The sequence below is a fragment of the Altererythrobacter lutimaris genome, from assembly GCF_013371495.1.
Classification (GTDB): Bacteria; Pseudomonadota; Alphaproteobacteria; order Sphingomonadales; family Sphingomonadaceae; genus Erythrobacter; species Erythrobacter lutimaris_A.
Genome location: NZ_JABWTA010000001.1, coordinates 2,192,768 through 2,245,905 on the forward strand (window position 1 = coordinate 2,192,768; position 53,138 = coordinate 2,245,905).

The 53,138-nt window shown below is 58.0% G+C and carries 66 protein-coding genes; 26 read left to right on the plus strand and 40 right to left on the minus strand.

What is annotated here, in order from left to right; genetic code table 11:
- Positions 1 to 258: 258 nt before the first annotated feature.
- Positions 259 to 714 carry a nucleoside deaminase gene (locus HUO12_RS10560; RefSeq protein ID WP_176273567.1) on the minus strand — a complete coding sequence of 152 codons (456 nt, stop codon included), beginning with the start codon at positions 712 to 714 and terminating at the stop codon, positions 259 to 261.
- 153 nt (positions 715 to 867) lie between these two features.
- On the opposite strand from HUO12_RS10560, the gene rpmB reads away from it, so the two are divergent.
- On the plus strand, positions 868 to 1,155 hold the full coding sequence (gene rpmB / locus HUO12_RS10565) for a 50S ribosomal protein L28 (RefSeq protein ID WP_176273568.1): 288 nt from the start codon (positions 868 to 870) through the stop codon (positions 1,153 to 1,155).
- Between the two features lie 101 nt (positions 1,156 to 1,256).
- Here the strand turns inward: rpmB and HUO12_RS10570 are convergent, their stop codons facing one another.
- The 4 genes from HUO12_RS10570 to xseA are packed head-to-tail and all read right to left on the minus strand — an operon-like array spanning position 1,257 to position 4,893.
- Complete coding sequence (locus HUO12_RS10570; protein ID WP_176273569.1) at positions 1,257 to 2,237, minus strand: esterase-like activity of phytase family protein; 981 nt, start codon at positions 2,235 to 2,237, stop codon at positions 1,257 to 1,259.
- Positions 2,238 to 2,249: 12 nt separating this feature from the next.
- Complete coding sequence (locus tag HUO12_RS10575) at positions 2,250 to 3,191, minus strand: M23 family metallopeptidase (protein WP_176273570.1); 942 nt, start codon at positions 3,189 to 3,191, stop codon at positions 2,250 to 2,252.
- Complete coding sequence (locus HUO12_RS10580; RefSeq protein ID WP_176273571.1) at positions 3,188 to 3,391, minus strand: DUF2093 domain-containing protein; 204 nt, start codon at positions 3,389 to 3,391, stop codon at positions 3,188 to 3,190. Before HUO12_RS10580 ends, HUO12_RS10575 begins: the two co-directional genes overlap by 4 nt.
- A gap of 35 nt (positions 3,392 to 3,426) precedes the next feature.
- On the minus strand, positions 3,427 to 4,893 hold the full coding sequence (gene xseA / locus HUO12_RS10585; protein WP_176273572.1) for an exodeoxyribonuclease VII large subunit: 1,467 nt from the start codon (positions 4,891 to 4,893) through the stop codon (positions 3,427 to 3,429).
- Between xseA and purD the strand changes: the two genes are divergently transcribed.
- Entirely contained in the window at positions 4,892 to 6,172 is a 1,281-nt protein-coding gene (gene purD, locus HUO12_RS10590; protein WP_176273573.1) for a phosphoribosylamine--glycine ligase, read from the plus strand. The two genes, xseA and purD, sit on opposite strands and share 2 nt — an antisense overlap.
- A gap of 560 nt (positions 6,173 to 6,732) precedes the next feature.
- Positions 6,733 to 7,134: a hypothetical protein gene (locus tag HUO12_RS10595; protein WP_176273574.1), complete on the plus strand. Its 402-nt coding sequence runs from the start codon at positions 6,733 to 6,735 to the stop codon at positions 7,132 to 7,134.
- Between the two features lie 4 nt (positions 7,135 to 7,138).
- Here the strand turns inward: HUO12_RS10595 and HUO12_RS10600 are convergent, their stop codons facing one another.
- Complete coding sequence (locus tag HUO12_RS10600) at positions 7,139 to 8,134, minus strand: adenosine kinase (RefSeq protein WP_176273575.1); 996 nt, start codon at positions 8,132 to 8,134, stop codon at positions 7,139 to 7,141.
- A 144-nt stretch (positions 8,135 to 8,278) separates the two neighbouring features.
- On the opposite strand from HUO12_RS10600, the gene HUO12_RS10605 reads away from it, so the two are divergent.
- The 3 genes from HUO12_RS10605 to HUO12_RS10615 all read left to right on the plus strand — a co-directional run bounded on the left by HUO12_RS10605 (position 8,279) and on the right by HUO12_RS10615 (position 10,488).
- A complete protein-coding gene (locus tag HUO12_RS10605; protein WP_176273576.1) occupies positions 8,279 to 8,965 on the plus strand; it encodes an EI24 domain-containing protein in 687 nt (228 codons plus the stop codon).
- A gap of 241 nt (positions 8,966 to 9,206) precedes the next feature.
- Positions 9,207 to 9,467, plus strand: a complete 261-nt coding sequence (locus tag HUO12_RS10610) for a hypothetical protein (protein WP_176273577.1) — start codon at positions 9,207 to 9,209, stop codon at positions 9,465 to 9,467.
- A gap of 79 nt (positions 9,468 to 9,546) precedes the next feature.
- The gene (locus HUO12_RS10615) at positions 9,547 to 10,488 is read left to right on the plus strand and encodes a hypothetical protein (RefSeq protein ID WP_176273578.1); all 942 of its coding nucleotides are present in this window, start codon (positions 9,547 to 9,549) and stop codon (positions 10,486 to 10,488) included.
- Between the two features lie 3 nt (positions 10,489 to 10,491).
- On the opposite strand, the gene HUO12_RS10620 is transcribed toward HUO12_RS10615, so the two are convergent.
- From HUO12_RS10620 to HUO12_RS10675, 12 genes are all read right to left on the minus strand, one after another.
- A complete protein-coding gene (locus HUO12_RS10620; RefSeq protein WP_176273579.1) occupies positions 10,492 to 10,959 on the minus strand; it encodes a hypothetical protein in 468 nt (155 codons plus the stop codon).
- Positions 10,959 to 11,315 (minus strand): HesB/IscA family protein, encoded by a 357-nt coding sequence (locus tag HUO12_RS10625; protein ID WP_176273580.1) that lies wholly within the window; start codon positions 11,313 to 11,315, stop codon positions 10,959 to 10,961. The genes HUO12_RS10620 and HUO12_RS10625 overlap by 1 nt, the downstream gene beginning before the upstream one ends.
- A gap of 1 nt (position 11,316) precedes the next feature.
- Positions 11,317 to 11,820, minus strand: a complete 504-nt coding sequence (locus HUO12_RS10630) for an SUF system Fe-S cluster assembly protein (RefSeq protein ID WP_176273581.1) — start codon at positions 11,818 to 11,820, stop codon at positions 11,317 to 11,319.
- Complete coding sequence (locus tag HUO12_RS10635) at positions 11,817 to 13,019, minus strand: SufS family cysteine desulfurase (protein ID WP_232367374.1); 1,203 nt, start codon at positions 13,017 to 13,019, stop codon at positions 11,817 to 11,819. The genes HUO12_RS10630 and HUO12_RS10635 overlap by 4 nt, the downstream gene beginning before the upstream one ends.
- Positions 13,020 to 13,036: 17 nt before the next feature.
- Complete coding sequence (locus HUO12_RS10640) at positions 13,037 to 13,810, minus strand: SufD family Fe-S cluster assembly protein (RefSeq protein WP_176273583.1); 774 nt, start codon at positions 13,808 to 13,810, stop codon at positions 13,037 to 13,039.
- A complete protein-coding gene (sufC, locus tag HUO12_RS10645) occupies positions 13,803 to 14,579 on the minus strand; it encodes a Fe-S cluster assembly ATPase SufC (protein WP_176273584.1) in 777 nt (258 codons plus the stop codon). The genes HUO12_RS10640 and sufC overlap by 8 nt, the downstream gene beginning before the upstream one ends.
- Positions 14,579 to 15,034 carry a hypothetical protein gene (locus HUO12_RS10650; protein WP_176273585.1) on the minus strand — a complete coding sequence of 152 codons (456 nt, stop codon included), beginning with the start codon at positions 15,032 to 15,034 and terminating at the stop codon, positions 14,579 to 14,581. Before HUO12_RS10650 ends, sufC begins: the two co-directional genes overlap by 1 nt.
- A 9-nt stretch (positions 15,035 to 15,043) precedes the next feature.
- Positions 15,044 to 15,235, minus strand: a complete 192-nt coding sequence (locus HUO12_RS10655; protein WP_176273586.1) for a hypothetical protein — start codon at positions 15,233 to 15,235, stop codon at positions 15,044 to 15,046.
- Complete coding sequence (locus HUO12_RS10660) at positions 15,228 to 15,767, minus strand: DUF559 domain-containing protein (RefSeq protein WP_176273587.1); 540 nt, start codon at positions 15,765 to 15,767, stop codon at positions 15,228 to 15,230. The genes HUO12_RS10655 and HUO12_RS10660 overlap by 8 nt, the downstream gene beginning before the upstream one ends.
- A 183-nt stretch (positions 15,768 to 15,950) precedes the next feature.
- Complete coding sequence (gene sufB / locus HUO12_RS10665) at positions 15,951 to 17,462, minus strand: Fe-S cluster assembly protein SufB (RefSeq protein WP_217905191.1); 1,512 nt, start codon at positions 17,460 to 17,462, stop codon at positions 15,951 to 15,953.
- Entirely contained in the window at positions 17,459 to 17,881 is a 423-nt protein-coding gene (locus tag HUO12_RS10670; RefSeq protein ID WP_176273588.1) for an SUF system Fe-S cluster assembly regulator, read from the minus strand. The genes sufB and HUO12_RS10670 overlap by 4 nt, the downstream gene beginning before the upstream one ends.
- A gap of 132 nt (positions 17,882 to 18,013) precedes the next feature.
- A complete protein-coding gene (locus HUO12_RS10675; RefSeq protein ID WP_176273589.1) occupies positions 18,014 to 18,949 on the minus strand; it encodes a helix-turn-helix domain-containing protein in 936 nt (311 codons plus the stop codon).
- A gap of 383 nt (positions 18,950 to 19,332) precedes the next feature.
- On the opposite strand from HUO12_RS10675, the gene HUO12_RS10680 reads away from it, so the two are divergent.
- From HUO12_RS10680 to HUO12_RS10705, 6 genes are all read left to right on the plus strand, one after another.
- Positions 19,333 to 20,388 (plus strand): quinone-dependent dihydroorotate dehydrogenase, encoded by a 1,056-nt coding sequence (locus tag HUO12_RS10680; RefSeq protein WP_176273590.1) that lies wholly within the window; start codon positions 19,333 to 19,335, stop codon positions 20,386 to 20,388.
- 11 nt (positions 20,389 to 20,399) lie between these two features.
- On the plus strand, positions 20,400 to 22,124 hold the full coding sequence (gene ggt / locus HUO12_RS10685; protein WP_176273591.1) for a gamma-glutamyltransferase: 1,725 nt from the start codon (positions 20,400 to 20,402) through the stop codon (positions 22,122 to 22,124).
- A 103-nt stretch (positions 22,125 to 22,227) separates the two neighbouring features.
- The gene (locus HUO12_RS10690; RefSeq protein ID WP_176274417.1) at positions 22,228 to 24,033 is read left to right on the plus strand and encodes an AMP-dependent synthetase/ligase; all 1,806 of its coding nucleotides are present in this window, start codon (positions 22,228 to 22,230) and stop codon (positions 24,031 to 24,033) included.
- A 6-nt stretch (positions 24,034 to 24,039) separates the two neighbouring features.
- On the plus strand, positions 24,040 to 24,708 hold the full coding sequence (locus tag HUO12_RS10695) for an aquaporin (protein WP_176273592.1): 669 nt from the start codon (positions 24,040 to 24,042) through the stop codon (positions 24,706 to 24,708).
- Entirely contained in the window at positions 24,705 to 25,628 is a 924-nt protein-coding gene (locus HUO12_RS10700) for a polysaccharide pyruvyl transferase family protein (RefSeq protein WP_176273593.1), read from the plus strand. The genes HUO12_RS10695 and HUO12_RS10700 overlap by 4 nt, the downstream gene beginning before the upstream one ends.
- A gap of 104 nt (positions 25,629 to 25,732) precedes the next feature.
- Entirely contained in the window at positions 25,733 to 26,956 is a 1,224-nt protein-coding gene (locus HUO12_RS10705) for a divalent metal cation transporter (protein WP_176273594.1), read from the plus strand.
- Between the two features lie 28 nt (positions 26,957 to 26,984).
- Here the strand turns inward: HUO12_RS10705 and HUO12_RS10710 are convergent, their stop codons facing one another.
- From HUO12_RS10710 to HUO12_RS10720, 3 genes are all read right to left on the minus strand, one after another.
- Positions 26,985 to 27,515: a hypothetical protein gene (locus tag HUO12_RS10710; protein ID WP_176273595.1), complete on the minus strand. Its 531-nt coding sequence runs from the start codon at positions 27,513 to 27,515 to the stop codon at positions 26,985 to 26,987.
- Between the two features lie 301 nt (positions 27,516 to 27,816).
- A complete protein-coding gene (thiS, locus tag HUO12_RS10715) occupies positions 27,817 to 28,803 on the minus strand; it encodes a sulfur carrier protein ThiS (RefSeq protein ID WP_176273596.1) in 987 nt (328 codons plus the stop codon).
- A gap of 20 nt (positions 28,804 to 28,823) precedes the next feature.
- A complete protein-coding gene (locus tag HUO12_RS10720; RefSeq protein WP_176273597.1) occupies positions 28,824 to 29,210 on the minus strand; it encodes a MerC domain-containing protein in 387 nt (128 codons plus the stop codon).
- A gap of 106 nt (positions 29,211 to 29,316) precedes the next feature.
- On the opposite strand from HUO12_RS10720, the gene HUO12_RS10725 reads away from it, so the two are divergent.
- The 5 genes from HUO12_RS10725 to rpsI all read left to right on the plus strand — a co-directional run bounded on the left by HUO12_RS10725 (position 29,317) and on the right by rpsI (position 32,688).
- A complete protein-coding gene (locus tag HUO12_RS10725) occupies positions 29,317 to 30,393 on the plus strand; it encodes a COX15/CtaA family protein (RefSeq protein ID WP_232367375.1) in 1,077 nt (358 codons plus the stop codon).
- Positions 30,394 to 30,714: a divalent-cation tolerance protein CutA gene (cutA, locus tag HUO12_RS10730; RefSeq protein ID WP_176273598.1), complete on the plus strand. Its 321-nt coding sequence runs from the start codon at positions 30,394 to 30,396 to the stop codon at positions 30,712 to 30,714.
- A gap of 76 nt (positions 30,715 to 30,790) precedes the next feature.
- Positions 30,791 to 31,486, plus strand: a complete 696-nt coding sequence (locus HUO12_RS10735; protein WP_176273599.1) for a hypothetical protein — start codon at positions 30,791 to 30,793, stop codon at positions 31,484 to 31,486.
- Between the two features lie 201 nt (positions 31,487 to 31,687).
- A complete protein-coding gene (gene rplM / locus HUO12_RS10740) occupies positions 31,688 to 32,167 on the plus strand; it encodes a 50S ribosomal protein L13 (protein ID WP_176273600.1) in 480 nt (159 codons plus the stop codon).
- Positions 32,167 to 32,688 (plus strand): 30S ribosomal protein S9, encoded by a 522-nt coding sequence (gene rpsI / locus HUO12_RS10745; RefSeq protein ID WP_176273601.1) that lies wholly within the window; start codon positions 32,167 to 32,169, stop codon positions 32,686 to 32,688. Before rplM ends, rpsI begins: the two co-directional genes overlap by 1 nt.
- Before the next feature lie 108 nt (positions 32,689 to 32,796).
- Here rpsI and HUO12_RS10750 read toward each other — a convergent pair whose 3' ends face one another.
- The 3 genes from HUO12_RS10750 to HUO12_RS10760 form a co-directional block, all read right to left on the minus strand.
- A complete protein-coding gene (locus HUO12_RS10750) occupies positions 32,797 to 32,994 on the minus strand; it encodes a hypothetical protein (RefSeq protein ID WP_176273602.1) in 198 nt (65 codons plus the stop codon).
- A gap of 122 nt (positions 32,995 to 33,116) precedes the next feature.
- Entirely contained in the window at positions 33,117 to 33,869 is a 753-nt protein-coding gene (locus HUO12_RS10755) for a metallophosphoesterase family protein (RefSeq protein WP_176273603.1), read from the minus strand.
- Positions 33,870 to 33,875: 6 nt separating this feature from the next.
- The gene (locus HUO12_RS10760) at positions 33,876 to 34,142 is read right to left on the minus strand and encodes a hypothetical protein (protein ID WP_176273604.1); all 267 of its coding nucleotides are present in this window, start codon (positions 34,140 to 34,142) and stop codon (positions 33,876 to 33,878) included.
- Positions 34,143 to 34,354: 212 nt separating this feature from the next.
- On the opposite strand from HUO12_RS10760, the gene HUO12_RS10765 reads away from it, so the two are divergent.
- Positions 34,355 to 34,663 carry a UrcA family protein gene (locus HUO12_RS10765; RefSeq protein ID WP_176273605.1) on the plus strand — a complete coding sequence of 103 codons (309 nt, stop codon included), beginning with the start codon at positions 34,355 to 34,357 and terminating at the stop codon, positions 34,661 to 34,663.
- A 106-nt stretch (positions 34,664 to 34,769) separates the two neighbouring features.
- Here the strand turns inward: HUO12_RS10765 and HUO12_RS10770 are convergent, their stop codons facing one another.
- The 3 genes from HUO12_RS10770 to HUO12_RS10780 all read right to left on the minus strand — a co-directional run bounded on the left by HUO12_RS10770 (position 34,770) and on the right by HUO12_RS10780 (position 38,449).
- On the minus strand, positions 34,770 to 35,525 hold the full coding sequence (locus HUO12_RS10770) for a LytR/AlgR family response regulator transcription factor (RefSeq protein ID WP_176273606.1): 756 nt from the start codon (positions 35,523 to 35,525) through the stop codon (positions 34,770 to 34,772).
- A 69-nt stretch (positions 35,526 to 35,594) separates the two neighbouring features.
- Entirely contained in the window at positions 35,595 to 36,830 is a 1,236-nt protein-coding gene (locus HUO12_RS10775; RefSeq protein ID WP_176273607.1) for a sensor histidine kinase, read from the minus strand.
- A 101-nt stretch (positions 36,831 to 36,931) separates the two neighbouring features.
- Positions 36,932 to 38,449 carry a fumarate hydratase gene (locus HUO12_RS10780; RefSeq protein ID WP_176274419.1) on the minus strand — a complete coding sequence of 506 codons (1,518 nt, stop codon included), beginning with the start codon at positions 38,447 to 38,449 and terminating at the stop codon, positions 36,932 to 36,934.
- 178 nt (positions 38,450 to 38,627) lie between these two features.
- Between HUO12_RS10780 and HUO12_RS10785 the strand changes: the two genes are divergently transcribed.
- Genes HUO12_RS10785 through HUO12_RS10800 form a run of 4 tightly spaced genes read left to right on the plus strand, consistent with a single transcriptional unit; the run spans position 38,628 to position 41,716 of the window.
- Entirely contained in the window at positions 38,628 to 39,215 is a 588-nt protein-coding gene (locus HUO12_RS10785; protein WP_232367376.1) for a protein-L-isoaspartate O-methyltransferase family protein, read from the plus strand.
- A gap of 2 nt (positions 39,216 to 39,217) precedes the next feature.
- The gene (locus HUO12_RS10790; RefSeq protein ID WP_332310402.1) at positions 39,218 to 40,699 is read left to right on the plus strand and encodes a TolC family outer membrane protein; all 1,482 of its coding nucleotides are present in this window, start codon (positions 39,218 to 39,220) and stop codon (positions 40,697 to 40,699) included.
- A 45-nt stretch (positions 40,700 to 40,744) separates the two neighbouring features.
- Positions 40,745 to 41,248 carry a DUF2497 domain-containing protein gene (locus HUO12_RS10795; RefSeq protein ID WP_176273608.1) on the plus strand — a complete coding sequence of 168 codons (504 nt, stop codon included), beginning with the start codon at positions 40,745 to 40,747 and terminating at the stop codon, positions 41,246 to 41,248.
- Positions 41,249 to 41,287: 39 nt separating this feature from the next.
- A complete protein-coding gene (locus HUO12_RS10800; RefSeq protein WP_176273609.1) occupies positions 41,288 to 41,716 on the plus strand; it encodes a (2Fe-2S) ferredoxin domain-containing protein in 429 nt (142 codons plus the stop codon).
- Positions 41,717 to 41,735: 19 nt separating this feature from the next.
- Here the strand turns inward: HUO12_RS10800 and HUO12_RS10805 are convergent, their stop codons facing one another.
- Positions 41,736 to 42,029 (minus strand): hypothetical protein, encoded by a 294-nt coding sequence (locus HUO12_RS10805; protein WP_176273610.1) that lies wholly within the window; start codon positions 42,027 to 42,029, stop codon positions 41,736 to 41,738.
- 115 nt (positions 42,030 to 42,144) lie between these two features.
- Between HUO12_RS10805 and HUO12_RS10810 the strand changes: the two genes are divergently transcribed.
- From HUO12_RS10810 to xth, 3 genes are all read left to right on the plus strand, one after another.
- Positions 42,145 to 42,576 (plus strand): CBS domain-containing protein, encoded by a 432-nt coding sequence (locus HUO12_RS10810; protein WP_176273611.1) that lies wholly within the window; start codon positions 42,145 to 42,147, stop codon positions 42,574 to 42,576.
- Between the two features lie 121 nt (positions 42,577 to 42,697).
- On the plus strand, positions 42,698 to 43,027 hold the full coding sequence (locus HUO12_RS10815; RefSeq protein ID WP_176273612.1) for a HesB/IscA family protein: 330 nt from the start codon (positions 42,698 to 42,700) through the stop codon (positions 43,025 to 43,027).
- 160 nt (positions 43,028 to 43,187) lie between these two features.
- Positions 43,188 to 43,985, plus strand: coding sequence for an exodeoxyribonuclease III (gene xth / locus HUO12_RS10820; protein WP_176273613.1), 798 nt, complete (start codon positions 43,188 to 43,190; stop codon positions 43,983 to 43,985).
- 377 nt (positions 43,986 to 44,362) lie between these two features.
- Here xth and HUO12_RS10825 read toward each other — a convergent pair whose 3' ends face one another.
- Together HUO12_RS10825 and HUO12_RS10830 are read right to left on the minus strand one after the other, a co-directional pair.
- The gene (locus HUO12_RS10825; protein WP_176273614.1) at positions 44,363 to 44,575 is read right to left on the minus strand and encodes a cold-shock protein; all 213 of its coding nucleotides are present in this window, start codon (positions 44,573 to 44,575) and stop codon (positions 44,363 to 44,365) included.
- Between the two features lie 474 nt (positions 44,576 to 45,049).
- On the minus strand, positions 45,050 to 45,265 hold the full coding sequence (locus tag HUO12_RS10830; protein ID WP_176273615.1) for a cold-shock protein: 216 nt from the start codon (positions 45,263 to 45,265) through the stop codon (positions 45,050 to 45,052).
- Positions 45,266 to 45,612: 347 nt separating this feature from the next.
- On the opposite strand from HUO12_RS10830, the gene HUO12_RS10835 reads away from it, so the two are divergent.
- Positions 45,613 to 45,876 (plus strand): hypothetical protein, encoded by a 264-nt coding sequence (locus HUO12_RS10835; protein WP_176273616.1) that lies wholly within the window; start codon positions 45,613 to 45,615, stop codon positions 45,874 to 45,876.
- 164 nt (positions 45,877 to 46,040) lie between these two features.
- Here the strand turns inward: HUO12_RS10835 and HUO12_RS10840 are convergent, their stop codons facing one another.
- From HUO12_RS10840 to HUO12_RS10885, 10 genes are all read right to left on the minus strand, one after another.
- Positions 46,041 to 46,685, minus strand: a complete 645-nt coding sequence (locus HUO12_RS10840) for a cell wall hydrolase (protein WP_176273617.1) — start codon at positions 46,683 to 46,685, stop codon at positions 46,041 to 46,043.
- A gap of 218 nt (positions 46,686 to 46,903) precedes the next feature.
- The gene (locus HUO12_RS10845; RefSeq protein ID WP_332310403.1) at positions 46,904 to 47,251 is read right to left on the minus strand and encodes a DUF1491 family protein; all 348 of its coding nucleotides are present in this window, start codon (positions 47,249 to 47,251) and stop codon (positions 46,904 to 46,906) included.
- Positions 47,252 to 47,270: 19 nt separating this feature from the next.
- Positions 47,271 to 47,756, minus strand: a complete 486-nt coding sequence (locus tag HUO12_RS10850; RefSeq protein ID WP_176273618.1) for a PaaI family thioesterase — start codon at positions 47,754 to 47,756, stop codon at positions 47,271 to 47,273.
- On the minus strand, positions 47,746 to 48,207 hold the full coding sequence (locus HUO12_RS10855; protein ID WP_176273619.1) for a PTS sugar transporter subunit IIA: 462 nt from the start codon (positions 48,205 to 48,207) through the stop codon (positions 47,746 to 47,748). The genes HUO12_RS10850 and HUO12_RS10855 overlap by 11 nt, the downstream gene beginning before the upstream one ends.
- Positions 48,208 to 48,373: 166 nt before the next feature.
- Positions 48,374 to 48,958, minus strand: coding sequence for a ribosome hibernation-promoting factor, HPF/YfiA family (hpf, locus tag HUO12_RS10860; RefSeq protein WP_176273620.1), 585 nt, complete (start codon positions 48,956 to 48,958; stop codon positions 48,374 to 48,376).
- An 84-nt stretch (positions 48,959 to 49,042) separates the two neighbouring features.
- Positions 49,043 to 49,747: a DNA polymerase III subunit epsilon gene (gene dnaQ, locus HUO12_RS10865; protein ID WP_176273621.1), complete on the minus strand. Its 705-nt coding sequence runs from the start codon at positions 49,745 to 49,747 to the stop codon at positions 49,043 to 49,045.
- Between the two features lie 114 nt (positions 49,748 to 49,861).
- Positions 49,862 to 50,482, minus strand: coding sequence for a dephospho-CoA kinase (gene coaE, locus HUO12_RS10870; protein WP_176273622.1), 621 nt, complete (start codon positions 50,480 to 50,482; stop codon positions 49,862 to 49,864).
- Positions 50,479 to 51,357, minus strand: coding sequence for a shikimate dehydrogenase (gene aroE / locus HUO12_RS10875; RefSeq protein WP_176273623.1), 879 nt, complete (start codon positions 51,355 to 51,357; stop codon positions 50,479 to 50,481). The genes coaE and aroE overlap by 4 nt, the downstream gene beginning before the upstream one ends.
- The gene (locus HUO12_RS10880; protein ID WP_176273624.1) at positions 51,354 to 51,953 is read right to left on the minus strand and encodes a Maf family protein; all 600 of its coding nucleotides are present in this window, start codon (positions 51,951 to 51,953) and stop codon (positions 51,354 to 51,356) included. Before HUO12_RS10880 ends, aroE begins: the two co-directional genes overlap by 4 nt.
- A 5-nt stretch (positions 51,954 to 51,958) precedes the next feature.
- The gene (locus HUO12_RS10885; RefSeq protein ID WP_176273625.1) at positions 51,959 to 52,804 is read right to left on the minus strand and encodes a pyruvate, water dikinase regulatory protein; all 846 of its coding nucleotides are present in this window, start codon (positions 52,802 to 52,804) and stop codon (positions 51,959 to 51,961) included.
- Positions 52,805 to 53,138 lie beyond the last annotated feature (334 nt).

A 53,138-nucleotide genomic window follows, 5' to 3' on the forward strand; every position in this document is an offset into this window, starting at 1 on the left:
GGTCTTCCGAGAGCGTTCTTGGCGTGCGCCCTTGCTTCACGCAAGGAGAGGTCGACGGTTTCAAAGAGCGCCTGCGCGTGTAACTCGAAGCGCGAAAGTAGGAAATGGAGGATCAGGCCGTTGCGCTTCTTTCATGCTGAACCCCTCGTCATTAGCTCAAGACAGGCAGGTTTCAGCAAATTTTGCTCGTTGAAGCTGTTATCCTGAAACGAGTTCAGGATGACGGGCTATGGGAAGGAATACAGACGCTCTTCCGAGTTATCGCCTCCCCCTAAAGAACGCCCGCAGCATTTCCGCTGCCTCACTCTCGCCCATGCCTGAATACACCTCGGGCTTGTGCAGGCACTGCGGATGTTCGAAGATCCGCGCGCCGTGTTCCACCGCTCCGCCTTTGGGGTCAGAAGCCCCATAATACAGCCGCGCAATCCGGGCATGTGAAATGGCGCCCGCACACATCGCGCAAGGCTCCAGCGTGACATAGAGATCGCAATCCGCCAGCCGGTCCTGTCCCAACTTCTCTGCCGCCGAGCGAAGCGCGCGAATCTCTGCGTGTCCTGTCGGGTCTGGAGGCGTTCTCGTGGCATTGCCAGCGCTCGCAATCAAAGCATCGCCTTGCATCACTGCAGCGCCTATTGGAACCTCGCCAGCAGCCTCAGCGGCACGCGCAGCATCAAGTGCCGCTTGCATTCCGTGCGGGATAGGCCATTTGCTCATATGCCAAGCGCTAAACCGCGCCACAAACAAGCGCAACTTTTCTTGACGATTCGCATATCCCAAGCTAAGCGCGCGCCTTTCCGGGATAACCCGAGCAATTTTCGGCCTACGGCATGTCCGAGCGGCCCCATTGAGAACGAGTGAGACACTATCATGTCGCGTATTTGCGAACTGACCGGCAAGGGCCGCCAGGTAGGCAACAATGTTAGCCACGCCAACAACAAGACCAAGCGCGTTTTTCTGCCGAACCTGCAGAACGTCACGCTGCTGAGCGAGAAGCTCGACCGCAGTTTCAAGTTTCGTGTGTCAACGCATGGCCTGCGCTCTGTCGAGCACAATGGCGGTCTCGATAACTGGCTGCTGAAGACTAAAGACGACAAGCTGTCTTCAAATGCGCTCAAGGTGAAGCGCGAGCTTAAGAAAGCTATCGCTGCTGCATAAGCTTGGCGATCCTTCTGGATCATATTCAAAAAGCGAGAGGCGCTCGGACAACCGAGCGTTTTTTGTTTTTGGGCCTTTCGTTTTTCCTGAGGTTCGAACTGTCAGTCTGATGGACGCCAAATCAGTCTGAGCAATAAGGTCTCTTGCAGGTTCGAGAAATTGTCATCGGCGATGACGTAAAGCTCTGCGCTGCCATCTTCGCTCGGAATGCTCGCAAGCCCTTCGAAGTTGGCGTCCAGACCGGGACCCGAGAAGCGCGCGATAATTTCTGCGCCCCAGACCTCGCCCTCTTCAATGGTAGAGGGGTCCGCGATTGCAAGCGCACTGCGAAAGCGGATCGGCCATTGCAGGCGGATATCGCGCAGCAGGATCATCACGCGTCCGTCGGGCAACATGGCGGCATCGACCGGACTGAGTCCCTCCAGATCGGGAAAGCGGAAAGCGAGGGGCTCCTGCTCTTCGACAGGATCACGCTCGAACAGGAGGCCCGCAGTGCCTGTGGCAAACCGGCCTTCTGGCGCTTCGGCAAGCACGAGAAAACGTCCATCGGGAAGGCGCTGCAAGACTTCGGGCCCGCCATTCATGGGCCAGTCCAGCATTTCTGGCGGGTCGCGCTCCGCAATCGTGCCATCGGGTGAGTGACGCTCTATAGTCTGCGTGTTCTCGTAAGACGCCCAGAGCGCGTCCGTTTCAGGATCGCGCGTAAGGGCTTCTAGATCGACCAGTTCGCGCGGCAATTCACGTCGCTGGCCCAGATTGGGTTTGAGGAAGTCCATGACCGGCTTGCCGCCACCGCGTCCGGGTATCGGCAAGGTCAGCAAACGCGCCTTGTCGCTTCCTGCCAGTAGAGTGGTCTCATTAAGCGCCACAAGGCCGGAGTAGCCGCCAAAATGCGCGCTTTGGCTGGTCAGCTTCCATGCGGCATCGAATGTCAGACTGTCCGATGCGAAACTGCCGGTCGGCTCAATCCGCTTAATAATGAGCGGTGCGTCATAAATGATCGGCGGCGTAGGCGAACGCACCCAAGTACCTGGTGTGAGCGCTGCTACGACACACCCCAACAGGATCAGCCTGCGGATCATCCTTGCGCTGGATTAGTCTGCGTCGGGCAGGAAGAGCAGCGGGTCGAGCCGCGCATCGTTCCACTTGATGCCCCAATGCAGATGCGGCCCCGACGAGCGACCGGTTGAGCCGACCCTACCGATCAGCTGGCCTTGCTTCACAACATCGCCTTCTTTCACATTCAGGCTCTGTGCGTGGAGGAATGCCGAATTCAGGCCCATTCCATGATCGATGATCAGGAGATTGCCTTCAAGGCTGAAGCCGGTTGCCGCGAGCACGACAACGCCATCAGCTGGCGCCACAAATGGCGTCCCGGCACCCGGCGCAATATCTAAACCCGAATGGTAGCTCCCCGGCTCACCGCGATAGATGCGCTGTGAGCCGAACAGGCCAGAGATGCGGCCTTTGACCGGCCAGACGAAGTCCTGTTGCCAGCCCTTGGCTCCGGTCTCTTTCTCGCGCGCGGCTTTGATTGCGAGCCATTCAGGCTCGCGCTTCTTCCACCACTCTTCGCTGCTGCGGCCTGTGCCTTTCGCGACATTGACCCGCTCGATCTTCCATGCGCGAGGAGAGATTGCCAATCGCTGCTCAACAACGCTGCCATCAGCCATTGTGGCTTTCAGAACGGCTTCATCGCCTGCGTCTCTGTCGAAAGCTGCGAAAAAATCACCGTAGCGGCCGATCTTCAGATTGGTGCCGCCAAGCTGCGCTGAGACTGCACCGGCGGGCGCAACACCCTTAATCCAACCTCCTTGCGTGAGCTCGCCTTCGAATGTGAAACTTGCAGGCACGTCGCGATCCTCTTGCGCCGGCGCTGAAGGAGTGGCTGGCTCTTCTGCCAAGCCTTCCGCCAGCGTACCGTCTGAAGGCGTTTCTTCGGCCGGCGAAGTCCTAGCGTCACTCTGCGCAACACAGCCAGCGATGGCCAATGTTGTAATCAGCCCAAGTCCCGTCCTGCCCAGCCGGCGAATCATGCCTTGCCGGTGAGGCGCTGTGTGGCGGCTTCGCAGGAAACATAGGCTTCCTGATGTTCCGCACTCCAATAGCGCAGCTCTTCCAGAGGAATCGCTTCGCCTGTTACTGCGCAGAATACATGCTGGCCGGGCTGCAGCACCCGGAATCCATTGGGGCCGTAGAGGAGCTTGGCTCCTTTGTCGCTTGAAGACATCAACATCCCGCTCCCATAGCAAGCTCGACCTTGTGGGACAATTAACCGAACAAATCCTCTTGCGCGTCCGATGTTCCACCAGCCCTCGGTTTGGCCGGTTTGCGTCGCGCTTGAGCTGGCGCGTCACCGGTGCTCACATCCAGCACGCCGTCGGCGAACTGTAGGCTGAGCGCCGCTTCCTTCTCCGCCATAACCTTGCGGGTGAGCGCTTGGCCTGAACCATCGCGGACGATCGCATAGCCGCGCTTCAAAGGCTCCTCCGGATGGAACTGGCTCGCCAGCCGCCAGAGGCTGTCCAGCTGCGCCTTGCGCTGCGCCAGAGGGCGCTCGACTAGTGCGGGAACCAGCCTGGCGCGGGCCAGCCTGCGCTCGCCGTCCTGCACACTGCGTTTCAGCAGCGAAGGCGAAAGCCGCGCCGCCGCGCCCGCCAAGCGCTCGCGCCCTTGCGCAGCTCTGTCGCGCAAGCCGCGCCGCAAACGTTCCGACAGATCGTCGAGCTTCTGCGCCTGAGCCTGCAAGAGTTGCTCGGGCTTGGGCAGTCGCCGCGCGCGCGCTTCCAAACGCTCGCGGCCCAGCTCGACCGGGCGATAGACCGCGCGGCGCTGGCGAATGGCAAGATCGCCCAGCGTTGCCGCAAGATCCGCGCGTACCGGCACCGCCATTTCCGCCGCTGCGGTCGGCGTGGGTGCGCGCTGGTCCGCAGCATAGTCAGCCAGAGTCGTGTCGGTCTCATGCCCTACTGCCGAGATCACGGGGATCGAACATTCCGCGATCGCCCGCACGACGATCTCTTCATTGAAGCTCCAAAGGTCTTCAATCGAGCCGCCCCCGCGCGCGACGATCACGAGGTCGGGCCGTGGCACAGGACCGGAGCCGTCTAGCGCGCTGAAACCGCGCACCGCGCTCGCAACCTGTTCTGCAGCGCCCTGCCCCTGGACCAGCACCGGCCACACGAGCACGTGCGAAGGAAACCGGTCCGCCAGACGGTGCAAGATATCGCGAATGACCGAGCCGGTGGGTGACGTCACAACGCCGATGGTCTTGGGCAAAAATGGCAGCGGCTGCTTGCGCTCCCTCGCGAACAGCCCTTCGGCTTCGAGCTTCGCGCGCGTCTTTTCCAGCAGCGCGAGCAGAGCGCCCTCGCCTGCGATCTCAAGGCTTTCCATGACGATCTGGTATTTGGAGCGGCCCGCATAGGTCGTCAGCTTGCCCGTCGCGATAACTTCCAGACCATCCTCTGGCATGAAAGCGAGGCGTGCAGCACTGCCGCGCCACATGACGCCGTCAAGCACGGCTTTCTCATCTTTGAGCGCGCAATAGAGATGACCAGAGGCCGCGCGTTTCACACCCGACAACTCGCCGCGCAGGCGGACATAACCGAACTGATCCTCGACCGTGCGCTTCAGCCGCGAAGAAATCTCGGTGATCGACATCGGCTCGTGATTGTCGCCCTGCCGCTCACGCGCTACCAGCCGTCCGTCTTCATTTTGGGAATAGGGATCGGCCATGAATATCCTTTTGCTTGGCTCGGGTGGACGCGAACATGCGTTAGCGTGGAAGCTGGCGCAATCCCCAAGCTGCACCAAACTCTTCGCATCCCCTGGCAATCCGGGCATCGCAGAGGAGGCCGAACTGGTTAGCGTTGATGCAGGCGATCATGGCGCGGTCGCCAGCTTTTGTGCGAGCCATGCGATCGGTCTGGTCGTGATCGGCCCGGAAGCGCCGCTGGTTAATGGTTTGGCCGACAGCCTGCGCAGCAAAGGCACCCCCGTCTTCGGCCCTTCGAAGGCAGCCGCGCAATTGGAGGGCAGCAAGGGCTTCACCAAGGATCTGTGCGAGCGCGCGAACATTCCCACCGCAGGGTATGTCCGCACGTCTTCACTGGATCAAGCGATGACAGCTCTTGCAAGTTTCGATGCGCCTTACGTGCTCAAGGCTGATGGCCTCGCGGCCGGCAAGGGCGTTGTGATCGCTGAAACGCGTGCTGATGCCGAGGCGGCGCTATCCGACATGTTTGGCGGGCAATTCGGCGAAGCAGGTGCAGAGGTCGTTGTCGAGGAATTCATGACCGGCGAGGAGGCGAGCTTCTTCGCGCTCACTGATGGGGAGGCAATCATCCCCTTCGGAACCGCGCAAGACCACAAGCGCGTGGGCGATGGCGATACCGGCCCGAATACTGGCGGAATGGGCGCATACTCGCCCGCGCCGGTTTTGACGGACGCATTGCAAGCACGCGTGATGACAGAGATCATCGAGCCGACCGTCAGCACCATGGCAGCAGAAGGCATGCCTTATTCAGGCGTGCTCTATGCTGGCCTGATGCTGACTGACGAAGGCCCGAAGCTGATTGAATACAATTGCCGCTTCGGCGATCCGGAATGCCAGGTGCTGATGATGCGCTATCAAGGCGATCTCGCGGCAACCATGCTGGCTTGCGCAAAGGGCGAGCTGGCTTCGCTTGGCGATGAAGCGCTTAGCTTTGATCCGCGAACTGCGCTCACCGTTGTGATGGCAGCCAACGGCTATCCGGGCACGCCTGAGAAAGGCGGCGCGATCGATCTGGCGGATAGCCAAGCGGACGGCGCGAAGGTATTCCATGCGGGAACTGCGCTTTCTGACGGGAGACTCGTGGCAAGCGGAGGGCGCGTCTTGAACGTCACTGCGCTCAGGGATTCGGTAACTTCGGCACAATCAGCGGCTTACTCTGCGGCAGGAAAGATACACTTCCCAAGCGGATTTTGTCGAAGCGACATTGGCTACCGCGAAGTGGCCCGCGAGCAGGGTTGATCCCAAGCCTTTACTAGCTGCCTGATTTCCTACGTATTTCATCTGGGTTGCGAAGATTGTGGGCTCCGCTCACGGTCTAATTCATTTCGGGCTGTGGAAAAATTCACGCCTCACCCCCCTCCCGGCACGCTTCGTAAGTGCGTATAAGACGGGCTCGACAATCATACGGTCGCATTCAGTTTAACAAGAACGAAGGTGGTATGATGTCCTCGCTGAGATACCATAGTCAGGGTACCAATAACTGGTTGCCAAATTCACGGCCGCTGGACCCTGAAGCAAGACGTGCAAAGTTCGGCCCGATCCGGCCGATGGGATATGAGGAACGCTCTTGGTTGTCCTCGCTGTTCTCCCGGCGCTGAGCATGTGAATTTTTGACGTGATAGACCGGCCTGGCCGGCTCTTTTGTGTATCCCGCATTCTGCTGCGCATCCGGCATGTGGCGCCTGTTGTTGATTTAGCCAGAGTGCTTAGCTGGTCCGCCATGGATTCCGGCGCAAAGTTGATTCAGATCAATGCGCAATGGCCATCAAAGGCTCATTGATTCAGGCGGGAGATGTCCGATGAAAACCGCTTTTGCTGCCTTAACGCTCACCGCCGTTCTGAGTTTGAGCGCCTGTGCAACCATGGAAACCAAACGCAGCGTTTCCGCGCGGGCTGATGCGCCTGAACAGGCTGTTGCGCTCAATCGGACAGCCAAGGATCGGCATGGTTTCGTCCAGGCCGCCTGCGGCGGCTGTCACGCCGTCGATCCGCCGGGATTAAGCCCCAACCCGCAAGCGCCAACTTTTGAATCGATTGCCAACCGGCCCGGCCTTACGGAGGATACTCTCGCGGACTGGCTAACCGATGCGCACAATTATCCTGAAGTCATGGATTTCGATCTGGAGGCTCGCCATGTCGAGTGGGTGGCGGAGCATATGATATCGCTCCGCCGCAAAGACTATACACCGGCGCCAAGCTGAACCTCTAGCTGAGCTTGTCAGCCATCAATTGCTTCATGTCGGCTTCGGGGCGCGGGCCATAATGGCTGATGACTTCAGCTGCTGCGATGGCTCCACGCCTCAAGCATGCGGCGAGGTTTTCGCCCTTGGCATGGCCTGACAGGAAGCCAGCAGCAAATTGATCGCCAGCGCCGGTCGTATCGATCACCGCGTCGATCGGCTCTGCGGCAACTTCCGCGCGCTCGCCATGAGCAACGGCAACCGCGCCTTTTTCGCTTCGGGTAGCGACGAGAACAGGGACCTTGCCCGCGATGGCCGCGATCCCTGCGTCAAAGTCGCCCTCGCCTGTCAGTGTTGCAAGCTCGCTTTCGTTGACGAACAGAATATCGATAACACCATCTTCAATCATCGCTCGGAAATCATCGCCATGGCGGTCAATTACGAAGCTCTCGCTTGCAGTGAAAGCAATCTTGCGACCTGCCTTGCGGGCGACATCGATTGCGCGGCGCATCGCTCGTCGTGGCTCCTCCGGGTCCCACAGATAGCCTTCAAGATAGAGTATCGAACCACTTGCAATGAGATCTTCATCCAGGGCTTCAGCTGGCAGGAATTGGCCTGCACCGAGGAAGGTGTTCATCGTGCGCTCGCCATCGGGCGTTACAAAGATCAAGACGCGGCCCGTCGCAGGTTCGCCGCTTCGTGCGGGCGTATCAAAGTCAATGCCGGTGGCGCGCATGTCGTGCGCGAAGACCTTGCCCAACTGGTCATCAGCAACCTGCCCAATGAACGCGCATTGCAGCCCCAACGTGGAAAGCCCCGCAAGCGTGTTCGCAGCAGATCCGCCAGAGAGTTCGCGCGCTGGCGGCATGGATGCATAAAGCTCGTCCGCTCGCGCCTCATCGACCAGTGTCATTCCGCCGCGATTAAGCTGGAGCTCCTCGATAAGCTCGTCTGGGCAAGAAGCGATGATATCAACAACGGCATTACCAATCGCGATCACGTCATAGCGGGGTTCGGCCACGTACTAATCCTGTTTTGAGAAGAAATATTACTGCGGGGACGCCTAGCGGCTCGGCTCACCTTAGCCAAGGGGCGGATTGCACATGTCGCCCAAGCAAGTGGATTGACGTAAAGAGATGCCAAAGCGAAAGACAAAAGCTGACTTATGCATCTCGCCATTTCCTCTATCATTAGGGCGTTTGGTCAGCTGGCAGACCCGGCAATCCTGCGCGTGCTGGCGAAGAGCTTTGCCATTACACTCGGCGTGTTCGTCGCGTTCGCATGGGCAATTGTGCAAAGCCTGCCTTGGCTGCTGGGCGAGTATCTCGATCTTGAAGGCGACGCCTACATTGTCATCGGCACACTAATCGCTGTGCTGAGCGCCTGGTTCCTGTTCCGTGTGGTCGCGCTTGCCGTGTTGCAGTTCTTTGCCGATGAAGTTGTGACTGCCGTGGAGGCACGCCATTATCCCGATGCTGCGAACCGGACACGCAAGCTCCCATTCCGCGAAGACCTTGGCAATTCGCTACGCGGTATTGGAAGGACACTGGGCTTCAATGCATTGGCCTTGCCACTCGCCATCGTGTTGTTCTTCACTGCCATCGGTCCAGCGATTGTCTTCCTGCTGGTCAATGCCGTTTTGTTGGGCCGAGAACTGACAGATATGGGCTGGCTTAGGCATAGAGCCTCGCCACAAGACAGCACTCCGGTCGGGCCATTCGAGCGCCTTGCGCTTGGCGGAGCAGTAGCTGGACTGATGCTGATTCCCTTCGTCAATATCCTCGCGCCAGTGATAGGCGCTGCTGCAGGAACGCATATGGTTCAGAAGAAGATGAAAAATAACCATGATTGATCTTCGGAACCTCGTCAGAGCCAGTTCTGCCTTCGCGCTTGCCGGACTTCTCAGCGGATGTGCATCAAGCGGGCCCGTTTTCATTCCCAGTGGGCCGCCCAATGCTGGAGGAGCACCAAACCCTCAAACATCAACGCGGCAAACGACCACTCAGCCGACGAGATCTGGCTCATTGCCACCCGCATCGACGAGCAGACCAACCCCCACGATCTCCACCACCACCCGTCGTACCCCGCAGATCATGCGCGCGCCGGGACTTGAAAATGTGATCGGGGCTTCTGCCAGCCAGCTGGAACGCCGGTTTGGCCAGGCGCGGCTCCGCGTTCAGGAAGGCGATGCGCTGAAGCTGCAATTCAGCGGAGAGCCGTGTGTTTTGGATGTTTATCTCTATCCCATGCGTCAGAGCAGTACGCCCAGCGCCACACATGTCGAAGCACGTCGTGCCAGCGACGGAAAGCCGGTGGACAGAGCTTCCTGTGTCGAGGCCCTGCGCCGCATGTGATCGCGCTTCGACGGTGGTAACCCGGTCTTAAGCCTGTTCTGCGACAATCTCCCGCGAAAACAGGGGATACCATTCGCATATGAGCATTCAGTTCTCTCAACTCGCCGCCAAAGTCGCGGAAGACGGTGTCGTGACGCCATCCGAACTTGCCGATCTGCGCCAGCTCGGCTGGGGCGACGGCAAGATCTATCGCGAAGAAGCCGAAGCCATCTTTGCGATCAACAACACATTGAAGTCACGCGATGACCAATGGGTCGACTTTTTCGTGGAAGCGATCAGCGAATTTGTCCTCAATGGATCCGAGCCGCGCGGCATGTGCGATGAAGATGAAGCCAAGTGGCTGATCGGCGCCCTCGACCACGACGGAAAACTCGACAGCATGGCCGAGCTCGAGACCCTCGTGCGAATTGTCGAGAAAGCTCAAAACGTGCCCGACCTGCTCAAGAATTACGCGCTGCGTCAGATTGAGCAGGCCGTCCTGACAGGGACCGGCCCAACGCGTTGCGGCGGCAACCTTGCCGCCTGCCACATCTCGGCTGCCGAATGCCGCCTGGTGCGCCGGTTGATCTTTGCCAGCGGCGGCCATGGTCCGGCTGCTGTCAGCCGCCATGACGCGGAGTTCCTGTTCCGTTTGAAGGACGAAACGCTGCAGGAAGAGAACGCACCGCAATGGGATGACCTGTTCGTTGATGGTGTTGCGAATTACTTGAAGGGATTCGCCCTCACCAATGCTCAACTGGACCATGCACGTGTGAAAGAGCTTGAGAGCTTCATCGCTGACAACAAACCTCGCGTTGGCCGCTTTGTTGGCGCAATGGCCCGCGAGTTGCCACAAGTGCACAATCACTTTGGCAAAGTCTTCGGCAAGAAGCCCGAAGGTCAGAACTATACAGAAGCGGCGGCTGCCGGAAACCTGGTCGATGACAATGAGCAAGTCTGGCTTGAAAAGATGATCGACAACGATGGCGAAGTCGATGATCTCGAACGCGCTCTGCTGACGCGGATCATGGAAGAAGGTTGACCGTCAACCTTTAAGGGCGACGAAACCGGTTTCAGCAAGCTCCCGCCAGCGTCGCTGCCGGTGGCCATAGAACACGCGCGCAAACAACGCGACGAAAGGCGTGAGCAGGCCTGCCTCGATATCGACGCGGTCGGTGTAGCGCGTGCCTTGGCCTTCGGGTTCAATGAAAATCCAGTGGTCCCAGCGCTTGATCAGCGTTCCATGACCGTTGTCACGCAATATCCTGCGGGCGCCTTGAGCGGGCGGGAATTCAATCCCGATGGTTTGTTCGCCGATGGGCAAGAAGCCGAAGGCGAGCATTCCCGCGGGGTGCTCGCCTTCTGACCAGCGTTCAGGAAACTTTCCACTCGCTGGCACGAATCTCACCATAGGCGCTGCGATATGTTCCAGCAGCGCTGAAGTCTGAACTCGGTCCCAGACCTCGTCAGGATGTATTGGAAGATGGGTGGTTAGCTCGACGCGCGTCGCCATCAGACCATGAAGCTCTCACCGCAACCGCATGCGCCCTTCGCATTCGGATTTTCGAACACAAAGCCTGCGGTAAAGTCGTCCTCGACCCAGTCCATGATCGAACCAACGAGGTACAGCACGCTCGCGCCGTCGATGTAGAAAGTCCCGCCGGGCGTTTCGATCTTTTCGTCGAACTTCGCTTCTTCCGTTACGTAGTCAACGGAATAGGCAAGACCCGAGCAACCGCGCCGCGGGGTCGAGAGTTTCACACCGATCGCATCTTCAGGGGCGTTGCTCATCAATTCAGCGATGCGCGCTTCTGCACCTTCCGTGAGTTCGACAGCGGCGGGAATTTCGCGGGTTTTTGTGTCAGCCATATCAAAGCATCCCTAATTCTAGCCGCGCTTCATCGCTCATCTTGTCCGGGCCCCAGGCAGGCTCCCAGACGAGATTGACTTCCGCGTCGCGAATACCCGGAACGCTTGCTGCGCGCAGCTCAACCTCGCCAGGCATGGTTTCCGCAACGGGGCAATGCGGTGTCGTCAGCGTCATCGTGACGATGGCATCGCATTCCTCATCGACCTCGACATTGTAGATCAGGCCCAGATCGTAGATGTTGACCGGTATCTCCGGGTCGTAAATCTCTTTGAGTGCTGCAATGACCGCATCATGCAGCTCACCGCCGGGTTCACCGGGCGCGACATTCTCAGGCTTCTTCGCAAGGAACCCTTCGAGATAGTCGCGCTTGCGCTCCAGCTTTTCTGCTGCAGTCTCTTCGTCAGGATCAATCGCATCGTCCACGCGTGCACGGCGCGGCTTGACGACCTGCTCGTTCGGAGCCGGCGCTGCGACAAATTCCTTTTCATCGGATGGCTTGTTCATCCGAACAGTCTCCTTGTTCTCGCAATGCCTTCAAGCAATGCATCAATATCGCTATCATCAGAGTAGAGGCCGAAGCTGGCGCGAGCCGTCGCCGGAACACCGAGATGGTCCATCAGCGGCTGCGCGCAGTGGTGACCGGCACGTATGGCGACATTCTGCTCATCCAATATAGTGCCGAGATCGTGCGGATGAACCCCGTCCATAGCAAAACTCACTATTCCTGCGCTGTCTGCGGGACCGAAAACGGTCATGTCATTCATGTCGAGCAATTCGCGCTGCAATCGCCGCACCAGAGCAGTCTCGCGCGCGTGGATCGTCTCAAGGTCGATGGCCTCGACATAGTCGATCGCCGCAGCCAACCCGATCGCTTCCGTGATCGCTGGCGTACCCGCTTCGAAGCGCTGCGGAGGCGGTGCGTAAGTCGTCTTCTCGAATGTCACGCGGTCGATCATCGCACCGCCGCCTTCCCATGGCGGCATCGCATCGAGAATGTCCGAACGTGCCCACAACACGCCAATGCCAGTCGGACCGTAGAGCTTGTGTGCGCTGAAGACGTAGAAGTCGCAATTGAGCGCCGCCATATCGAGCGTAAGACGCGGCGCGGCCTGGCAGCCGTCAAGCAACAGCTTAGCCCCGACCGCATGCGCCATGGCCGCTGCGCGCTTCGCATCAAGCACTGAGCCCAGCACGTTGGAGACATGCGCGAGCGCGACCAACTTGTGCTCTGGTGAGAGCATGGTTTCCGCTGCATCCAGGTCGATCTGGCCATCGTCTGTCAGGGGGCACACATCGATGTGCGCACCGACCCGCTCTGCCAGCAATTGCCACGGCACGATATTGGAATGATGTTCGAGCGTTGAAAGCAGGATACGTCCGCCTGCCTTGAGGTTCGCATCGCCCCAGCTGTTCGCGACGAGGTTGATCGCTTCGGTTGCGCCGCGCGCGAAGACAATCTCTTCTTCGCGCGCTCCAATAAAGTCCGCAACCCGCCGCCGCGCCGCTTCATAGCGCGTAGTCATTTCAGCCGAGCGCGCATAAACGCCGCGATGGACTGTCGCATAATCTTCGCCCAAAGCGCGCGCCACCGCATCGATCACAGCGCGCGGTTTCTGCGAAGTCGCGCCGGTATCGAGATAATGCCACGGCTTCCCGTCAGCCGTTGTGAGGCCAGGAAAGTCGCTGCGATAATCAGCGGTCAAGATAGGGGCAGGCGCGTTCAAATCGTCGCCTCTTCCAGCTGTTCGAGCGTGCGTTCGAGCATCCGCTCGCGCGTGTCTGGATCGTCAAGTTCAACGAAGGCGTCGCCAATAAAGGCCTGCACCAACAGCTTGCGCGCGAGGTGTGGCGGAATGCCGCGCGCCGCCATGTAATAGGCCGCGTTCTGGTCGAGCTCGCCAATCGCTGCACCGTGTGCGCACTGGACATCGTCTGCGAAGATCTCCAGTTCAGGCTTGGTGTTGGCGCTCGCGCCTTTCTCCAGCAGGATTGCGCGAAAGCTCTGCGCAGCATCGGTTTTCTGCGCATCGCGCGCAACTTCGATCCGGCCAAGGAAATTGCCCGTAGCTTTGCCCCACTGAACGCTGCGCACGGTCTGGTTGCTCGTCGCATGGGGGTCTGCGTGAATGGTGCGTGTGACGAATTCCTGGACCTTCTCGCCGCCGCCCACAGTCACGCCACCAAATTCGAAATGCGCGCCTTCTTCAAGGGTCACTTCGATTTCGATGCGCTGATATTTGCCGCCTGCGATGACATGAAAGGCCTCATAGCGAGCGCCTTTGCCGACATGCACGCGGACGCGCTCGACATTTCCGGGACAGTCAGCACCTGCATCATGGAACGCGCAATGGCGCAGTGTTTCGCCAGCTGGGACTTCGTGCGTTGCCCAATGCGCCAGATGCGCAGGATCGGACGCTGCGAGGAAGTCGCTATCTGCATAGCGCCACGCTTCGTCCTTGTTGGTCGGACGCTCGAGAGTGGCCGCCTCAGACATCAGCCAGGACCTCGCTCATCAGCCCGTCATAGCCTTCTTCTTCGAGCCGCAGCGCGAGTTCCGGCCCGCCGGTTGCAACGATCCGTCCATCGGCCAATACAGACACCCGGTCCGGCTTCACAACATCGAGCAAGCGTTGATAGTGCGTGATGAGAAGCACGCCTTTGTCGTCGCCGCGCATGATCGCATTGATGCCTTCACCAACGACGCGCAGCGCATCGATGTCGAGACCGCTATCTGTCTCGTCGAGCACAGCGAACTGAGGCGCAAGAATGCCCATCTGGACCATTTCCGCACGCTTCTTCTCGCCGCCGGAAAAGCCGACATTCACTTGCCGCTTGAGCATCTCCATATCCATGCGCAGGAGGCCAGCCTTCTCTTTGGCGAGCTTCAGGAACTCGCCGCCAGACAATGGCTCTTCTTCGCGTGCGGCACGCTGAGCATTCAATGCTTCGCGCAGAAACTGGACGTTGGAAACGCCGGGGATCTCGACAGGATACTGAAACCCGAGGAACAGACCTGCCGCAGCACGCTCATGCGGATCAAGCTCAAGGAGGTCGATGCTCTCTCCTGACGCGTCCGTGTAAGTCACGCTCCCGCCGGTCACATCGTAGCCCGGGCGCCCCCCAAGCACATAGGACAGCGTCGATTTGCCAGCACCGTTTGGGCCCATGATTGCATGGACCTCCCCGGCGCTCACTTCGAGCGAGAGGCCCTTGAGGATTGGCTTGCCGACTACTTCGGCGGTCAGGTTCTCGATTCTCAACATTAATTGGACGCCTCGTTCGGGATCACTTCATTGGTAAGGTCCGTCGGGACCATGCGCGCTTCCTGCATCGCATATTGCCGCATGAGCTGGCGGTCGAAATCGCGCCCGCGCGAGACGTGAACCTCGGCCACTGTGCGGAACACGTCACCCGCCTTCTCAGGCGCGAGGACTTCGCTCCAACGGCCCTGACGAAGGGCTTCCTCTGACTGACGCACGAGCTTTGCTTTGAGCTTCTCACAGCGCGGAATGTCTGCCGCATGCTGCTCGGCAAAGTCCGCTTCGCGGCGGAATCGTCGATCCGCGTAATTCAAGCAACGGCGATAATCGTCGACCAGCGGCTTGATGATGATCGGATACTCCGTCACCCAATAGGTAGGCAGTGCTGTTTCTACAGCCTGGTCCATATTCGGAGCGGCTTGCATGGTGAGCGTCAATGCGAGTGCGGTGGTAAGCATTATCTGGCCTCAGAACAGAGTGAGAAATTGGGGAGCGAAATAAAGCGCCGCGCCGGTGCACAGGACAAGCACGACCATGCCAATGGTGGACGCCCCCCGGCTGAGCAGCATCACAAGTGCGAAAATCGCGGCGAGCGCGGGCACCATGAAAAGGGCGATTTTCTGCATGTCAGGCGACATCAGGTCATTGAGATCAGGCATCGGATTGGTCTCCCCCTCTTTCTGAATAGGAGCGGCCCGATGTTCTGTCTTTGGGACGTGAATTGGCGCGATGCTCGCGCTGGTTTTCACGTTTGTCAGCGATGCGAATACGCATGCCGTGCGTGATGCGCTGAAGGACGGTGTCAATGTCTTCCAGAATGTCTTTGGCTTTGAGGCGCATGACGCGGATGCCCACGCTTTCCAGGCTCTTGTCACGGCGCTTGGCGAGCGTTTCGTCCTGATCTTCCTCGTCGATCATGATGGCCATGCCAAGCGTGTGGCAGTTGAAGTCGACAATCGCGCTACCGACCACAGCAAAGCGTTTGAACGTGTAGCGCCCAAGGTCAGCTTTCGCGAACTTCGCGGCCAATGCTTTGTTTGCAGGCGAAGCGAAGCGCTTCATCTCGCGCGCGCGATCGTGCAGCGCGTCGAGCCGCTTCTCGCTGATCTCCCATCCACGGCCTTTCTTTTTGAGAACGGGCGCTTCAGTTGCCGGAGCGTCGGAAAGTTTGAGGGTCTTGCGGTCAGTCATTTGCTGCTCGCCACAGCCGGATGTGCTTGACTGCGTTCAAGAGGAAAACGCCCGCCATTAGCAAGAGTAGTCCAGCTAAGGCCGTTTCCCTGCTAAGCTTGTCAATTCCATTTGCGAGGGTGACCGCTGTCAACAGGAGCCATGCGAGTGCCCACAGACCATGACTTTTCATGTGTGAATTCATTAGCCCACGCTCCCTTCGAGCGAGATCGCCAGCAGTTTCTGCGCTTCCACTGCGAACTCCATTGGAAGCTCTTTGAGCACTTCCTTCGCGAAACCGTTGACGATCAGCGCGACGGCCTCTTCCTCGCCAAGGCCTCGCTGCATCGCATAGAAAAGCTGGTCATCGCTGATCTTGGACGTGGTGGCCTCATGCTCTATCTGCGCGGTCGGATTCTTCACCTCGATATAGGGCACGGTATGCGCGCCGCATTCCGAGCCGAGCAACAGGCTGTCGCATTGCGTGAAATTGCGCACATTGTCCGCATTCGCGCCCACGCGCACAAGCCCGCGATAGGTGTTGTTCGATTTGCCTGCCGAGATCCCCTTGGAGATAATAGTTGAACGTGAGCCCTTGCCGTTATGAACCATTTTGGTTCCCGTGTCGGCCTGCTGGTGGTTATTTGTAACCGCAACCGAGTAAAACTCGCCGACCGAGTCCTCGCCATTGAGCACACATGACGGGTATTTCCACGTCACCGCGCTGCCGGTTTCCACCTGCGTCCAGCTGATCTTGGAACGAGCCCCCTGGCACAGCCCGCGTTTGGTCACGAAATTGTATATCCCGCCCTTGCCCTCGGCATCGCCGGGATACCAGTTCTGCACGGTCGAATATTTGATCTCGGCATCCTCCAGCGCGACCAGCTCGACAACAGCAGCGTGGAGCTGGTTTTCATCGCGCATTGGCGCGGTGCAGCCTTCGAGATAGGACACGTAGGAGCCCTTCTCTGCGACGATCAGCGTGCGCTCGAACTGGCCGGTGTTCTCCGCATTGATCCGGAAATAGGTACTCAATTCCATCGGGCAGCGAACACCTTCAGGGATGTACACAAAGGTGCCGTCGGAAAAGACCGCGCTGTTCAATGTCGCAAAGAAATTGTCGCGCTGCGGCACGACCTTGCCGAGCCACTTCTTCACGAGTTCGGGATATTCCTTGATCGCTTCGGAAATCGACAGGAAGATCACGCCAGCCTTGGACAATTCCTCGCGGAAAGTCGTCGCGACGGATACGCTGTCAAAAACGGCATCGACGGCGACTTTCTTCGCGCCTTTTACCCCAGCAAGGACCTCTTGTTCGCCCAACGGGATGCCGAGCTTGTCATAGACAGCCTTGATATCCGGATCGAGATCGTCGAGCGAATCCAGCTCGACCTTCTTGGTCGGCGCGGCGTAATAATAAGCGTCCTGATAGTCGATTTCAGGATAGCCGACCTTCGCCCAATCCGGCTCTTCCATGGTCTGCCACAAGCGGAACGCCTTCAAGCGCCATTCGAGCATCCACTCCGGCTCTTCTTTCTTGGCTGAAATGAACCGCACAGTGTCTTCGCTGAGACCCTTCTCAGCAAACTCGGTCTCAATATCAGCTGACCAGCCATGCTCATATTCAGCAGCTTTCGCAGCCGCTTCCTTCGCATCCTGATCCATTTCAGATCGGGCCATGACATTATCGTCGTTGAGATCGACATGTTCGCTCATGCTGTTTCCTTCTCGCGCGCGAGCTCAAGAGTAAATTGGGTTAGCGGGATTGCGGCTAATGCGCCGCGCAATGCGTCATTGATCACCGGCCAATGCGGCTTCACGCTGCAATTGTGATCCACCGCGCAATCCTGCCCGTCAATGCAGGCTGTGAGCGCGATCGGGCCTTCAACCGCTTCGACAATGTCGGCAACGCTGATCGCAGCTGCCGGGCGAGCCAACTGCAAACCCCCGCCTGCACCGCGAACAGAGCGCAGCAACCCGGCCGAGGTCAGCTTTGTCACGACCTTTTGTACCGTTGGCGCAGGCAGGCCGGTCTCCGCCGCAAGCTCAGCCGCCGATACCCGTCCGCCGCCGCAATGGCGCGCAGCCGCTGTCATCGTTACGACAGCATAATCGGCAAGGTTAGACAGGCGCATAGCTCTACAACTTCAAATCAGACTGATTCGTTCCGATTTGCAGGTAGGCTTCAATCCTACGGGTTTCAACGCTTAACCGCTTGTTGCGAGTCGTTAGCGTTTGCCGAATTCGCCCATGCGAACGTCTGCTATTCAGCCCTCGCCATCCGGCATGCCGATTTCGCGCAGGTTCTTGGTATCGAGCATCTCTGCGAGAAACGGGTTCTCTTCATCGGACAGCCGTGCAGGCGTTCGTCCGGCAAACACCCGAATTTCGCGGATCATATGCGGCTGATCGTAAAACGCTTCGCCAATCTGGGCTTCCATCTCGTCAGACAGCATCGGTAGCGACAAGAGCGTTGCTGCACGCAGTGCACGGTACTTCCTCGCGAGCGCACGCGGCGGCAAGCCGAAATATTGCTCGGTCAGCCGCTGGGTCTGCCGTTCGGAATAGGCGACACGCTCCATCAAAGTGCCGACATCAGGATCAATGGCTTCACCGACCCAGCGATTGACTTGCCTGATAAGCTCGCGGTGGCGCGAATTGACCGGACGCAGTGTCGCGCGAATGAACTCGCTTAGCGCATCGACACAATCCTGCCCGCCCATGGCCCCCGAATTGTAGGCGGCACAAACCTTGACGCCCAGCTCAGTGATTTCCTCACCCAACCAGAGGCCTGCGGGATACAGCCGATTGCCATGTTCGCCAGCATGAAGCCCGGTGAGCGCCGACCAGCCGAGTGGCGACAAAGCGGCGCCAATCGAATGGAAGGGGCCTTCCACTTCAAATGGAGCGGCGCGCGAGAAAGGTGTGAGCAGATTGACGAGATTGCTGGGATCACGCCGTCCATCGGCGAAATGCATTTCGCCTTTGCCGCGCATGAAGAAAGTCAGATGGCCGATCGCTGCGGGCTGAATGTCGCGGATGACCGCTTCATCACAACGGAAGTGATAAAAGGTTGTGACGTAGTCCGACAGATCCAGAGGCGGCGCGATGTAGTCGAGCTGGAATGCGCTGGGCGGCGTAAGATCGAGCTCACTGGCATCGACCGCTGCATCGAGAGCGCTTTCACTGAGCGAATCGCTCAACCTTTCCCCTCGCTCTGTCATCGCACCCCTGCTTTGCGTCCCGATTTCGTCACCATGCCGGCCAGCGGCGGGGCGCGAATGATTCGCAAGTGCTTTAAGCGAAAAGAAAAAAAGGGGCGACCTCTTTGTAAGAGATCGCCCCGTTGAAGTTGAGGAACTCTTCGCATCGCTGCTCCGAGCCCTTCGGGTCGCACGAGTTTGTTAGCTGAAAGCGCCTCAACCTAATTGTATGCAAGCGACAACAATCGCGAATAAACATCACCTTAACCGTCATCGCTGTGAAACATTTGATGATTTTCTCAGCTCCGCGTTTGTCTGAGGTGAGTTGAGAACGCTACCAATACACTCGACACTGGTTCGCCGGCTTGTCATAGGCTCGCGCCATGCTGTTCCGCCTCATGCGCCCGGCGCTTTTCACACTTGATTCCGAACTGGCTCACAACCTTGCTTTGGCAGGTCTCAAGGCGCTTCCCTATCGCAAACCCTGCACCGTGGCCGCGACGCAAGTTGACATTGCGGGGCTGACTTTCCCGAACCCGGTTGGCGTTGCCGCAGGCTTTGACAAGAACGCCGAAGTGCCGGACGCCTTGCTCGGGCTTGGCTTCGGTTTCACGGAAGTCGGCTCGATCACGCCGCTCCCTCAAGCGGGCAATCCAAAGCCGCGCCTGTTCCGGCTGGTTGAAGACAATGCCGTGATCAACCGCATGGGGTTTAACAATGAAGGCGGCGAGGCAGCGCTCGCGCGGCTCAAAGCACGTTCGGGTCGCGGTGGTATCGTCGGGATCAATATTGGCGCCAACAAGGACAGCGATGATCGTCTGAATGACTATGCCGTGATGACGCGGATGATGGCGCCTTATGCGAGCTATCTCGCGGTCAATATTTCGAGCCCGAACACACCGGGCTTGCGCGCGCTGCAGGATGAAAGCGCGCTTACCGATTTGCTCGATCAAGTCATGGCTGCACGCGATGAGGCGATGAGTGAAGCTGGTGGTGATCCAGCCGCGCCGCCTGTGTTCCTGAAGGTCGCACCAGACCTTGAACCAGCAGACATTGATGCCATCGCAAGGATCGCGATTGAAAAGCAGCTCGGCGCACTGATTGTTTCGAATACGACGATCTCGCGGCCGGACTTGCGCTCGCATCATGCAGGTGAGGCCGGGGGTCTTTCAGGAGCTCCGCTTAAAGGGCTCGCGGTGCAACGTGTACGCGATTTCCGCAAGGCGACGGGCGGAGAGATACCGCTGGTGGGTGTCGGCGGGATCGCAAGCGCCGATGATGCATGGGCTCGGATCAAAGCAGGCTCGAGCCTGATCCAGCTGTACAGTGCAATGGTCTATGAGGGCCCGGGACTGGGTGCGCGTATCGTGAAGGGCCTTGAGCGCATGATGAAGCGCGAAGGATATTCCAGCATTGCCGAAGCGGTCGGAACCGAATAGCTCTGCGCGCTATGATTGATCGTCTAACGTTTCCTGTCGCCGCTTTGCTCCTTGCTGGTTGCGCGACCTCCGAAGTACCCTCCGCTGATGTCGCAACAATCGAGCCCGCTCCGGCCACGCTGGAAGGCGCAGTGAGCTCAGCCGATTTTCGAGCGACAGCTGCCGGCGAAGAGATCCTCGCTAAAGGCGGCTCTGCCACTGATGCGGCGATTGCCGTGATGCTCGCACTGACAGTCGTAGAGCCGCAAAGCTCCGGGATTGGCGGAGGCGGTTTCATGGTCCGCGCGGATAGCGGCACCGGCAGCATCACCAGCTGGGATGGCAGAGAGACTGCGCCAAAAGCTGCGAGCTCAACCCGCTTTCTCGATGAAAATGGAGAGCGGCTGCCCCGCGATAGTCGGGTCACTTCTGGCCTTAGCGTTGGCGTGCCTGGCAATATTGCACTGGCAGCCAAAGCACACAGCGAGTTTGGCGTGTTGCCTTGGGCGGAGCTCTTCCAACCCGCCATCCGGCTTGCTCGCGATGGGTTCCTGATGAACCGGCGGCTGAACGATTCGATCGCATCGCGCAAGGAGCGCGCTGGCAAGACTGACGAAGCCCGCGCTGTGTTTTTTGGTTCGGATGGAGAGCCATTGCCGGTCGGATCACGCGTAACCAATCCGGCATTTGCTGAAGCTCTCACGTCCTATGCCGAGCAAGGGCCGGAAGCATTCTACGAGAAGGATGCTGCTGCGCTCGCGGCCTATGTCGCGGACGAGACGCCGCAAGATGGCAAAATGACAGCGGCTGATATTCGCAGCTACGAGGCCAAGCAGCGTACGCCTGTGTGCGCGCCTTATCGCAGCTATCGCGTGTGCGGCATGGGGCCGCCGTCGTCCGGAGGGATCGCGGTTGCGCAGATGCTGGCTCAGCTCGAGCGCTTTGATCTGTCCGCCTTGGGCCCTGACAATGTCACTTTCTGGCATCTGTTCCTGGAATCGCAGCGTCTTGCCTATGCCGACCGCGAGCTCTACACCGGTGACAGCGATTTTGTGGAGGTCCCGGTCGAGGGACTGGTGAATGCAGGCTATCTCGCTGAGCGCTCTCAACTAATTGATCCTGCCAGCGCGCTCCCCGAAGCGACGCCCGGCACGCCTCCCGGTGCACCGACCGACCGTGCCGATGGCGATGAACCACCTGAAAATGGCACGACCCATTTCTCTGTCGTCGACAGTGCAGGCAACGCGATCAGCTACACTTCGACAATCGAAGGCGCATTTGGCTCGGGACTGTTTTATCGCGGCTTCTATCTCAACAATGAGCTGACCGATTTTAGCCTTATTCCGGAAAGCGATGGAAAGCTCGTTGCGAACCGGGTTGAAGGCGGAAAACGCCCGCGCAGCTCAATGGCGCCGACCATCGTGTTTGATGAAGCCGGTGAAGTTGTCCTCGTTATCGGAGCTGCAGGCGGGCCAACCATTCCGGTCCAGGTCGCACGGTCAATCATCGGTGTCGTTGATTTCAATCTGAGCGCCAAGGAAGCGCTCAGCCTGCCGCTGATCATGGCATTTGGTTCCACGGTCGTCATCGAAGAGAGTTCAGTGCTTGAAGGCATGAAGGACGATCTGAACGGTTTGGGTCATGCCAATATCCGCGAGTTCGGACCTCCCTTGAAAGCCAATGCGCTGCTGCGCACGCCAACGGGCTGGGAAGTCGCGATGGACCCGCGCATCGATCCCATGCTGGCGACGCAGTAAGCGCTTTCGCTTGCCGCTACGGCATCGGAACTCTACTAGGACAAGGCAATTGCAAGGGCGGGCAAACAACGCTCAATTCGCGGGAGCAGATCTTTAAGTGGGTATCGAACTTCTTGCCGATATCGATCAGGCTAACAATCTGGTCGACCTTTTCCTCAAGCGCGCTGATGAAAAAGGCGATGCGCCTTTTCTGGGTCGCAAAGAGGATGGGGAATGGCGCACGCAGAGCTGGCGCGAAGTTGCGGAGCTTGTCTGCCTGCTCGCAGAGAACCTGAAATCGCTGGGATTGGCCGATGGCGACCGTGTCGCGCTCGTGTCAGAGAACCGGCCTGAATGGTGCATTGCGGACCTCGCCATCATGGCAGCGGGATGCGTCACCGTTCCGACCTACACCACCAATACGACCCGCGATCATATCCATATTCTCGACAATTCGGGTGCGCGCGCTGTCTTCGTTTCCAACGAAAAATTGCTCGGGCCGCTCCATGCCGCGATCCAGGCCTCCGGCATCGCCGAGCATGTGATCGGCATAGACGACCTGCACCGCCATCAATCCGGTAGCTTTGAGTATCACAGCTGGGGGAAAATGACGGCTGGCGATGCCAAGGCCGCGCGCCAAGCAGTCGATGCACGCATCGCAGGAATCAGCCGCGACCAGACCGCTTGCATCATCTACACCTCCGGCACAGGCGGCGCGCCACGCGGCGTCATGCAGCATCACGGCGCGATCCTTTGCAATGCGGCGGGAGCAGCCGAAGTTCTCATCGAAGATTTCGGCATTGAAGACGAGCGGTTCTTGTCCTTCCTGCCCTTAAGCCACGCCTATGAGCATACGGGCGGACAGTATCTGCCGATCAGCGTAGGCGCGGAAATCTACTATTCCGAAGGGCTGGAAAAGCTCGCCAGCAATATCGAGGAAACGCGCCCGACCATCATGGTCGTCGTCCCGCGCCTGTTCGAAGTCCTGCGCAGCCGCATCCTCAAGCAAGTCGAAAAGCAAGGCAAGGTCGCTAACTTCCTGCTCGACCGCGCGCTTGGCATTGCGGACAAGGCAACCGAAGGCAAATCACGCAAGCGTGACAAGCCGATGGACCTGATCCTTGAGAAAACACTCCGCCCCAAAATCCGCAACCGGTTTGGCGGACGGATCAAAGCGATGGTCTCTGGCGGAGCGCCGCTCAATCCTGAAGTCGGCAATTTCTTTGAGGCGATGGGCCTAACCATGCTGCAAGGCTATGGCCAAACTGAAAGCGGCCCAGTGATCAGCTGCAACCGGCCCAAGACCGGCCTGAAGATGGACACTGTTGGCCCGCCATTGCGCGGCGTTGAAGTCCGGATTGCCGATGACGGCGAAATCCTTGTTCGCGGCGAACTCGTGATGCACGGCTATTGGCGCAACAAGGCGGAGACAGACCGGACTATCCAGGACGGCTGGCTGCATACCGGCGATATCGGCCATTTGGACGAGAAGAACCGCATCGTCATTACCGACCGCAAGAAAGACATGATCGTCAACGACAAAGGCGATAATGTCGCGCCGCAAAAGCTCGAAGGCATGCTGACGCTCCAGCCGGAAATTGCGCAAGCGATGGTGAGCGGTGACAAGCGGCCCTATGTTGTAGGGCTGATCGTCCCCGATGCCGAATGGGCGGTCGAATGGGCCCGCGCGAACGATGAGAAGTTCGACATGGCGGCCCTGCAGGACTTGCCGGCGTTCAAAAGCGCAGTACGCGCAGCAGTCGACCGCGTGAACAAGGACCTGTCCGTCATCGAGAAAGTTCGACAGTTCGCTTTCGCGGATGAGCCCTTCTCCATCGACAATGAAGAGCTGACGCCCAAGCAGTCCATCCGCCGGCACAAGATCAAAGAGCGCTACGCAGACAAGATCAACGGGCTCTATCGGAGCTAGCCTCGCATGCTCGCTCGCAAACTTGCAGCAGAGGGCTTGGGAACGCTCTTGCTGGTAGCAACGGTCGTCGGTTCCGGCATCATGGCGGAAACGCTAGCGGGTGGAAATCTAGCCGTCGCGCTGCTCGGCAACACCATCGCCACGGGTGCGATTCTGTATGTCCTCATCACCATGCTCGGGCCGGTATCAGGCGCGCATTTCAATCCTGCTGTGACACTTGCTTTCCTGCTGAGGAAAGAGATCGCCCCGCTGCTCGCATGTGCCTTTGTTGCTGTTCAATGCGCGGGCGGAGTGGCGGGAACGGTGCTTGCGCACGCCATGTTCGAACAACCACTCATCCAACAGTCGCTGACCGTACGCACTGGTGCTGGGCAATGGCTTTCCGAAGGAGTTGCCACCTTCGCGCTCGTGCTGACAATCTTGGGAACACTCGCAGCCAGGCCCTCGGCAGTGCCCTCGGCGGTCGCCTTGGTGATCACCGCGGGCTATTGGTTCACCGCTTCGACGAGCTTTGCCAATCCGGCGGTGGCGATTGCGCGCAGTCTAAGCGATACATTCAGCGGCATCGCACCGGCTGATGTTGCTGCATTTATCGCCGCGCAATGTCTGGGCGCAGTGGCCGCTTGGCTGGTTGCCCATTCTGTGTTCGACTGGAAAGCGCAGGCCCCTTCATGATCCGGATGCACTGGGCATCGCATGACGGCAATATCGGCGACTGCTACGGTCCGATGCTGGTAGCGGCCTACACCGGTCAGAAAATCGCAAGAGCGTCGAAAAAGTCGTTGCGCCGTCGATTGATCAGCGTTGGTACAATCGGACAATTGCAGAAATTCGGTACCGTGGACGTGTGGGGCGCAGGCTTCGCAGGTCAGGGCGGCACCGAATTCGAGATTGCACATGGGTATGAAAAGCCGCGTTTTGTCCGCTTTGTGCCTCACGCGACGCGTGGGCCATTCAGTCGTCAAATGCTCATCAATGCAGGTTGTGAAGTGCCGGAGGTCTATGGCGACCCCGCAATCCTGGTGAATCGCCTATGGCCGCCAGAGAAAGTTGAGAAACGCTGGGACCTGGGCGTGGTGCTCCACCTTACTGAAGTCGATGAGACGTTTACCCGGTATCAGATACCACCCGAGCTGGCAGAGTCAGTCAAAGTCTTTCACACACGCTTTCCGCGCGAAGAAGGCGTTGCTGCAGTGGACGAGCGTGTCCGCGAATTGCAGTCTTGCCGCCGGATCCTTTCGACCGGGCTGCACGCCTTGGTTCTGGCGGAAGCCTGCAACATTCCGTGTGCGCATTTCGCGATCCATGATGGACCAACGGGGCGCAACCGTGTTGATGACACCGATGTCTTGCTCGATCATCGCATGCGCGACTTCTATGCCGGATGCGGAGAAAAGGATGTCTTGGTCTATCGCGTAATGCGTCATCTCGAGACCGACTGGGAGGATGCCATCGCGTTCATCGACCGCGAATGGAGGCCTTTGGTTTACGACCCGACACGCCTCATCGAAAGCTTTCCGGCAAGGCACGGTGTCTTCGCGTCGGAGCCCATCGTGACAGATATGGAAAGAATCGCTGAGCTTGTGAGGCTTTAGACTACGAACCAGTACAGGCTGCATTGATCGGTGCACGTTTTTCGGCAAGCTTGAATGGCCGGTGGATCAGCCAAACACGAGAGCAATCCAAAGGGGGAATCTCTATGTGGCGCATGATAGGTCCAGCGATGCTGTTTTCCGGAGCAGCTATCGGAACGTCCCACTTGTTCCAGTCGACCCGTGCAGGGGCGGTCTATGGGCTCGGACTTGTTGCGGTGATCCTGATCGCGTGCCTGCTGCGCTATCCCGCATTCCGTTTCGGCGTCGATTACGGCCACTCAGCCAAGAAATCTCTGGTCCAAGGATATCGGGAGCTCGGCCTTTGGGGACCGATAATTTTTGCCGCCGCAACTCTGGCGGTCGTCCCGACAATCTTTGCTGCCCTATCGTCAGCGACTGCCGGCATTACAATTGCCGTTTTCGGTCTAGGCATCTCTGTCCCCGTTCTGGCGATCATCTTGCTGTCCCTCTGCTCGTTTCTGCTCCTGGCGGGGGGTTATGACTGGCTGGACATGATCAACCGGCTGTTGGTCGCATTCCTGCTCGTTTCAACGCTGATCACGACCGCCATGGTGTTCCCACAAGTGCAGTGGAACACGCTGTTCGACTACAGCTGGGCAGCGGATCCCAAAGCGATCCTTTTTATCGTCGCGTTGGCAGGCTTCATGCCCAATGCACTCGACGTCTCTATCGCCCAGTCCATGTGGACGGCTGAAGCGGAGGGGCGACAAGGCGGCACGAGCCCGGTTGAGCTGAACGAAGCGCGCGGGGCATTTCTGGCCGGCTATGCAATGACGGCGATACTGGCCGTATGCTTTTGCATTATGGGGGCGGGTGTGATGCATTCTTCCGGCATTGTGCCTGAAACGAGCGCGCCCGGATTGGCAACGCAGATCATTGGGTTGTACAGCTCAACCCTCGGCGAAGGTGCAGCCATCATTGCCGCTATCGCTGCGCTTTCTGTCATGTTCACAACCTTGCTGGTGGCGCTCGATATTGGCGGGCGCAATGTCGCGACGACATGGCAGACACTGACGGGGAGCACCGGCGATGTGGTGTTCAAGCGCGTCTATCGCGTCACTATTCCTGTATTGGTCGCAATCGCCGCACTGGTGCTCTTCGTATTCACAGACAGCTTTACAGCGATGCTCGATCTAGCGACCAGCAGCGCCTTTGTTGCAGCGCCTGTCATTGCGACACTCAATCATCTCGTCGTCACACGCTGCGTGATGCCAGACGGAGGACGGCCCAGTTATGCAATCAGAATGCTGAGCCTGCTGGGTATCGCTGTGATGACCATATTGGCGATCACTTATTTCATGCTTTGAGCCGTTATTGCCTCGCGCGGGATACTCCCTAAGCCGCTTCTGCCTGCTCTACATATTCAGGATAGAAGGCAGGTGCACGGTCGGACCAGCCAGGTGCCGTAGCAGCAGCTTCTGAAAGCGATTGCAGCAGTAATTTGCGGCGGTCCGGACGGATTTGAGGAAGCGCGCTCGCGGCACAAAATGCGCTCGGCAGCCAGGGACGGGCTTCAGCGCCGAGCAAGCGTTCATAGAGAAAACGAAAAGCGGAGAAGCTCGAAAGACGCTCCTGACCCAAATCGAACGCAGCAACCCGGGTGAGCTTGCCGATAAAGGCTTCTATGGCATCAATGTCGCCTTCGCCAGGCAGGTTGTTGCTCAGCCATTTGAGGTCGTGATAGACGACATATTGCGCGCGGATCGCAGCACATTCCTCAGCGCTGCGGCCCCACAGACGGAACGCATCCTGACGGCCAAGACCGATATCCAAGCTACGTTTGATGTAGCGCTGTTCGCACGGCTCAAAACTCGCAAATTCGCGCATCTCGTTGATCGTCATCGATGCACTGCCGGTCATAGGCATGGCTGTATTCCCCTGTTTGAGAAGGGGAATGTCGCGCACTGTGGTTAATTATCGGTAAGTATACCTAGGTTTTGCGCACGGATGGACGCAGTTGGCTTTTCTTTTGGGTAGACGGGTAGAGCGCCCCTCGGCCCGCCATTCTGGTTGACCACCGCTCCAAATCCGTTCGACCCGGCGCTTCGCTTTCGCCGCTTCCTCGGGCGAACTCAGTCTATCAGTCTCGAGGAGGCGGAGATTTGACTGCTGAAGCTTGAGCGATCTGAGCCAATTCTCTTTGTCAGGCCATTCGGTCATGATCCCCTCAAATTAACCCGGCAAGCGGACTGCTTGGGTCGGCATATTTCCGGCGCCCCATCCTGCCAGCGAGATAGGCTTCGCGCCCGGCTTCGACGGCGAGCTTCATCGCATGTGCCATGCGGATCGGGTCTTTGGCTTCGGCAATTGCTGTGTTCATCAGGATACCGTCGCAACCCAGCTCCATGCCGACCGCCGCATCGCTAGCCGTGCCAACACCCGCATCGACCAGCACCGGCACGTTCGCGCCTTCGACGATCAGGCGGATAGTCACCTGATTCTGGATACCAAGGCCTGAACCAATCGGCGCGCCGAGCGGCATGACAGCAACTGCGCCGGCATCTTCCAATTGCTTCGCTGCAATCGGATCATCGACGCAGTAAACCATTGGCAGGAAACCTTCCTTCGCAAGGACTTCGGTTGCTTCCAGCGTCTCTCTCATGTTGGGGTAGAGCGTGCGCGCTTCGCCCAGAACTTCGAGCTTCACCAGATCCCAGCCACCAGCTTCGCGCGCCAAACGCAGTGTGCGGATCGCATCATCAGCGTTGAAGCACCCTGCGGTGTTAGGGAGATACGTAATCTTCTTTGGATCAATATAGTCCGTCAGCATGGGCGCTTTGGGATCGCTGACATTAACCCGGCGCACAGCGACAGTAACGATTTCCGCGCCTGAGGCTTCCACCGCGGCTGCGTTCTGTTCAAAGTCTTTATACTTGCCGGTCCCGACAATCAGACGAGACTTGAACGTTCGCCCGGCGACGCTCCAGCTGTCATCAGCTGCTTCGCTTCCACCGCCAACAAAATGCACCACTTCCAGCACATCGCCTTGCTTCAAAGGCGCTTCTGCCAATGTTGAGCGCGCAACAATCTCGCGATTGCGCTCCACTGCAACCTTGGCTGGATCAAGTCCCAACTCAGCGACAAGGGCCGCTATCGTAGTGGCGGAAGTGCGGCGAGTCTCGCCGTTCAAAGTGATTTCAATGGAAGCGCTCATAGCGCCATTGCACATAGCGCTCAGCGCTGCGGGTTCAACCTGTTTGCACGCAGGTTGAGGAAATGTCCGATTGCAACGAGGCTCACACCGATCACTGTAAGGACGACTTCCTTCGGGCCATGCGGGACAGCCAGGGCGCCGCCCATAAAGGTTAGGCCCATCATAGCGATCACGAAGGGTCCCGCGCGTCGGTGCTTAACCGCACCCCACCCGATCGCAATGCCCGCAATGACGATGGCAAGCGCAAGTCCGTAGCGATGCCAGTCCGGATTGAGCAGCGCATGGCTGCCAAGTCCCAATGCCCAAACCAGCCCGATCCCGATGATGCAATGCACCAGGCACAGGCCGGAAAGCCAGATGCCCGCCTTATCAAGCCGTCCGCGAATCGAGATGTTTTCCTGGGACATTTACATCGCCCATGTATGTTATAGTGTATCATCTTGCAAGGGGTGCAAGCGCTCATGCGGCTTTTGATATTGCGAATTGGCCGCTCTGCAATCAGATAGCGCGCATATGGCTACGCAATCCGCCTCCATGACTGTGTCCCAAGACCATTCGCTTGCCGGAGCGCGGCCGTTGGCATTGGCCAAATGGCTCTACGCCGTCGCGGGCCTTGTCGTCCTGATCGTCTTCGTCGGAGGGATTACCCGTCTGACAGAGAGCGGCCTTTCCATCACGCATTGGAGCGTTGTGACCGGTATTTTGCCGCCATTGACAGAGGCAGCCTGGCAGGCAGAGTTCGACCTTTATCGCCAAACTGGCGAATACCGCTTTGAAAGCGGCCCTGCCGGGATGGACTTAGCCGCCTTTAAGTTCATCTATTTCTGGGAATGGTTTCACCGCATCCTCGGGCGGATCATCGGGCTGGCATTCCTGCTTCCAATGATCTGGTTCTGGGTGAAAGGCGCAATTCCGAAGGGATACAAGCCGCGCCTCGTCGCACTGTTCGCGCTGATCTGCGGCCAAGGCGCGCTCGGGTGGTACATGGTCGCCTCTGGCGTTGGCACAGACCTCACCGATGTCAGCCACTTCCGTCTTTCAGCACATTTGCTGACTGCATTGTTCCTGTTGGGCGGCCTGATCTGGACAGCGCGAGACCTCCAGATGCAAACGCATAATCCTGGCGCCAATCCAGCCAGCCTGACCGGCCCATCCATCGTGATCGGCGCGATTTTCTTCATCCAGCTTCTGCTCGGCGCTTGGGTCGCCGGCCTCAATGCGGGCCATGTGGCCTATGACTGGCCGCTTATGAATGGCCAATTCCTGCCGCAGCCCGATTTGTCGCAAGGATGGCTCTGGGCGCTGACCCATGATCCATTCCTGCTTCAGTTCCTTCACCGCTGGTGGGCATGGATCGCCATTGCGGCACTGGTCTGGCTGGCCCGCCGGGTGCGCGCGCATGACCGTTTGGCGTCGATAGCCATCCACACAGCGTTCGGCACGATGTTCCTGCTCGGTATTGCGACGGTGATGACCGAAGTCTCGCTCTGGGTCGCAGTGTCGCATCAGCTGGTAGGCGCTTTGCTGGTGGTGACAGTCGCATGGGCCATGCATTCCGATGGCGCCGCTAGAAGTGCGCGTCGCAGCTGAATGAGCGCGCTTATCTATTGTCCGTTTCCTAACCGGGAGGCAGCGCGAGCCATCGCGAGCCAGCTGCTCGACGAAGAATGGATCGCTTGCGCGAATGTTCTGGGAGAGGTGGAATCGCTCTATCAATGGGAGGGCGAGCGGGGCCAAGCGAGCGAAGTTGCGGTCCTGCTGAAAACCAATGCCAGCCTTCTCGATCGCGCAGTCGCCCGATTAAGTGACTTGCATCCTTACGACGTTCCTGCTGTTCTGGGATGGAAATGCGATGCAGTTGGCGGGGAAGCGGCAGCATGGCTCTCAAAACTAAGTCCGGGCTCTAACTGAATACAGGCAAGCCCGGGCGGGGGCGGAGATGCAATTGATGTCGGGTCGAGTTCCGCGGCGCACGGCGCTGCGAGGTTTGAGTGTCGCACTCGGGGGCGCGCTTCTTTCAGGTATTGGAGCGGGTGCGTCGGCCGCTTTGGCGAGGTCGTCCGCGAGCATTGCTGGCCAAACAAAGCTCCTTTCACGCACGGTAGAACGCGACCTGAAAGACGGCCAGAGGCTGGTCGTCGCGCGCAGCTGGTCAATCAGTTTTGAGCCAAGCGGGGAAGGCACAGCGATCTTTGGAAGTCAGCGTTCAGTGGCAGTCGATGCACCGCCCAGGGTCGCCGCGATCGCACAAATCGAACGCGCGCGCTCAACTGACTCCATGTTTCCTATTCTGCTGTGCAGTCATGGGTTGATCCGCGCTGCTGGCGTTTCGCACACGCCCGCCGATATGGAGCAAGTTGTGGCATCCGCGCGGGCAATCCTGACGAAAGAAGGCCAGACCACTGGCAACGAAGCGGTGATACGGACCACTCTGTTCCAGATAAGCCGGGCACCGGCGCGATTGATCGAAACGCTGCCTGTCGACCTTTTCTTTCCGCGCGAACCGCTGATCGAAGTGCGACGCCCGCTGGCGCTGGAGACGGGCCAAAGCGGTGAATTTGTCATGCGGTACGAGACATCGGTCGATCCTGCCTCGGGGCTTTTGGTCCGGGCGGAGCGAGTCATCACAACGATCCTTGGTGCCGATCGCCGTGCTTCGCGCGAGCTTTGGACACTTACGTAAGCCCCGCCTAAAGGCGCTCTACTGAGTTCTAAATATAGCGACGGTATTATTTTACCTCTCTCGAAACCCCCGGTTTCGCTTGACTTGGGGGCCGTGAAGCGACAAATGGCGCGCGATCTCGCGACTGCAGCATATGTTGCAAATGCGATTCGAGGCCGCGGCATTTGGCTGCGGCTTATTCAATTTTAGGAATAGAAACCCATGAAGGCGCTCAGCAAGCAGACACAGTCGGTCAAGCCGGCGGATGTCGAGAAGAAATGGCACCTCATCGATGCAGAAGGCCTCGTCGTTGGTCGTCTCGCTTCGATCATCGCCAACATCCTGCGCGGCAAGCACAAGCCGAGCTATACGCCGCATGTCGATTGCGGCGACCATGTCATTGTCATCAATGCCGACAAAGTGAAATTCACCGGCAAGAAGACAACCGACAAGATCTATTACAAGCACACCGGCCACCCGGGCGGCATCAAGGAAACCACGCCTCAGAAGGTTCTCGAAGGCAAGTTTCCTGAGCGCGTCCTGGAAAAGGCTGTCGAGCGTATGATCCCGCGCGGTCCGCTGGGTCGCGATCAGATGCGGGCTCTGCACCTGTTTAATGGCACCGAGCATCCTTATGACGGGCAGAAGCCTGAAGTGCTCGACGTTGCTTCCATGAACCGCAAGAACAAGGTCACCGCATAATGGCTGACGAAAACAACAACGAAACCGTTTCAGATCTCGCGGATCTGAAGGATATCGCTGCTGACGCACCTGAAGGTGATGCGGCTGTCATCGCTGAGAGCACTGCTCCTTTGCGCGAACAGGAGCTGGACGCTCATGGCCGCGCCTATGCGACCGGTCGTCGTAAGGACGCCGTTGCGCGTGTTTGGCTCAAGCCGGGCACTGGCAAGGTAACGGTCAACGGCCGGGATCAGGAAGTGTATTTTGCGCGTCCGACGCTGCGTCTGATCATCAACCAGCCTTTTGCAATCACTGAACGCGAAGGCCAGTACGACATCGTTGCAACCGTTCGCGGTGGCGGCCTCTCCGGCCAAGCTGGCGCGGTCAAGCACGGCATCAGCCAGGCGCTGACGAAGTATGAGCCTGCGCTGCGCAGCACAGTGAAGTCGGCTGGCTTCCTCACCCGCGACAGCCGTGTGGTTGAGCGCAAGAAGTACGGCCGCGCGAAAGCTCGTCGTAGCTTCCAGTTCAGCAAGCGCTGATCTCGGTACGCTAAGTCTCTTCAGACTTTCGCTAACGCAAGCAAAAAGGGCGGCCCGCCGGGGTCGCCCTTTTTTGTTGTGCAGCTAGTCTAAATCAAGCGCAGTGGTTTAGCGCTGCATCACCATGATGCCGTAGGACAGGCCAGTTCCCGCCAAAAACAGCGGCCATGACCAGTGAATGGAATAGTCGCCGGCATGCATAAGATGAATGGCAAGTTGTCCACCGCTCGAGCCTTGCGACCCGATGATCAGCGAGATGATACCGGACAATATGCCGCCGAGCACAATTGCCTTGATCGCGTCCATTGCATGACTCCTTCCAACGCAAAACGCGCCTAATGATGAGCTAGCTATGACGCAGCTTGGTTAACACTTTATTTGCACGCAGCCGAGAATTTGTGTTTTGGCGGGCGCGCAATTCTCTCAGATCACTTCTGTCGGTCGAGTATTCGCGTTTCGACTTTGATGCGCTCACCTCTTTTGCAGGTGAGGACATTGTAGGAAGGCGGCGCATGATGCCGCAGCCGGGTGGATAATGTCCCCGCTCCGATAACCTGCAATTGCGAACCATCGATCGTGCGATCTTCGTCGAAGGGCCTATGGATATGGCCAGACAGAACCGCATTGGCACCGTTTTGCGCAAGCGAGGGAAAAGCAGCGAGACCGCCGATCGTATCGCTCGGGCCGTCAACTTGCGGACCGTGCAAGGGGTGGTGCGCGGTAACGATAATGGTGCGCGGATCATCTCGGTATGGTCGCAGCGCCTCCAAAGCCTGGTTGAGAGCCTCCGGCCTGATCAGGCCGTCTGACCATGGCCAGCGGCGTTGAGCCGAAACAGTCGTCAAAAGCGGCAGCAGGACGACATCGTCGCTTTCAAATGATTGTACTGCAACAGCGGTATGAAGCTTTCGAAAGCGGCGGAATGGATCGCTGAAACGCTCCCAAAGATTATAGTATGGCATGTCGTGATTGCCGACATCGAGCCACACAGGCATGTCGAACTGCTCAAACCAAACAGCGGCAGCCGCATATTGCTTGTGTGTTGCCCGCTGAGTCAGGTCACCAGTACAAACCAGCGCGTCGGGCCGTTCATCATGGATCGCCCGGGCAACCGCATCCAGTGCAGCACGGTTCTCAACACCGAAATGTACATCACTGATATGGAAGAGGCGCGTTGCCATCTGGCGCTAGACCCGTCCCTTAAGGATCATCCAGGCCGTCATTCCATTGAGGCCGGTGTAGATCGCGTAACCGATCGCAAGGCCCGGCCAGCCATGTCCAGCAAGAAGCATGGCTGCTAGCAGCACACCGAATTCCAAAGCCAAGGCGGCTTGCTTGCCGCGCCTGGTCGCGAGCCAGCGCGCTTGATCGAGCATCGGGTGGCCGCTTTCGATCACAGCTTTGTGCATCGCAAAGTTTGCGATTCCGAGAAAGAAGATTAGCGCTATCGGCATTGTAATATTATTGCGTGTTCGTTCGTAGGAGTGAAATAGTCGTTCGTCGGACGTTTCGCGCATTCGATCGGTCAAGGGCTTCCTCAATCGTCCGGTTTAGCGCAATTGTCGAGCTCAAGCTGCAGTATCGCTCAAACCAGCATAGAACAATCCTTAGCAGAGCCCACTCCAGTCCCCCTTCCCCCAAAAGGGCTTTGCTGAAGGAGAGTATTATGACGAAGACATTCGCAGCGGCTGCAGCATGCAGTCTCGCTCTGATCGCGAACCCCGCACTTGCTGGCAACGCAGACACGCAGAAGATGTCAGTCGAATATGGCGACCTCGATCTGTCGAGCCCGCAAGGCCAGGCACGATTGAACACCCGCATCGACAAGGCTGCACGCAAAGTCTGCGGGATGAATGAAATTCAGACCGGCACACGAATTCGCTCAGATGATGCTCAGCGCTGCTACGACAAGGCCGTCAACAGCGCGACGAAAAGCATGGCAACCATCATCGCCAAGCAATGGCGCGGCGGCTGATGATCTGACCCCCTAATGCACAAAAGTGCATAGGTGCGACCCGGGCCGTCCAGTCCCTTTGGCCCGGGTCGCTTTTCACTTGCTACAGACAGATTGAGCGGAGAGACTAGCGCCCCGCCATCGCTTTGACTTTTGGAAGATAAGTCCGCCCGATGCGAAGAGCATCGCCGTCATCAAGCTCGACAGACCACACACCCAGTCCATCATGACGCAGCCCGCGAATACCCTTTTTGCGCAAGATTGTAGAGCGGTGAATGCGGATGAATTCAGCTGGGTTCAAGCGCTTCTCAAGGCCAGCGATAGTCTGCAAAAGCAGATAGGATCGTGGTGCTTCGCTAGTCCCCACATGCAAGCGCACATAGTCACGCTCGGCATCAATCCGGCTGACTTCGCTTACTGCAATTCGCAGCAATTCAGAACGATGCGGCACCCAGAGCTCTTCGAGCCATTCGCTGGACTTCTCGCGCATCTCCCCGCGGCGCGCCACCGCCCGTTCGATGGCTCTCGCCAACCGATCGCTCGCCACTGGCTTCAATACGTAATCGATAGCTTCCAAGTCGAAAGCTTCGACTGCGAAATCGTCATGCGCGGTCACAAAGATCACCGCTGGCGGATTATGAACCTTGCCTAGCGCGCGCGCTACTCCAAGCCCGTCGAGTTCAGGCATGGTCATATCAAGGAGCACCAAATCCGGTGTGAGGGCTTCGATCAATCGTAGAGCCGCAGCGCCGTCGCTAGCGGTACCCACAACACTGATCGTATTGATGTCAGCACAGATGACCTGAATGCGCTCAACGGCAAGTGGTTCGTCATCAACAATCAAAGTGCGCAGCGGCGCGGGGGTACTCTCGCTGTCTGCCATGTCCGTCCTGATCCGTCCCTGATCTTGTCTGTTGCGAGCGGTGTTTGCGCCGCCCAGCTGAACCCTCGCTTACCCGGAGCGGGTTAGAGGCACTCTTATCTCGCTGCGATACCCGCCCGGAACAGGTCCGCAAGTCATCGCGATGTCATTCCCGAAGCGCGCCTCAAGCCGGTCACGCACATTGGCTAGACCAATGCCAAAACCATGATCAGAGCCGTCAGGCGTTCCGGGTCCATCATCGCTGACTGTGAGCACGAGCCTGTCGAATTCCTCGCGCGCGCTCACAGTGATCGTGATCGGGCGATTGACCGCAGACACAGCGTATTTGACGGAGTTTTCGATCAATGGCTGCAGGATCATCCCAGGTACGCGGGCATCTTCGAGCTCGCGCGGCAAGTCAAATTTCGTCTTCAGCCGATCGGGAAAGCGCACACCTTCAATTGTGAGATAATGGCGTTGCAGATCAAACTCCTGATCAAGCGGCACATCAGCCGTGGGTTCGGCTGCAAGACTGTGCCGATAGAAGCTGGAGATCGTCTGGATCATCTGTTCAGCGCGGGCTTGCTGCCCAGTCATGACCAAGGCCGACAGCGAGTTGAGCGTGTTGAACAGGAAATGCGGATTGACCTGATAGCGCAGGGATCTGATTTCCGCTGCCTTGGCGGCACTGCGAAATTCCTGTTCGCGCCGCTCAGCCAGCCGCGCCTTTTCGCCGGCTAGCAATGCGAAATAGAGCGAGGCCCAAGCCAGCAGCAAGAAATAGCGCCCAAGCGCAATATCAATGAGCTGGCGCCACATATCGAGCCCGGTCGGCGCATTGGCAATGATGATGCTTTCAGACCGCGGCGTGTACGCAGCCTCATCGTCAATGCCTTCTTTCCAGTCTTTCTTGGCTTCAACTGGAACGTCGACGAGCAAATTGCCCGCTTCATCGCGGCGCAGATTTATACCCTGGTCGCGCCCGTAAGCCTCCTCGGCCTTGGCTTGAAGGTCTTTGAACGCCCATTGATTGACCTGAGCAATGGCGCCTGCAGCCGGGATGGCGATAATAAGGGCCGCCGCTACGCGAACCCAAAGAGGTCTGTTGTCGAACAGACGCAGAAGCGACCAGAGCACCAGCGTCATGATGACACCAACCAGTGTCACCAGCGCCCGCATCACCAGCATCTCCTGCTGGAACTCGAACTCGCCTAAAGCCGCCCTGACTGTGATGATGACAAAATAGGCTGCCCACAGCGCAATGGCTGAAAACAGCACTGAGCGAAACGGCACGCTAGGCACTTTGTGATCGCTGACAGCCATCATAACCCTGCTGATTTAGCTATTGGTCCACAAACATGCGAATCCGTCGTCGGGCTGAGGCTGCGGTTCGTCGAATTGAGCAAAGCGCAAAAATCAGTGCCCAATCACGCTTTTTCGAGCAGGCCTTCCTTCGCGATCCGCTCTTTCCACTGTGCAGGAGCGAGCGTGTGGACATTGGTTCCTTCGCTATCGACTGCGACCGTCACCGGCATGTCTTTCACGGTGAACTCGTAGATTGCTTCCATGCCGAGGTCTTCAAAGCCGACGACCTTGGCTTCCTTGATCGCGCGGCTGACCAGATAAGCGGCGCCGCCCACAGCCATCAGATACGACACCTTGAAGCGGCTTATGACTTCGACTGCGTCATGCCCGCGCTCGGCTTTCCCAATCATGGCGAGTAAGCCAAGATCGAGCATGGTCTCAGTGAACTTGTCCATGCGCGTTGCCGTGGTGGGTCCAGCTGGACCGACAACTTCGCCCATCACAGGATCGACCGGGCCGACATAATAAATGGCGCGGCCTCTGAAATCGACGGGCAGCTCCTCGCCTTTCGCCAGCATATCCTGAATACGTTTGTGCGCTGCATCGCGCCCGGTCAGCATCGCGCCGTTCAGCAGCAAACGGTCACCCGCTTTCCAGCTCGCAACTTCTTCCGGCGTCAAATTGTCGAGGTCGACGCGCTTTGCTGCCGCATCGGGCTTCCACTCGACCTTGGGCCAGGCATCAAGATCGGGCTTGGGCAAATAGGCCGGACCTGAGCCATCCATGGTCACATGCGCGTGGCGCGTGGCTGCGCAATTGGGGATCATGGCAACAGGCTTGCCAGCCGCGTGACAGGGCCAGTCGAGAATTTTCACATCGAGCACAGTCGAAAGCCCGCCTAGCCCTTGCGCACCGACACCCATCGCGTTGACGGCATCGAAGATATCGATCCGGAGCTTCTCAATATCATTCTGAGCGCCGCGCGCTTTCAGTTGCCCCATATCGATCGGATCCATCAGCGATTTTTTCGCGAGCATCACGCAATGCTCTGCTGTGCCGCCAATGCCGATGCCCAGCATACCGGGTGGGCACCAGCCGGCTCCCATCGAAGGAATCTGTTCGACCACCCAATCGACGATATTGTCGCTGGGGTTCATCATCTTGAACTTGGACTTGTTTTCGCTGCCTCCGCCTTTGGCTGCAACATCGATGCTTACAGTGTCGCCTGGCACCATTTCAACCGATAGCACGCAAGGGGTGTTGTCGCGCGTGTTGCGGCGCGTGAATGCAGGGTCCGCAAGGATCGAAGCGCGCAGCTTGTTTTCCGGATGATTGTAAGCGCGGCGAACACCTTCATCGACCACGTCTTGCAGCGATTTATTGGAATCAAGCCTGCAATTCTGGCCCCATTTGACGAACACATTGACGATCCCGGTATCCTGACAAATCGGGCGATGCCCTTCAGCGCACATGCGGCTGTTGGTCAGGATTTGCGCAATCGCGTCCTTGGCAGCTGGCCCCTGCTCAGCCTCATACGCTTCACCCAGTGCCTGGATGTAATCCATTGGATGATAGTATGAGATATACTGCAGCGCGTCGGTGATCGTCTCGATCAGATCGTCTTCTGTAATCGTCACCATGTCAGCCATTGTCCGATGGGCCTTCCATTCATGCAAACCAGTCACACCCCCTTGGCTGCAATTGGTCGATTGGTCAAAGCGCTTGGCCACAACGCCTGTTGCGCCTAAAGCACCTATGCGATATTTGCCGTGTTATCTTAATAACACAGCTTGATAGTCTTACTTGGTCGGAAAACTGATGACACAGAGCGATATGTCCGTAGCCCGTAAAGCGATGATCGATAGCCAGCTACGCACTAGCGGGATCAACGATCCCTGGGTGCTTGCTCGCATGGCTGCAGTCCCGCGCGAGAAGTTCGTGCCAGAAGCGCAGCGCGACATTGCCTATATGGATCGCGCAGTGCCTTTGGGTGATGGCACCTTTCTCGCTTCGCCCCTGGTGCATGGCATGATGCTCACCGAGGCAGCGCCGAGGCGCGATGATACAGTTCTGATTGTAGAGAGCGGCACGAGTTATCTTGCCGAGCTTGTGCGCCCGCTAGTCGCAAGCCTTGAAACGCGTTCGGCCGAGGAGATCGCTGCATCGAAATCAGCGCGCAAAGCGTTCTCGCTCGTCCTTGTCGACGGCGCGATGGAAGCTATGAACAGCGGACTTAGCAAGCGGCTTGAAGAAGGTGGCAGGATCGTAACCGGCGTTGTCGAGCGGGGCGTGACGCGTTTGGCAGTCGGCCGGAAGACCGCTGGTTCTGTGACGCTTCAACCGGTCGCTGACGTGGGCATTCCCGTGTTGAAGGCTTTTGAACAAGCCAAGAACTGGAGCTTCTGAGCGTGCGCGCCAGTCATTTCGCCATAGCGCTTGCAGCACTCAGTGCATTGGCGGGTACGCCAGCCCAGGCAGAGACGCTGCGTGAAGCTCTGGCCAAGGCCTATCTGTCGAACCCGTCACTTCAAGCGAGCCGTGCAGAACAGCGCGCAACCGATGAGGAAGTTCCGATCCAGCGCGCCAACGGCTTGCCCAATGTCGGTGTCACTGGAAATCACATCGAATTCCTGAAGCTCTCACCCAACAGCTTCAACGCACCGAAACGTCGTTTGCAGATAGGTCCCGATCTGAGCGTTCCGCTTTATTCGGGCGGTGCAACCCGCAACGCGATCAAGGCTGCAAAGGAGCGGGTATCGGCAGGGCAAGCTGGTCTACGCGGCACGGAAAGCAATATTTTCTCGCAAGTCGTGGCTGCCTACATGGATGTGCTGCGCACTGAAGCCCTGGTTGCCTTGTCGAAAAACCAGGTGGAGGTCCTTTCGGTCAATCTCGAAGCAACGCGCGACCGCTTCGAGATTGGCGAGCTAACCCGAACGGATATTGCGCAATCGGAATCTCGCTTGGCACTCGCACAGAGCGATCTCCAGAATGCGCGGGCCAATCTGATCGGCGCGCGCGAAGACTATTTGCGCCTCGTCGGCAATGCGCCTTCCAATCTTGAAGCGCCCCCTCCCCTGCCGGGCCTGCCTGAAACCGTTGGCGAGTCCGTCGTCATCGCGTTGGAAAACAATCCTGATCTGATCGCCGCCAAAGAACGCGCTGAAGCCGCGGGCTATGACAGCGAAGTGGCGGGTGCCGGACGCTTGCCCACCGTCGGTGCATTCGGGAATTACGATTACACCGACTATTTCGGGACACTAGGCGGTCCGATCGCATCGAACTTTTCGCAGACAGAGCGCACAGCCAATGTCGGCGTGCAGATCACCATTCCCATTTTTCAAGGCGGGCAGCCAGCCGCTCGTCAACGCCAGGCCTTTGCGCGTGAAAGTGCTGCACTGGAAAACGTGGTCGCGACGCAGCGTTTGGTTATCGACAACACCCGTTCCGCCTATGCCGCGTGGCAGGCTTCAACTGCAGTCATCGCCAGTTCCGAAGCAGCGGTTGCTGCGGCTGAGCTAAGCCTGGAGGGCGTGCGTGCAGAGAATTCGATCGGGAATCGCTCCATTCTCGATGTGCTCAATGCCGAGCAGGAATTGCTGTCTGCACGCGCTCAGTTGATTACCTCTCAGCGCAATGCCTATGTGTCCGGCTTTGCCCTGCTTGCAAATATGGGCCGGGCTGAAGCGCGCGACTTGAACCTCGACACAGGCGGTGTGCTCTACGATCCGCAAGTCAATTACGACCGCGTGCGCGGCAAGATGTTTGACTGGCAGCGCGATCCGGAACCTGCTGCAACTACGGTTAGCACCGTTGACATCCCTGCCCCTGACGCTTCAATTGTGACCAGTGAATCGCCTGTTAACCCTGAGTCGCTCGAAGCCGAATGATCTCAGCTGGTTGATCGGCTTGAAATGCATTTAGGGGCACTATCAATGACGCAGCAAAACGAAGCATCCGTCGAGGAAATCCTTGAGTCGATCAAGAAAGTGATCGCGCGCGATTCCGGCGGTGGAGAGTTCTTGATGCGCACGAAGTCGGAACCGCAGGAAGAGGCGCTGGTTGAGCCCGCTGCTGACGACGAAGCAGAAGAAGTGCTCGACCTGTCTGACATGGAATATCTCGGCGATGAAGGCCTGGTAGAGCCTGAGGATGAGCTGGACCCAGAAGTGTTTGAAGAGGCACTTGCTGAAGAAGAGCCTGCGCTGACCACCGAGGCAGCCGCAGGCGCGATGCGCGACAATCTCGCTGCGCTGGCGATGCTTTCAGAACCCCCTGCCCGCCCGCAAATCGTTCGCTCCGGCGAGACGTCGCTTGAAGGCCTCGCGCGAGAGATGCTGCGCCCGATGCTCGCTGAATGGTTGGACAAAAACCTGCCTGGCATGGTCGAGCAGATGGTTCAGGCCGAGATTGCCAGGATCGCCGGCAAGCGCAAATAACGCGTTGTCGCTCTGTCTTGAGCGCTTATGTTGCGCTGTATGACTACGGACAGCTCAAACACGTCTGGCTCCTCGCTGCGCAGCCCGTTGCAGGATGCAGAGCTCGCGCTTGCGAAGCTCGGTGGCGAAACGATTGAGCGGCACATCTTCCTTTGCGCCATGAGCGAGAAAGGTAAGTGCTGCGCGCGCGAGGAAGGCGAAGCGGCCTGGAAGTATCTCAAACGGCGTCTGAACCAGCTAAAGCTCGCAGGTCCCAAGCGCATCAATCCCGAAGGCAAGCCCTGCGGAGGTGTCCAACGCACCAAGGCGGACTGCCTGCAAGTCTGCGCCAATGGTCCCATCGCTGTCGTCTGGCCAGAGCGTGTCTGGTACCACTCATGTCGTGAGGATGTGCTCGAAGAGATTATCCAGCGTCATCTGATTGGCGGTGAAGTGGTTGAGGACTACCGCTTGAAGCAGCCGCGCTAAACGCCGCTATTCCCCTGCCTCAATCCTTGTCGTGATCAGGCAGATTGTTGTCGACTGCTTCGTCATGCCCCGTTCCATTCGACAAAAACATCAATCCCATCAACGCGCTAGTGAGCAGCATGGTGAAACCAATCCCTAGCGCCACCGCGATGAAGAAGTGGATCGATTGCTCCCCATCGCTGTCGTAAAGCAGGGCGATCGCGATGATCACAACCGCGACTGTCGCGCCAAACATCAGCCGCATGATCCGGCGATAGCGCGCCCACGCATAGGCTGCCTTTTCAGGATCGTCCAAGGGGGAATTGCCGGGCATGATCCTGCGCTCATGGCCTTAGCGTGGAAGCATTGCAACCGATCTGAGACAGACAGGATTCGCATTTTTGCAGCAATGGTGGCACTCTATGCATGTCGAGAGAGAGGAGCGCCCTATGACTATCGCCCGGATCACTGCCAATCGCAGCCCAGCGGACATCATCGCATGCGAAGCGAACACACAGGTCCGCGATGTGGTTAAGTTATTGGCGACAAAGCGGATTGGCGCGGTCCCGATCCTTGAAAACGGCCAGGTTGTCGGCATTTTTTCCGAGCGCGATGTGATCTATCGGCTCGCTGATGAAGGCGAGGTCTGCATGACCAGGCCTGTCAGCCAGGTCATGACAGCGCCTGCCATAAGTGTCGAAGAAACAACGACAATCGACGATGCACTTTCGCTGATGACGAAGCGCCGTATCCGCCATTTACCCGTGCTCGACAATGGCGCGCTGAAGGCATTTATCTCGATTGGCGACCTGGTGAAGACCAAGATGGATGAAGTCGAGCATGAAGCTGAAGCGATGCGAAGCTACATCCAAACCGCTTGAAAACACTACGGTTTTACGCGTTTCCCGACAGGTACGGGCGCTCAGAGATAACGCGAGATGACCCTAAGATAATCCCGAGATGGCTTGAGACTGCGCGAGATCATCCCTAAATATATGAAGTATGGCTGAGATGCTCACACTGACCCCCGCCGCTGCAAAGCGCGTTGCCTGGATTGCCGAGAAACAGGGCAAGCCTGCGATCCTGCGTTTGTCGGTTGAAGGCGGCGGCTGCTCGGGCTTTCAATACAAGTTCGATTTGGCCGATGGGCCGGACAGCGATGATTCTGTGAGCGAAACCGATACAGTCCAGCTCGTGGTTGATCCGATCAGTCTGGATCTTGTCAGCGGCAGCGTGGTTGATTTCGTCGAGTCGCTGGGCGGCGCTGCGTTCCGCGTTGAAAACCCGCAAGCAGCCGCCGGTTGCGGCTGCGGGTCCAGCTTCGGGATTTAAAGCACCCCGCCTATTGTTGAGTGCGCTCAGGACGTCCATCCTGAGCTTGACCCGACCACCCGCACCCTCCACCCTTCCGTGTTTTTGTGTCTTGCCGCTTCGCTGCTTGAGGACAGCCATTCACATAGACGCCATGGGAATCATCCGCCATTAAGGGCGGATGAAAATCGCCACATTCAATATCAACGGGATCAAGGCTCGCCTGCCGCGCCTGAAGGAATGGCTGGAGGAAACCCGGCCCACCGTCGCGTGCCTGCAAGAGATCAAGAGCCAGGACGAGAACTTTCCCGCAAGCGAATTTGAAGAGCTTGGCTATCAAGCAATCTGGCACGGCCAGAAGAGCTTCAACGGTGTTGCGATCCTGACCGATACCAAAGCGATCCCCGAGGGCGCGAGCGAAGTCCAACGCGGGCTCGGGATTGACGGCCCGAAAGAAGGTGAAGGCGAGCAAGCTCGCTATCTCGAAGTCGATGTCGCTGGCAAACGGATCGTGTGCATTTACTTGCCAAACGGCAATCCGCATCCCGGCCCCAAATTTGATTACAAGCTCGCCTGGATGGAGAAGCTGCGCGCGCGTATGGCGGAGATCTGGGCTGAAGAAGTTCCCGCCGCTGTGCTCGGCGACTATAATGTGATCCCTGAGGACAATGACGTCTGGGCTGTGAAAGGCATGGCATCAGACGCGCTGATGCAGCCTGAGTCGCGTGCTGCCTATGCCCGCCTGCTAGGCGATGGCTGGACAGATGCTGTGCGCACGCTCAATCCACGCGGAGGCGTGTGGACCTATTGGGACTATCAGGCTGGCGCATGGCAGCGCGACCATGGCTTCCGCATCGACCACATCCTGTTGTCACCAGAGCTTGCGGACAAGCTTGAAGCGGTTGGTGTCGACAAGGAACATCGCGGACGCGAAAAAGCGAGCGACCACGCACCCGTCTGGGCGGTGCTGAGGGATTAGAAGGGGGGCCGGGTGCTCACACTCTGAGACGACATGTCGGAAAATGGAGTGGGAGTGGACTTTCGCCTTTTTTGGCTTAAATCAGATTCGTCTCTGCATTGCGGCGCTCTTTTTGTTCGCGCTCTGACTTTGCTCGGTCGAGTGCTACCTTGTGAGCTTGTTTTGCCAGCCCTCGCCAAGTCTTTTCTGCGCGGAGGTTACGCTCCCTAACATTTTCGAGCGTTGCCTCTTTCGCTTCGAGTGCAGCTTCGCGCGCTCGCGCGTCGTAAAATTCAAATGTTTGCTTCATCGCGTATCTTTCGAGGCTGGTTCCACTCAAAGGTATTCCTCCCACGCCCGGTTAGCAGAGGTGCGCGGGAGGAACTCCGGTAGGCCGATTAGGTCGCAGCGGACAGATTGACTGCGCTCGCCTTGCCATTACGGCCAGTCTCTACCTCGAAGTTCAGGCGCTGGTCCTTATCGAGCGACTGCATGCCTGCGGCCTGAACGGCACTGATGTGGACAAAGCTGTCACTTGAGCCGTCGTCAGGCTGAATGAAGCCATAGCCCTTGTCAGTGTTGAAGAATTTTACGGTTCCGGTCTTACTCATGATGGTTCCTTTCAAGAACGCATAGGGTTGCCGCGCCGCGACATGCGGAGCGGTCGTGCATAAAATCGTTAGATGAAAGGAAGTCGTCGTCTGGTTTTCGCCGGGGCCATCAAAGGCAAGCGGCGGTCGTCAAAATCCGAAGTCCGTCGCAAATTTCGACGTCAGCATCCTCTTATTAGCACACAATTTTCAAAGCGGCGACACAATTCGCTAATATGTTTGCCCACGTGAAGTTTTTTCAGGACGAGGAAGTCTCGGCTCACAAGTATTGCGGTAAACCTGCTTTCTCACGAAACTGGCGGATCCTCTTCTCATAGTATTCAACCAGATCGAAATAGGTTTCACGATCATTGTCAGACCGTGAGCTTTGCCGGTTCATAACGGCCAGTTGGTGATGGTAAAGAAGTTGATTGAAGTCCATGGTAGCTCTCCGCGTAATTGATCGGAAGCGCGCGCTGGTCGTACAACCCCACCCTAGCTTTGAACCAAGCGAAGGTTGATCGCGTTCTTCTCACCATCAACTCCTAGTTCGATTTCAAAGATGAGACGTTGACCTTCACAAACTCTCTCGCTTGGCCTGCGCTGCACATCGATCTGCTGGAATGGCAATAATTCGCCTCCGGATTCCGGGCTGATGAAGCCCGTTCCCGTCATCCGGTCAAATGTCCTGACCTTGCAGTAGTTGACCATAAAATGTGCCTTCTTCTTCGCCCGCGCTCCAATATGGAGGCGCCTGAGGCCTAAGAGACGAAAAAGAGGGGCTGACGCGCTTTGCGCAGCGTGTCGAACCGTCGATTGCGACTGGTAGCGGCTTTCGACATGGTTATGACCGACCTGGATTTCAAGTCGCTTTTGAAACGAAGTCTATTGCCATTTTCAGCTAGAAGCCGAAGAGCAAATGACATGCAAGCTGGTCTGTTGACCGCGTTCTAGCAATTCAAGCCCGCATCCCCATATGACAATCATCGCCTGAATGTGCATGTAAGCTCACGCGACTGAGAGACCTAGCGCTCCCGCTTACGAGACGAGGTCAGGCTATGTCACAAGATAACTTTCTTCCCCGCTGCCATCCGCACATGCTTGGCGAGGAAGGAAAAGTAGACTTGGAAAAGTGCGAAGCATTGTCCGCAGATATGGCAGAACTGCGGGAGATGGGCGTTATTCTGACACTGGTGGCGAGCTATAAAGTCGGGACCAACCGATATACCAACCTTGGCGACGCATTAGCCCAAGCACGCATTCAGCGGAGCATGACAATTTTTGATCAGGCCGCCAATATACCTTCGATAAAGGGACACTAATCGCTTGCGAGCCCCTCAATTTTCGCAATGTCCGCAATTCGGTCGCATGCACACGTTCAAGATCTTGGCTTGAATGCCCGGCAAAACCTCCCCCCCCCCCCCCAAACAGGCGCAGGCCGTCGCGCACGCACTACAAGCGGGGGAGCCACCCGAAAGTGGTCAGATCACCTGTAAAACAGATGCGTCTTGATCGTCGCGAGGTGCGCCTTCTTGCGGCTCCATGATGGGCTCACATATTTCGCATGGAAATAGAGCGCGTCATCCGCTGCGCTATCCCACAGGCCTTCATGCGCAATCCGCGCAATCGCCTTGGCGCGTTCCCACGCTTTCGAGCCCTTGCGGATTTTCGGCATCTGGCCATTCTTTACAAACGAGAATTGCGCGCGCTGATAGACAACGTCGCAATAGCTCGCCGGGAAACGCGGCGATTCCGCGCGGTTGATGACGACCTGTGCAACAGCCAGCTGGCCTGCAAGTGGTTCGCCGCGCGATTCGAAATAGACCGTGCCAGCCAGACATTGCATCTGCTCTGACAGCGTCTCTTTGGTTTCAATTGTGCTGACCAGTTCGCGCAGCGAGCTCGCCTGTGGCGCGTCAATGGTCTCAGCAGTTTCCGCAGCAGGCTCAACAATCGGCTGAACCACTTCTTGCGAAATGAAAATCGGTTCTGCTGTCTCTGCCGGCATTTGCGCCGCAGTTTCAGCGTTCAGTTCTTGTGCGAATGCTGAGGAGGATTCCTCGCTCGCGATGGTAAGGCTGACGCCTGCGACAAGCGCAAGCGCACTCAGCCCGTAGGCCTTGCGACTCATGAATGTTTCTAACTTGTGCGGTGAACGCACCACGAGTGCCCAAAACACTCTAACAGGTCTGGACCGCGGTGCGTTTTCGCACTCGCAAGAGAGGTCGGTCCTTAGGCCTGCCGGCCGTCCCCCGTCTGCGTGCTAACTTGCTGGCCGTATTGCCAACCAAGCCGCCTGCGCACCTGGAAGCTGGCGGGCCAAATAGAGCCTAAGCGCGCAAGGTCAAGTTAACGCGGCAATAATTCGATGAAGTGTTGCGTATCAGCGACATCTATTTCCACGATCCAGATATCGGGATCTTGGCGCTTGCGCCGCTCGAGATATTCGCTGAATTCCTTTTTATTTTCAGGGTCTTCATGGCGGGACTGCGTGAAGAGCCGGGTTCCGTCCAATTGCGGCATCCGCTCGAAAAGCGTAACGTTATTGCCGCGATCCATGGTTAAGAGCAGGATTGTTCCGGCATCGCGTTCACCGCGTGCAACCACAGTTGCAAAACCATCATGTGCTTGCGCGAGCCTGATTATGGCAGCCACTTCGAGATGTGCGGGAAGACGCTCATCCATGCCAGCACTCATTTATTTGGGCGCTCATTTATCAGGGCTTGTAGCCATCAAGGCTGGAGAGCGCGATCCGTGAACGCATGAAAGTGCCGGTTCCGCGGCCAATTTCCTCGCCTTCAGCATCGACGAGCCGCGATTCAGCGACAAATACGCGGCGTTTTCCGCTCACCCAGCGCCCTTCAGCCACAACTTCGCCGGCGCGGACGGGCTTGGTGAAGTGCAGATTGAAACTGGTGGTCAGCAGGAAGCGATCCGTCGCCAGCGTGTTGGCCGCATAGAAGGCCGCATCGTCGAGCATCTTGAAATAGATCGTGCCATGCGCGGCGCCCGCAGCATGGTAGCTTTGCTCGGTCACATTGAAGCGGATCTGCGCGAGGCCCAGTCCGGTTATCGCCAGCTTGGAATCAAACAAATTGTTGATCGGCGCGGAGTGATAAAGGTGCTCAAGCGCGCGATAATGCAGCGCGGCGCTCTCATCATCAGCGCCCACACCCGCAGCCGGCGACGTGTCAGGCGGCATCGCGCTCTAGCTGATTGGAAAGCAGAGCGTAGAGCGCTTCAGTGTCGGAGGCCTCGTTCAATGCATCGTGCATCGCATCATCGCGCACCAGCCGCGAAATCGCAGCGAGCGCATGCAGATGGGTTGCGCCTGCCTTCTCTGGTGAAATCAGACCGAACACGAGATCGACCGGCATGGCGTCAGCAGCATCGAATTCAACCGGCGATTCAAGCCGGAGCAGCACAACAATCGGGCGGTTGATGGCATTCGAACGCGTGTGCGGAATCGCAACGCCGCGGCCAAAGCCTGTGCTGCCCAGATTCTCACGCTCTTCCAGCCCGTCGAGCACAGCGGCTTCGTCGATGCCATAGACTTGTGCCGCGAGTGCTGCGACACGCTCAAGCACATCTTGCTTGGATTGCGGATTGGCGCTGGCGACCGCCTGCGGAAGCAGTTGAAAATTCACATTCATGTCAGACGTTTATCTTATCAATTCTCTTCTGTTCGACCGTATTGGCGGTGCGGTTATTGACTGCACTCTACCAAGCTGAGAGCTGATCGCTGTGATGAAGCGTACTCTCGATTTGAGCGGGGTCCCTGAAGGTTCACGCGTGAGGTTGCGCTGTGAAAACCCCCCGTCAGCGCGGCTCAACCCAACCGATCGAGCCGTCGGAGCGGCGATAAACCATATTATGCCGCCCAGTTCCAGCATTTTTGAAAAACAATGCGTTGGTATGTCTCAGATCGAGCATCATCACCGCATCGGCCACACTGGCTTCCGGAATGTCCGTGCTGGTCTCTGCAATCACCGGAGGCGCGTCAGCTGTGACCTCTTCTTCTGAATCGTCGGCTGCAAAGATGGTGTAGCCTGCCTCTTCGACGGTGTAGGCGGCCTCCTCCTCTTTAAGCGCGTGCGCTGCCTGTTCGTGGCGATCTTTCAAGCGGCGCTTGTAACGGCGCAGCTGCTTATCGATTTTCTCCGCCGCCGCATCAAGCGCCTGGTGCGCATCATGCGCATCTGCCTGACTGCGCAGGACCAGCCCTTGCATGACATGGGTCACAATATCGCAATGAAATGCACCGGCGGGCGCTTTGCCGAAGGTAACGTGCGAGGAAATCGCCTGATCAAAGTACTTGTCGACAATCCCGCCTAATCGGTCGGTGACATGCTCCTGAAGCGCTGAACCGGTTTCCATTTGATGGCCCGAAACGCGGATATCCATAGCAGTCTCCTTACGATTGATGCGGTTATTTTGTGTTCTAGTTCAGTGCGACGATTAGTGATTTTTCGGCGCGAGCGAGCGCGGTCACTTCGCCCAGATCGGCTGGTCAAATCCCTTCATAAACTCCTTGTGGCGCATGAGTTCGGCTTCGCTTGCAACATGCGGACGCGGGGGCCGGACAGGTCCGGTCGGCTTTCCGCCAATGACTTGTGCGACAGGATCGCCAGCTCCCTCTGAAGCCTGTGCTGCAGCATCGGCGGCAAGCTCCAGCCCGATCTGCCGTCCACCCAAGAGCTCGACATAAACCTGTGCAAGCAGCTCGGCATCGAGCAGCGCGCCGTGCTTCACGCGGTGGCTTCGATCAACGCCATAGCGCGTACACAAGGCATCAAGCGAGAGCTTTGCTCCCGGGTGCCGCTTGCGCGCAATCGCAACAGTGTCGACCATGCGCGTCATACACACAGGCTCGAACCCGATCAGTGTGAGCTCGGCATTCAAAAAGCCGAAATCGAACCCGGCATTATGCGCCACCAGCGGCGCATCGCCGAGCCAGTAGATGAGTTCACTTGCGAGCTCCTTGAACAATGGTTTGTCGGACAGGAAGCTTGCGGAAAGACCATGTACGGCTTCCGCGCCTGCCGGCATATCACGTTCGGGGTTGAAATACGCGTGGTAGCTCTCGCCGGTCGGCACCCGGTTGTAGAGCTCCACGCAGCCGATTTCGACCATCCGGTCGCCCGTCTTGGGGTCGAGGCCGGTGGTTTCAGTATCAAACACAATTTCGCGCATTGAGAGTACTATCGGAGCAAGTGCTGCTTCGTGCAAGAGGGGTTTGCTCCAACTGAGAGAATTCTCTCTCAATTCAGCTGAAAACGACAATATTCGAGAGGTTTGCTTGTCCGATTATGCTTTGTTGATCGCCGCTTGGCGCAGCGTTTCCACCAGTGCCTGCACCGCCGACTCGGTCTCTTCAAGGCTTGTGCCTGTATCGATCACATGATCGGCCCGCGCGCGCTTTTCAGCGTCCGGCAGCTGAAGGCTGAGAATGTGTTCGAACTTCTCCGCTGTCATACCGGAACGCGCCAGAACACGCTCGCGCTGAACCGCTGCCGGAGCAGAGACGACCACGATGCAATCGACCTGCGAATGGCCGGAGCCTTCAAACAAAAGCGGGATGTCAAACAGGATTAGCGGCGCGTCTTCATTGGCTTCAAGAAAGGCTGCACGTTTGGCGCCGACCGCTGGATGCACAATCGCTTCAAGCTTTGCGAGCAAGGCCTTGTCAGCAAAGACTTGCGCTCCGAGCGCCTCGCGGTTCACGCCTTCAGGGCCGGTCGAACCAGGAAACGCTGCTTCAATCGCGGGCAGCAATTCGCCATCCGGGCCTTGCATCGCGCGCACCTCAGCGTCGGCATCGAACACTGGCACCCCTGCCCGATCGAACATATCCGCAACCGTTGACTTGCCCATGCCTATGGAGCCTGTAAGGCCGATGATGAGAGGTTTTGTGACTATGCCGTTCATCGCAAAAGTAGCTCCCGCAATTCACCATCATGGTCACGCGGTGCGGTCTCTCCAAAGAAATGCCGGAACGCAATCGCTGCCTGACCGATCAGCATGTTGAGACCGTCCAGCGTCCGAAAGCCTGCCATGGCAGCATCGGCCAGAAGTGCAGTTTCAAGCGGCGAATAGACAATGTCGTAAAAAATGCTGCGCGGCGGTGCGTGGCTCAAATCGAAAACCAGTGGCGGCTGGCCCTTCATACCTAAAGCGGTGGCATTGATAATGACATCCAAGCACCCCTCCCTGTCATCGAACGCAAAGTCGGTCGGCTCGGCAAAATGATCCAAATGCACTGCATGGTGCTCGCCATCAGGCGCCAGTTCATCGAGCAAGCCTCGCGCCTTGTCCGGATCACGCCCGGCCACAACCAGCGTGAAGCCTTCGCCCGCTAGTGCTGCAATAATCGCGCGCGCCGCCCCGCCCGTACCGAGAATGCGCGCCATGCGGAAATAGTGTTCCTGTGCAAGCTCATCGCGGAGTGGCTCGAGAAAACCTGCGCCGTCTGTGTTTGCTCCAACAAGCTTCTCGCCATCGCGATAGACAGTGTTGATCGCACCGATGGTCTCGGTGCTGGATTCAACCTGATCGACATAAGCCATCGCGGATTGCTTATGCGGCATCGTAATGTTGCAGCCTCGCCAATTCGGGTCCGCGCGGCGCTCGGCAAAGTAGTCGTTCAATTCCTCTGGCTTCACATGACAAGCGCGAAAGCCGGCTTCGATCGCGAGCTTCTCCAGCCAAAAACCATGGATCAGCGGGCTTTTCGACTGCGCAATCGGATCGCCGATGACCTCTGCGTATGCCTGTCCTGCGATTGTCGAAGGATGAGAACTCATCGAGCAAGAGCTCCTGCATCGCGCAGACCCTCAAGCACCATCAGAAGCGGCATGCCGAGCACCGTAAACTGGTCGCCGGTGATTTGCTCGAACAGATGGGGTCCCAGAGCTTCGATGCGAAACACGCCGACGCAATAGCCAACTTCAGGCCACTCCTTTTCAAGGTAGCTCTCGATGAAGGCCTCGCTCAATTCGCGCACATGCATCTCGGCCAATGCCGAGCCGCTCCATTCGCACCCTTGCCCGCGCAGCAGTGCCGCGCCGGAATGCAGCTCGATCACTTTGCCTGAAAAGAAGCGCAAATGCGCCGCTGCATCTTCGCGCGATTGAGGCTTATCGAAGCGTTGACCGTCGCACACGACGAGGCTGTCGCTGCCAAGCACGATCCTGTCAGGGTGATCTGCCGCGATGGCGGCTGCTTTTGCGACCGCAAGCGCTTCGGCCACTTCGGCTGGCGACGCGCCGGTCAGGCTGTCTTCGACTGCGCGTTCGTCAATGTCCGCCGGGATTGCTTCATATTCGACGCCAACTGCGTCCAGCATCGCGCGGCGCGAGGCACTTTTGGAAGCAAGGATAATCGGTTCAGACTGCAGCATTAGTCTCAGATCGGCTTTGCCGTGCCATCGACCGGTTGATCGCGGCGTGTGCGTTCCTGTGCCAGGCGGATGATCGCAGCCGCGCTTTCCTCGATCGAGCGGCGCGTTACATCGATCACCGGCCAGCCATTGTCCGCAAACATGCGGCGTGCATACTGCACTTCCTGGTGCACACGCTCATTGTCGACGTAGGAGGTTTCCGTGCCTTCATTCAATGAGAGCAGGCGGTTGCGGCGGATCTGCACCAGCCGCTCTGGCGCAGTAGTCAGCCCGACCACCAGAGGGTTGCGCAAACCGAACAGCGCCTTGGGTGGCGGGCTTTCGATCACGATCGGAATGTTGGCTGTCTTGTAGCCGCGATTGGCGAGATAGATGCTGGTCGGCGTCTTCGAGCTGCGCGATACGCCGGCAAGCACGATATCGGCTTGCTCCCAATTTTCCCATCCCACGCCATCATCATGCGCGATAGTGAACTGGATCGCTTCGACACGCTTGAAATAAGCTTCGTCCATCAAGTGCTGACGGCCGGGCTTGCCATGCGCTTCTTCGCCCAATTGCGATTCCAGCGCTGCCGTCACCGCGTCAAGCACCGGAACCGCAGGCAGGGCAAGCTGACGGCAATGCTCTTCGAGCCGCGCGCGGGTCTCAGGGTTTACCAGAGTGAACAGGACAAGGCCGGGATTTCCCGCAAGATCGGGGACAATCCTGTCGAGGTGTTGACGGCTGCGCACCATCGGCCAGAAGTGCCGCGTGACTTCAGGATTATCGAACTGCGCGAGTGCCGCCTTGGCAATCATCTCCAATGTCTCACCGGTAGAATCGGAGACCAGATGAAGATGCATGGTGTTCATAAGGCTTTTTGGCGATCCGTTTGGATGAGCGGTTCAGAGGTCCATGCGGCTGTGGAAACCCAGTGGCATAAACCACGGGAGAAGCCTGCCGACAAGTTCGGGGATGAATTTCATGCGCGCTTTCAGCATTTGCGTGCGCTTGCTTGCCAACATGTAGGCCGGTTTCTCGACAGGCTGGGGATAGCGCGGATAAATTTGACTCGACTCACGCCATCCCGCGATTCGCGGTCAAGTTCGGCTCTGTTCATCGCTGGGAAAATCGGGCAGGGGGTGGGAATTCCCGCTTTCCACAGGGCCAACAAACACCATAATCCTTTATATAAATATATTATTT

Bases quoted from the DNA above. Each gene is read 5' to 3' on its own strand.
- HUO12_RS10700 (WP_176273593.1), top strand. From the start codon at position 24,705: ATGATCCGGATGCACTGGGCATCGCATGACGGCAATATCGGCGACTGC.
- HUO12_RS10785 (WP_232367376.1), top strand. From the start codon at position 38,628: ATGACACAGAGCGATATGTCCGTAGCCCGTAAAGCGATGATCGATAGC.
- cutA (WP_176273598.1), top strand. From the start codon at position 30,394: ATGAGCGCGCTTATCTATTGTCCGTTTCCTAACCGGGAGGCAGCGCGA.
- HUO12_RS10760 (WP_176273604.1), bottom strand. From the start codon at position 34,142: ATGCCGATAGCGCTAATCTTCTTTCTCGGAATCGCAAACTTTGCGATG.
- HUO12_RS10705 (WP_176273594.1), top strand. From the start codon at position 25,733: ATGTGGCGCATGATAGGTCCAGCGATGCTGTTTTCCGGAGCAGCTATC.
- xseA (WP_176273572.1), bottom strand. From the start codon at position 4,893: ATGGCCGATCCCTATTCCCAAAATGAAGACGGACGGCTGGTAGCGCGT.
- HUO12_RS10880 (WP_176273624.1), bottom strand. From the start codon at position 51,953: ATGCTGCAGTCTGAACCGATTATCCTTGCTTCCAAAAGTGCCTCGCGC.
- ggt (WP_176273591.1), top strand. From the start codon at position 20,400: ATGATTGATCGTCTAACGTTTCCTGTCGCCGCTTTGCTCCTTGCTGGT.
- HUO12_RS10835 (WP_176273616.1), top strand. From the start codon at position 45,613: ATGTCACAAGATAACTTTCTTCCCCGCTGCCATCCGCACATGCTTGGC.
- HUO12_RS10610 (WP_176273577.1), top strand. From the start codon at position 9,207: ATGCGCGCGCCGGGACTTGAAAATGTGATCGGGGCTTCTGCCAGCCAG.
- rpmB (WP_176273568.1), top strand. From the start codon at position 868: ATGTCGCGTATTTGCGAACTGACCGGCAAGGGCCGCCAGGTAGGCAAC.
- HUO12_RS10695 (WP_176273592.1), top strand. From the start codon at position 24,040: ATGCTCGCTCGCAAACTTGCAGCAGAGGGCTTGGGAACGCTCTTGCTG.
- HUO12_RS10580 (WP_176273571.1), bottom strand. From the start codon at position 3,391: ATGTTGATGTCTTCAAGCGACAAAGGAGCCAAGCTCCTCTACGGCCCC.
- xth (WP_176273613.1), top strand. From the start codon at position 43,188: ATGAAAATCGCCACATTCAATATCAACGGGATCAAGGCTCGCCTGCCG.
- HUO12_RS10750 (WP_176273602.1), bottom strand. From the start codon at position 32,994: ATGGACGCGATCAAGGCAATTGTGCTCGGCGGCATATTGTCCGGTATC.
- thiS (WP_176273596.1), bottom strand. From the start codon at position 28,803: ATGAGCGCTTCCATTGAAATCACTTTGAACGGCGAGACTCGCCGCACT.
- HUO12_RS10795 (WP_176273608.1), top strand. From the start codon at position 40,745: ATGACGCAGCAAAACGAAGCATCCGTCGAGGAAATCCTTGAGTCGATC.
- HUO12_RS10615 (WP_176273578.1), top strand. From the start codon at position 9,547: ATGAGCATTCAGTTCTCTCAACTCGCCGCCAAAGTCGCGGAAGACGGT.
- HUO12_RS10670 (WP_176273588.1), bottom strand. From the start codon at position 17,881: ATGCGCCTGTCTAACCTTGCCGATTATGCTGTCGTAACGATGACAGCG.
- HUO12_RS10570 (WP_176273569.1), bottom strand. From the start codon at position 2,237: ATGATCCGCAGGCTGATCCTGTTGGGGTGTGTCGTAGCAGCGCTCACA.
- HUO12_RS10640 (WP_176273583.1), bottom strand. From the start codon at position 13,810: ATGTCTGAGGCGGCCACTCTCGAGCGTCCGACCAACAAGGACGAAGCG.
- HUO12_RS10810 (WP_176273611.1), top strand. From the start codon at position 42,145: ATGACTATCGCCCGGATCACTGCCAATCGCAGCCCAGCGGACATCATC.
- HUO12_RS10830 (WP_176273615.1), bottom strand. From the start codon at position 45,265: ATGGTCAACTACTGCAAGGTCAGGACATTTGACCGGATGACGGGAACG.
- HUO12_RS10660 (WP_176273587.1), bottom strand. From the start codon at position 15,767: ATGACTGACCGCAAGACCCTCAAACTTTCCGACGCTCCGGCAACTGAA.
- HUO12_RS10825 (WP_176273614.1), bottom strand. From the start codon at position 44,575: ATGAGTAAGACCGGAACCGTAAAATTCTTCAACACTGACAAGGGCTAT.
- sufB (WP_217905191.1), bottom strand. From the start codon at position 17,462: ATGAGCGAACATGTCGATCTCAACGACGATAATGTCATGGCCCGATCT.
- HUO12_RS10840 (WP_176273617.1), bottom strand. From the start codon at position 46,685: ATGAGTCGCAAGGCCTACGGGCTGAGTGCGCTTGCGCTTGTCGCAGGC.
- purD (WP_176273573.1), top strand. From the start codon at position 4,892: ATGAATATCCTTTTGCTTGGCTCGGGTGGACGCGAACATGCGTTAGCG.
- HUO12_RS10650 (WP_176273585.1), bottom strand. From the start codon at position 15,034: ATGCTTACCACCGCACTCGCATTGACGCTCACCATGCAAGCCGCTCCG.
- HUO12_RS10710 (WP_176273595.1), bottom strand. From the start codon at position 27,515: ATGCCTATGACCGGCAGTGCATCGATGACGATCAACGAGATGCGCGAA.
- dnaQ (WP_176273621.1), bottom strand. From the start codon at position 49,747: ATGCGCGAAATTGTGTTTGATACTGAAACCACCGGCCTCGACCCCAAG.
- HUO12_RS10775 (WP_176273607.1), bottom strand. From the start codon at position 36,830: ATGATGGCTGTCAGCGATCACAAAGTGCCTAGCGTGCCGTTTCGCTCA.
- HUO12_RS10805 (WP_176273610.1), bottom strand. From the start codon at position 42,029: ATGCCCGGCAATTCCCCCTTGGACGATCCTGAAAAGGCAGCCTATGCG.
- HUO12_RS10850 (WP_176273618.1), bottom strand. From the start codon at position 47,756: ATGCCGCCTGACACGTCGCCGGCTGCGGGTGTGGGCGCTGATGATGAG.
- HUO12_RS10885 (WP_176273625.1), bottom strand. From the start codon at position 52,804: ATGAACACCATGCATCTTCATCTGGTCTCCGATTCTACCGGTGAGACA.
- HUO12_RS10680 (WP_176273590.1), top strand. From the start codon at position 19,333: ATGCTGTTCCGCCTCATGCGCCCGGCGCTTTTCACACTTGATTCCGAA.
- HUO12_RS10765 (WP_176273605.1), top strand. From the start codon at position 34,355: ATGACGAAGACATTCGCAGCGGCTGCAGCATGCAGTCTCGCTCTGATC.
- HUO12_RS10800 (WP_176273609.1), top strand. From the start codon at position 41,288: ATGACTACGGACAGCTCAAACACGTCTGGCTCCTCGCTGCGCAGCCCG.
- HUO12_RS10725 (WP_232367375.1), top strand. From the start codon at position 29,317: ATGGCTACGCAATCCGCCTCCATGACTGTGTCCCAAGACCATTCGCTT.
- HUO12_RS10620 (WP_176273579.1), bottom strand. From the start codon at position 10,959: ATGGCGACGCGCGTCGAGCTAACCACCCATCTTCCAATACATCCTGAC.
- rplM (WP_176273600.1), top strand. From the start codon at position 31,688: ATGAAGGCGCTCAGCAAGCAGACACAGTCGGTCAAGCCGGCGGATGTC.
- hpf (WP_176273620.1), bottom strand. From the start codon at position 48,958: ATGGATATCCGCGTTTCGGGCCATCAAATGGAAACCGGTTCAGCGCTT.
- HUO12_RS10625 (WP_176273580.1), bottom strand. From the start codon at position 11,315: ATGGCTGACACAAAAACCCGCGAAATTCCCGCCGCTGTCGAACTCACG.
- HUO12_RS10720 (WP_176273597.1), bottom strand. From the start codon at position 29,210: ATGTCCCAGGAAAACATCTCGATTCGCGGACGGCTTGATAAGGCGGGC.
- HUO12_RS10845 (WP_332310403.1), bottom strand. From the start codon at position 47,251: ATGAGTGCTGGCATGGATGAGCGTCTTCCCGCACATCTCGAAGTGGCT.
- HUO12_RS10655 (WP_176273586.1), bottom strand. From the start codon at position 15,235: ATGCCTGATCTCAATGACCTGATGTCGCCTGACATGCAGAAAATCGCC.
- rpsI (WP_176273601.1), top strand. From the start codon at position 32,167: ATGGCTGACGAAAACAACAACGAAACCGTTTCAGATCTCGCGGATCTG.
- HUO12_RS10630 (WP_176273581.1), bottom strand. From the start codon at position 11,820: ATGAACAAGCCATCCGATGAAAAGGAATTTGTCGCAGCGCCGGCTCCG.
- HUO12_RS10780 (WP_176274419.1), bottom strand. From the start codon at position 38,449: ATGGTGACGATTACAGAAGACGATCTGATCGAGACGATCACCGACGCG.
- HUO12_RS10815 (WP_176273612.1), top strand. From the start codon at position 42,698: ATGGCTGAGATGCTCACACTGACCCCCGCCGCTGCAAAGCGCGTTGCC.
- HUO12_RS10855 (WP_176273619.1), bottom strand. From the start codon at position 48,207: ATGAATGTGAATTTTCAACTGCTTCCGCAGGCGGTCGCCAGCGCCAAT.
- sufC (WP_176273584.1), bottom strand. From the start codon at position 14,579: ATGTTGAGAATCGAGAACCTGACCGCCGAAGTAGTCGGCAAGCCAATC.
- aroE (WP_176273623.1), bottom strand. From the start codon at position 51,357: ATGAGTTCTCATCCTTCGACAATCGCAGGACAGGCATACGCAGAGGTC.
- HUO12_RS10770 (WP_176273606.1), bottom strand. From the start codon at position 35,525: ATGGCAGACAGCGAGAGTACCCCCGCGCCGCTGCGCACTTTGATTGTT.
- HUO12_RS10560 (WP_176273567.1), bottom strand. From the start codon at position 714: ATGAGCAAATGGCCTATCCCGCACGGAATGCAAGCGGCACTTGATGCT.
- HUO12_RS10575 (WP_176273570.1), bottom strand. From the start codon at position 3,191: ATGATTCGCCGGCTGGGCAGGACGGGACTTGGGCTGATTACAACATTG.
- coaE (WP_176273622.1), bottom strand. From the start codon at position 50,482: ATGAACGGCATAGTCACAAAACCTCTCATCATCGGCCTTACAGGCTCC.
- HUO12_RS10595 (WP_176273574.1), top strand. From the start codon at position 6,733: ATGAAAACCGCTTTTGCTGCCTTAACGCTCACCGCCGTTCTGAGTTTG.
- HUO12_RS10755 (WP_176273603.1), bottom strand. From the start codon at position 33,869: ATGGCAACGCGCCTCTTCCATATCAGTGATGTACATTTCGGTGTTGAG.
- HUO12_RS10605 (WP_176273576.1), top strand. From the start codon at position 8,279: ATGCATCTCGCCATTTCCTCTATCATTAGGGCGTTTGGTCAGCTGGCA.